Raw genomic sequence first — 57,341 nt, 5'->3', positions numbered from 1 at the left:
TCGAGCAGGGTGGCGAAGGCCTGGTATACGGCCTGCTTTCCACCGTTGGTCACGAGGACCCGGGACGGGGGCACCGCCAGGCCGCTGTCCCGCAGGGTCTTCGCGGCGATGGCCTCGCGCAGGTCCGGCAGACCGGCCGCCGGGGTGTACCGGTGGTTGCGGGGGTCGGACACGGCGGCCAGTGCGGCCTCGACGATGTGCGGCGGGGTGGGGAAATCGGGCTCGCCCGCAGCGAAGCTGATCACCGGCCGGCCGGCCGCCTGCAGCGCCTTGGCCTTGCCGTCGACCTTGAGGGTCGCGGACTCCGCGATGGAGCCGATTCTGGTGGAAATCCGTTTGATGTCGTGTGCCACGGTACGAGCATACGGGGCGGTCGTGTTCGAGGAACAGAGGGGCTGGCTTTACAGGGCTCTCGCCGTGACCTAGACTTGGTCCGGTAGTTGAAATCTGCCAAGTTTTTTTGCGCCTATTTTGGTCGTTTGAAGCTGGACGGTTTCGCTTCATAGGGTGGTGGCTCAATTGGTAGAGCAGCGGTCTCCAAAACCGCAGGTTGCAGGTTCGAGTCCTGTCCGCCCTGCAAGTCGGTGGTCTTTCCGCCGGCCCACGAAAGGTGTAACAGGTGGCCCGAAAAGTTATCGACGAACCCAGCGAGGAAATCGTCGCCAACGCCAAAGTGGCCCGCGAAACCAAGCGCGGACCATTCGCTCGGGTGTCCCTGTTTATCAAGCAGGTCCTGGCCGAACTTCGCAAGGTCGTCACCCCGACCCGCAAGGAACTGCTCAGCTACACCGGAGTGGTTCTGATTTTCGTCGTGATCATGATGGCGCTGGTATCGGCACTCGACTGGGTGTTCGCGCTCGTCGTCACGTACGTATTCGGCACTCCCAGTTGACCGGTGCCGCGAGAGCGGCATCCAGACTGATCATGCACGTGGATCGGTGAGCCAGCACCACAGCTGTGAACAACACTGTGCGGCCTCACGCCCACGCAATAGAAGAAGGATTGATATTTAGTGACTGAGACCAATCGCGACGACGTCGACTGGGCCACCGCCGCCGAGCAGTCCGCCAACGACGATGAGGCGCAGGAGGGCAACACCCTCGCCGCCGACGAAACGTCCGTCGAAGCCGCCGAGCAGGTCGCCCTGCACGTCGAAGACGAGAACGCCGACATCGAAGTCGATCTCGACGCCGCCCTGGACGCTCTCACCGAGTCGACCGACCCCGAAGCCGACGCCATCGTCGAGGACGCCCTCGACATCGACAACGCCGACGAGGCCGAGGCCGCCGTCGAAGCCGTCGAAGACGAAGAAGAGGTCGACGCCGAAGACGAAGACCCCTACGAGGCCTTCCGCAAGGAACTGCGTTTCCAGCCCGGCAAGTGGTTCGTCATCCACTCCTACGCCGGTTTCGAACGCCGCGTGAAGTCGAACATCGAGAACCGCAAGCAGTCGATGGCCATGGAAGATTACATCTACCAGGTCGAGGTCCCGATGGAAGACGTCGTCGAGATCAAGAACGGCCAGCGCAAGATGGTCACCCGTGTTCGCATCCCCGGCTACGTGCTGGTGCGCATGGATCTCAACGAAGACAGCTGGTCCGTCGTGCGTCACACCCCCGGCGTCACCGGCTTCGTGGGCAACGCGCACAACCCCACCCCGCTGCGTTTCGAAGAGGCCTTCGGCATGCTCAAGGGCCTCGTTGAGATCAAGGATGTTCCGGCCACCAAGTCCGGTGCTCCCGGCAAGGCCGCGCAGCGCGTTCTGCCCGCCGAGATCGACTACGAAATCGGCGAGACCATCACGATCAAGGAAGGCTCGTTCGCGGGCCTGCCCGGTTCGATCAGCGAGATCAAGCCCGAGAGCGGCAAGCTCATCGTGCTCGTATCGCTCTTCGAGCGTGAGACCCCGGTCGAGCTCAGCTTCGACCAGGTCACCAAGCTTTAGGCTCCGCCGGCCTCCAGCCAGCAGAGCCCTGAACCACCGGGGCCCATCCGGGCCACCGGGAGAGCGACCTTCGCGGCCGCTCGAACATCAATAACGAAGGAAGAACAATGGCACCGAAGAAGAAGGTTACTGGTCTGATCAAGCTTCAGATCAAGGCCGGCGCCGCCAACCCCGCACCGCCCATCGGGCCGGCGCTGGGACAGCACGGCGTCAACATCATGGAATTCTGCAAGGCATACAACGCCCAGACGGAATCCCAGCGCGGCAACGTCATCCCGGTTGAGATCACCGTTTACGACGACCGTTCGTTCACGTTCATCCTGAAGACCCCGCCTGCAGCGGAGCTCATCAAGAAGGCCGCCGGAGTTGCCAAGGGCAGCGGAACGCCGCACACCGTCAAGGTTGCCAAGCTCACCAAGGCGCAGGTTCGCGAAATCGCCGAGGCCAAGATGGTTGACCTCAACGCCAACGACCTCGACGCTGCGTCGAAGATCATCGCCGGAACCGCTCGCTCCATGGGCATCACGGTCGAGGGCTAATACCCCTTCGTTCGATTCGTCGAACACCAGCCGACGGGCATGATCGATCTCGATCTGCCGACAGGCACCAAGTGGAAGAGCCAGCCAGGCTCACGAAAACCACGCTCTCAGCACATGCATCTACAGGAGATTCAAATGGCACAGAAGTCAAAGGCCTACCGCGCTGCGGTCGAGAAGATCGAAGCCGATAAGTTCTACACCCCCACCGAAGCCGTCACCCTCGCCCGCGAGACCGGTTCCGTCAAGTTCAACTCCACCGTTGAGGTCGCGCTCAAGCTCGGCGTCGACCCCCGCAAGGCAGACCAGATGGTCCGCGGCACCGTGATTCTTCCTCACGGCACCGGCAAGACCGCCCGCGTCATCGTCTTCGCAACGGGCCCCGCGGCCGACGCAGCCATCGCTGCCGGCGCCGACGAGGTCGGTGGCGACGAGCTCATCGAGAAGGTGGCCGCCGGCTACACCTCGTTCGACTCTGCAGTCTCGACCCCCGAGCTCATGGGCAAGGTCGGTCGTCTCGGAAAGGTCCTGGGCCCGCGCGGCCTCATGCCCAACCCGAAGACCGGAACCGTGACGCCCGACGTGGCCAAGGCCGTGAACGACATCAAGGGTGGAAAGATCGCCTTCCGCGTCGACAAGCACTCCAACGTGCACTTCGTCGTGGGCAAGGCTTCCTTCTCCGCCGACCAGCTCAACGAGAACATCGGTGCCGCACTCGAGGAGATCGTTCGCCTCAAGCCGAGCTCTTCCAAGGGCCGCTACATCATGAAGGGCGCCGTGTCGACCACGTTCGGCCCCGGCATCCCGCTCGATGTGAACAGCATCTAAGGATTCCTTCGTGAAGGAAGGGCCCGTCGAAAGACGGGCCCTTTTTCGCGCCCTGATGACCTCGCTACCCCCAGTACGAGGCGACCGATCCTGATTTTCCGCCGTATCCCTCTTTTAGGGGCCGCGGTGTGTAAAGCTCGACGTGCGGCGGGGTGTGCCTCTGCCCAGGGGGAGGAATCCGTGGCGTCAACAGGCGGTGAAACGGTTTACCTGACCCTGCGCGCCCGCATCCTGTCAGGCCAGTTGAGCGCCAACACCATGCTGAGAGAACAGGCTCTGGCCGAGGAACTCGGAGTCAGCCGGACCCCGGTGCGAGAAGCTCTCCGCCGACTGGACGAGGCCGGGCTGGTGACCTTTGTGCCCAATCGTGGTGCCACGGTCGTGGCCTGGAGCGTCGAGGAGGTCCGCGAGACGTACATGGTGCGGGCCGGACTCGAGAGCCGCGCCGCCGGGCTGGCGGCCAGCCGCATCACGGCGGAGGAACTGGACAGGCTCGCCGCGCTGATCGACGCCATGGAACCCGTGTTGACAGCGGATGACGACGCCGGCCTCGCCGCGCTGAGCAGCCTCAACGCCGAATTCCACCACATCGTGGTTGCGGCCTCTCGCAGCCACCAACTGATGACCCTCACCTCGTCCGTCGCCAGGGTGCCGCTGATGGCGGCCGCCTTCCGCCGGCGCGGCGCCGAGTACCGCGCGCGCAGCAACCACCAGCACCGCGACATCCTCACCGCGCTTCGCACCGGAGACGCGATCTGGGCCGAGGTGGCGATGCGGGGGCATATCCTCGGAGCCCGCAACGCCGTCTCGGGCACCGAGGGCTGATCTGGTCGGCGCCGCCTGGCCGGCACCGTCCAGCCGGCACCGTCGGGTCAGCGGCCGATCGGCCGTGGCCCTGATGAGCGGTCGGCGAGAATCCGCTGACTGTGCGGGTGACGGGGGTCGATGAGCAACTCGAGGACCGAAGCGTGCTCGACGATGGTGTCGTCGCTCATGACCGCGACGCGGTCGCACCTGGCGATGATCTCAGCTCTGGGCGATGCCACGATGAGAGTGAAACCAAGTTGCTTTTGGAGCGCATGCAGAGAGTCGAGGAAGCTCTCCTCATCGGCCGTGTCGAGGCCCTCGGTCGGATTGTCGGCGATGAGAAGCTGTGGCTCGCGAACGAGGGCACCGGCGAGCAGCACCCGCTGGCTGATCAGCGCCGAGACCTGATGCGGGTACGCCCACAACACGGCCTCGACGTTGTCGACGCCGACGGCGGTGAGAAGCGCGGCGGCGGCGGAGCGGGCGCGGGATCGGGAGTGTCCCGCGCGTCCGGCCAGGATCCCGGCGAGTTGGTGGCCGATGCGGACGTCGGGGTCCAGACGATCCGCTGCCGGTGCCGGGAGAAACCCGATCTGCTGCCCGCGCAGGTGCCGGAACTCCCCTTCCGCGAGGCCGACGAGTTCGGTGCCGTCGAAGAGGATCGACCCGGACCGGATCGGACTGTCGAGCGGGAGCAGACCCGCGATGGCGTGGCACAGCGACGAGGTGGCGTCACTGCCGCCGCCGACGACCGCCAGCGCCTGACCGCGCGTCGCAGTGAGGCTGATGCCGTGCAGCGCGTCTCGAGGCTCCTGCGCCGAACCGTCGTGCAGGCAGAGGTTCCTGATATCGAGGAGGTCGGTCGAACGAAACGTCGTGGAAGGCAGGGCCGGTTTGACCTGACGGGAGTCCGCCAGAAGCGCGGCGGCGAGTCCGCCGGGCGTGGGCCGGGTCTGCCGCGGGGCCGCGGGGCCGAGTACGGCCGAAGCGACCGTGAGGCCGGTCATGATCACTCCGACTACGCACAATAGGCAGGCGCCGAGCACGAACGGGAGGCTCTCAGCGGGCAACAACGGCAGCATGGTCGCGAGGGACGGTGTGGTGAACACGGCCTGGACCGTCAGCGCGCTGGCGTAGAGCACCAGGAACTCGACGAGCAGGACGGCCAGGATGGTGGGCAGCGTACGACGGAACACCCGGCGGATGACCGGTGCGGTGGTGGGAAGGCCACGGCTGCGGGCGGTCTGCACGTGTCCCTCGATCGCGGCCACCCGAGTCGCAGCGCGCACCGACGCCGTGATGGCCGTGGCGGCCCCCAACACGATCACGGTGGCGGGCAGCAGCACGGAGCTCAGCGCGCTCGCGCCGGCACGAGCCGTCGGACCGTCCTCCAGCACCGGCATGAGTTCGGCCTGGACGGCGAACCAGAAGACCAGAACGAGCGCCAGCCAGGCCAGGCAGACACCGATACCGGCCCCCACCAGCGACCGCAGCCTCGGGTCGATCCAGCCGCTGCGACGGGCGGCCACCAGGCCCCCGCCCAGGCCCAGCAGGCCGGAGAGGATCGGTGCGGCCAGCGTGCCGGCGGTCGCGAGGGGGAGCCGGTCCGAGAGCGGATGCAGCAGCACGCCGTCGGCGCCACTGAGCCGCGCCGCCACCAGCACGCCGGCGCCGGCCAGGCAGGCCAGGATCAGCAACCCCAACCGTCTGGGCCCTGCAACTGTGCGCATGAGTGCTCGGATCTGCTTGGTGCGGCCACATCACCGCCTTGCGGAGTATTCGCATCGGACTTGAGCTAACTGTATGCAACAAAGACGTCTGTGGGCGCCATCTGTTCCCATGTCGCCCCGTTTGGTTGGTTGATCGATGCAACATGTATGCAACCTTTGTGGCGCACGGCGGCGTCACGGTCAGGAAACAAACCGGCAACACCGGACGGTTAGCATCCAGACATGGTTGACCTCTTCAGTGGCTATGGCGCTACCTCCGCACCGCCCCGTGAGCGAGGGCAGACGTCGGCCTGGGACGAAATGTTCCCTGACCCGTCGTCGCTCGCCCCCTCGGAGGCGCGGGCCGCCTACAAGGACGTGTACAGCGCTCTGGCCCGGATGACCCAGGAAGAGTTGCGGGGCCGTACGGACGCGCTGGCCAGCTCCTACCTGGCGCAGGGCGTGACCTTCGACTTCGCCGGCGAGGAACGTCCTTTCCCGCTCGACGCTGTGCCCCGGGTGATCGAGCAGAAGGAGTGGGTGACCGTCGAGGCCGGCATCAAACAGCGGGTCCTCGCACTGGAGGCCTTCCTCGCCGACATCTACGGCCCCCAGGCCGCCGTGCGCGACGGTGTCATCCCGGCCGGCCTGATCACCTCGTCCACACACTTCCACCGTCAGGCAGCCGGAATCGTCTCCGCGAACAACGTGCGCATCCAGGTGTCCGGGATTGACCTCATCCGCGACGAGATCGGGGCCTGGCGGGTGCTCGAAGATAACGTGCGGGTGCCCAGCGGGGTCAGCTACGTCATCTCCAACCGCCGCGTGATGGCCCAGACCCTGCCCGAGCTGTTCGTCTCGATGCGGGTGCGCCCGGTGGGCGACTACCCCAACAAGCTGCTGCAGGCCCTGCGCGCCTCGGCCCCGGCCGGCGTCGACGACCCGAACATCGTGGTGCTCACCCCCGGCGTCTTCAATTCGGCCTACTTCGAGCACACTCTGCTCGCCCGGCTGATGGGCGTGGAGCTGGTGGAGGGCCGCGACCTGTTCTGCTCGGGCGGCCGGGTGTGGATGCGCACCACGGCCGGACCCACCCGGGTCGACGTGATCTACCGCCGGGTCGACGACGAGTTCCTGGACCCGCTGCAGTTCCGCGCCGACTCGCAACTGGGATCACCGGGCATCCTGATGGCCGCGCGGCTGGGCAATGTGACCATCGCCAACGCCGTGGGCAACGGGGTCGCCGACGACAAGCTCGTCTACACCTACCTGCCCGAGCTGATCAAGTACTACCTCGGCGAAGACGCGATCATCCCCAACGTCGACACCTGGCGGCTCGAAGACCCCCTCGCGCTCGAGGAGGTACTCGACAGGCTCGATGAGCTGGTCGTCAAGCCCGTCGACGGCTCCGGCGGCAAGGGCCTCGTGGTCGGCCCCGCCGCGTCGAAGGCCGAGTTGGAGACCCTGCGGAAGCAGTTGCTCCTGGACCCGCGCGGCTGGATCGCCCAACCCGTGGTGCAGTTGTCCACCATCCCGACCCTCGTCGACGACGGCATGCGGCCCCGGCACGCGGACTTGCGGCCGTTCGCGGTGAACGACGGGACGGACGTCTGGGTGTTGCCTGGCGGCCTCACCCGGGTGGCTCTACCCGAGGGTGAGCTCGTCGTTAACTCCAGCCAGGGCGGCGGTTCCAAGGACACCTGGGTGATCGGTCTCGAGCCCGATTTCCACAGCATGGGGTCGGCCCGGAACATCCAGGGCCTCGTCAACGACCAGGCCGCGAATACCCAGTCGATCTCCATCATCCCGCCCAGGGTCGCCGACCACTCCCCGCAGGACGCCCCGCCGGGCGGCGACCAGGACCAGGAACAACAGCAACAGCAACAGCGCACAGCGACCGCGGTCACGACCGCAGACGGGACCCTCGAATGCTGAGCCGCATCGCCGAGAGCCTGTTCTGGATCGGCCGTTACATCGAACGCAGCGACGGCACCGCGCGCATCCTGGATGTGCACCTGCAGCTGCTGCTGGAAGACCCGTGGATCGAGGAGAACCTGGCCTGCCGGTCACTGCTGCACCTGATGGGCAGCCCGGTGCCCCCGGACCGTGACCTCACCCGCAAGGATGTGCTGGCGACCCTGGCGGCCGACCGCACCAATCCGGCGTCGATCGCGTATTCGCTCGGTGCCGCCAGAGAGAACGCCCGCCGGGCCAGGGAGATCGTCTCCACCGAGCTCTGGGAATGCCTGAACACCACCTACACGAAGATGCCGAAGAACATCGCGAGCGCCAAGACCCACGACTTCTTCGGCTGGGTGCGCGAACGCGCGGCCCTGGCCGTCGGCATCGTCGAGTCCAGCGCCAGCCGGGACGACGCCTGGCACTTCTTCACCCTGGGCCGCAGCCTCGAGCAGGCCGACATGACCGCGCGGCTGCTGGCCACCCGGTCACTGACCGAGAACAGCGGACCGTCCTGGACCACGATCCTGCGCTCCTGCGGGGCATACGAGTCGTATCTGCGCACCTATCGTGGCGTGCCGTCAGCGCGGAACGCCGCCGAGTTCCTGCTGCTGGACCGGCTCTTTCCCCGGTCGATCGTGTTCTCGATTTCCCGGGCCGAGCAGTGCCTGCAGGAACTCGAACCCCGCACAGACCGGCTGGGCGTCTCCGAATCGTCGCAGCGGGTGCTCGGCCAGATCCGCAGCCAGCTGGAATACCGACCGATCATGGAGATCCTGAACGACCTGCCGGGGCACATGGACATGGTGCTGGACGCCACCAGCACCGCGTCGGAGTCGATCGGGCACCGGTACTTCCCGACCAGCGCGGTGCCGACCTGGACCGGAGAAGCCTCGTGAAGCGCCTACGGATTCGCCACACCACCGGCTACAGGTATCAGGGCGAGGTAGCCACCTCCTACAACGAGGCCAGGATGCTGCCGGTCACCTCCCCCGACCAGTTCGTGCTGTATTCCAACCTGGACATCAGCCCGGTCTCGAGCAACCACAACTACGTGGACTACTGGGGTACCAGGGTGTCGTCGTTCGAGGTGCTCACCCCGCACGCCGAACTCACCCTCACGGCCAACAGCCTCGTGGAGGTGTCGCCGCGGGAGCACGCGCTGCATCCGATGCCCTGGGCGGACCTGGCGGCGTTGGTGGCCCGCTCGACGGCTTCGGTCGAACAGTCCTGGCAGACCTCGCTCACCGAACCGCCGGCGGACGTGGTGGCCACAGCCGCCGAGATCGCCGGTCGGCTGGACCCGTGTGACGCTGCGCTGGCGATCTGCCGGTTCGTGGGGGAGAACATGGCCTACGTGCAGGGTGTCACCGGGGTCAAGACCAACGCCCGTGAGGCCTGGGCCGACAGGCGCGGCGTCTGTCAGGACATCACCCACGTGGCGCTGGGCGCGCTGCGGTCGGTGGGGATCCCGGCCCGCTACGTGTCCGGCTACCTTCACCCCAGGCCGGAGGCCCTGATCGGTGAGACCGTCACCGGCGAATCCCACGCCTGGGTGGAGTGGTTCTGCGGCGAGTGGCGCGGCTACGACCCCACCAACCTGATCGACATCGGTGACCGGCACGTGGGTGTGGGTCGCGGCCGCGACTACAACGACATCGCCCCCTTGCGCGGGGTGTACGCGGGGTCGAGCGGGTCGCAGCTGTTCGTGAAGGTGGAGATCACCCGGGAGTCGTAGCCGGGCGCTGGCGAAGACCGCCTCGCTGCATAGACTGGTAGTTGCAAGCGCGGTGTACTTGCGTCGTGTAGTCGGAGTCGGGTCGGGTCGAAAGAGCATGGAGAAGCACGAATGAGCATCGAAGACGACGCCGTCGAGGTTCGGGCGCAGGGTTGGCGCACCCTGGCCGCCTTGCATGGCCGCATCGAAGCCGTGCTGGAGCGGGCCCTGCAGGCCGGCTTCGACCTGTCGGTGGTCGAGTTCACCGTGCTGGACGCCCTCAGTCGCCAGCACGGCTGGCACATGCGGATGCAGCAGCTCGCCAGGGCCGCCGCCCTCTCGAGCAGCGCGACGACCCGCCTGGTGAACCGGCTGGAAGACCGGGCGCTGCTCACCCGCATCCTCTGCGCCGACGACCGCCGCGGCATCTACACCGAGCTCACCGAGGCCGGTGAGGCACTGCTGGCCCGCGCCCGGCCGGTCTACGACGAGGCCCTGGCTGGCGCCCTTGCCGCCGCCGAAGAGGAACCTGAACTCGGCCCCCTGGTCGACGCCCTGCACCGCCTGCCCGACCTGGCCCGCGCCGCCGTCTGAATCCGCCCGCATCCGTGCGCATCCGCCCGCACGGACGCTCGCGACTTGCCGCACAATTCTCCATCCGGCGCTCCCCAGGCGCACATTGCGGCACGTCGGCACACTCTGTCTCAGGCGGGGGCGTGCGCCTCGAGGAACTGATACACCTCGGTGGGGTCGACGCCGGGGAAGGTGCCCGTCGGCAGGGCGGCTAGCAGGCTGGTGGGGGTGCGGGCGACCGGCCAGGCCTGGCCCTCCCAGCGGTCGGAGAGTTCGTCGGGCGCCCGGCGGCAGCAGGATTCGTCAGGGCAGCGCGACACGGCCCGGTTCGGGGTCTCCCTGCCGCGGAACCAGTTGACGTGGGCGAACGGCACGCCGACGCTGACGGAGTAGTCGCCCTCCTTGGCCTTCTCGATGCGGGAGGTGCACCAGAAGGTGCCGGCCGGGGTGTCGGTGTACTGGTACCAGGGGCTGAACCGGTCCGGCACGTCGAAGACCGTGCGCGCCGTCCAACTGCGGCACACCGTGCTGCCCTCCACGGCGCCGAGCGCGTCGCTGGGGAACTGCACGTCGTCGTTCTCGTACGCCTTGATGATGGTGCCGGACTCGTGCACCTTCATGAAGTGCACCGGGATGCCCAACCGCGCGGTGGCGAGGTTGGTGAACCGATGCGCGGCGGTCTCGTAGGACACCGAGAAGGCATCCCGCAGGTCTTCGAGCGAGATACGCCGGGCCGCCTTGGCGTCGTTCAGCAGTCGCAGGGTGTCGGTCTCCGGCAGCAGGATGGCGGCGGTCAAGTAATTGGTCTCCACCCGCTGTCGCAGAAAATCGGCGTAATTTCCCGGTTCGACGTGCCCGCAGAGGTGGCTGGCGAAGGCCTGCAGGATCGGTGAGCGGCTGTCACGGGACGCGGCCTGCTCGGTGGGCAGATAAATTCGGCCGTTGCGCTTGTCGGTGACGGACCGGGTGGAGTGCGGCAGGTCACCGACGTAGTGCAGCGAGAAGCCGAGGTGTGCGGCCATGTCGGCCACGACCTGATGCGAGACGGGGCCGCCGGAGTGCCCGACGGCCGTGAGGAGCTCGAGCGCTTGCGCCTCGAGTTCGGGGAAGTAATTGTCGCGGGCGCGCATCTCGGCGCGCAGTTGGGCGTTGGCCCGCCGCGCCTCTTCCGGGGTGGCCGCGCGTTCCCGGTGCAACCGTTCGATCTCGTTGTGCAGGGTGAGGATGGTCTGCAGGGTCTCGTCGGGCTGGCCGGGGCCGACCCGGAGCCGGGGCAGCCCGAGCGCCGTGAACACCGGCCCACGCTGGGCGCGTTCGACAGCGATCTCCAACGCCGCCCGGGGAGTGGGCGCATCCGTCCGCAGTAGTTCGTCGACGGTGGTGTTCAGGGCCGCGGCGATCAGGCGCAGCATCGACAGGCGCGGTTCCCGTTTGCCGTTTTCGATCATCGAGATCTGCGAGGGCGCCCGGTCCACCGCCGCGGCGAGTGTATCGAGGGTGAGGCCGAGTCGGTGCCTGCGGTCCCGGATGCGCCGGCCCAGGGTGAGCGCGTCGAGGCCGCCCTCGCCCGGCTCGGCGTCGCCCGGTGCGGGGGACCCGGCGGCTGACGGGCTCGGTGCTGGCGCTAGGGGCGGGAGAGCTGGATCGACGGTGACCATGTGCTCATGCTCACATGCGGTGATTGTTCACACAACCGGAAGAACAGGATTTCTTCTTCGGATTGGGCCCGGGGTGCGGTCGATGGCGCGCAGCAGAGTGGGTGCACGCACCAGTTCCGCAATGACGCTGACCGAGGAGAACACCATGACGAACCCCACCGCATCCGGCCCCACCGCATCCGGCAGCCCCGCCGCCCGCCCCGGCGACCAGACCCAGACGGCCGCGGAGCTTGCCCTGGAATGGGCGGCCGACCCGCGCTGGGAGGGTGTGCGCCGCGACTACACCGCCGACGACGTGATCGCCCTGCGCGGTGCCGTTCGTGAGGAACGCACCCTGGCCCGGCGCGGCGCCGAGAAGCTCTGGGAGCTCATCCACCAGAACGGCACCCCGGAGAACCCCGAGTGGGTCCACGCGCTCGGCGCCCTCACCGGCAACCAGGCCGTGCAGCAGGTGCGCGCCGGGCTCAAGGCCATCTACCTGTCCGGCTGGCAGGTCGCCGCCGACGCGAACCTGTCCGGCCAGACCTACCCCGACCAGTCGCTCTACCCGGCCAACTCGGTGCCGGCCGTGGTGCGGCGCATCAACAACGCGCTGCTGCGGGCCGGCCAGATCGAGGGCGCCGAGGCGGCCGCATCCGGTGCCGAGCCCGGCATCGACTGGATGGCGCCCATCGTTGCCGACGCCGAGGCCGGCTTCGGCGGACCGCTGAACGCCTACGAGCTGATGGCCTCCATGATCGAGGCCGGCGCGGCCGGTGTGCACTGGGAGGACCAGCTCGCCAGCGAGAAGAAGTGCGGCCACATGGGCGGCAAAGTGCTCGTGCCCACCGGCCAGCACATCCGCACCCTCAATGCGGCCCGGCTGGCGGCGGACGTCGCGGGCGTGCCCACCATCATCATCGCCCGTACCGACTCGCTCGCCGCCACCCTGATCACTAGCGACATCGACGAGCGTGACCAGGAATTCCTCACCGGAAGCCGCACCGCCGAGGGGTTCTACGACACCGCGAACGGACCCGACGTGGTGATCATGCGAGGCCTGGCCTACGCTCCGTACGCCGACCTGCTCTGGGTGGAGAGCAGCGAGCCCGACCTCGAGCTCGCCCAGCGCTTCGCGAAGGAGATCCACGCGCAGTTCCCCGGCAAGAAGCTCGCCTATAACTGCTCCCCGTCGTTCAACTGGAAATCCCACCTCAACGACGAGCAGATCGCCGCGTTCCAGCGGGAGCTCGCGGCCTGCGGGTACGCCTTCCAGTTCATCACGCTGGCAGGCTTCCACGCCCTCAACCACTCCATGTTCACCCTGGCCAAGGACTACTCCGAGCGTCAGATGAGCGCATACGTCGACCTGCAGGAGGCCGAGTTCGCCTCGGAGGCCGACGGCTACACCGCCACCCGCCACCAGCGGGAGGTGGGCACCGGCTACTTCGACCGGATCGCCACCGCGCTCAACCCCACCAGCGCCACCCTCGCGCTGGCCGGTTCCACCGAGGCCGAGCAGTTCTAGCCGGCCCGGCCCAGACATCCGCATCGCTTCGAAGGAGAAAACGATCATGACCACGACAACCCAGGCGACGGCCGAACGGCCGACACCGCCCACCACCGGGCGGGCCTTCGGTGAGACCAGCACCGGCAGCTTCGCCACCATCCATCCGCACCTCGAGGTGACTGGGTCCCTCGGTGAACGCTACGACGAGATCCTCACCCCGGCGGCCCTGGAGTTCCTCGCCGAGCTGCATGACCGCTTCGCCGGCACCCGGCACGACCTGCTGGCCGCCCGGCTGCAGACCCGGGTGGACGCCGCCAACGGGCGCGACCCGCGGTTCCTGCCCGAGACCGCGCACATCCGCGATGACCCGACCTGGCGGGTGGCCGGCGCGGGCCCCGGCCTGGAGAACCGCCGGGTGGAGATCACCGGGCCGACAGACCGCAAGATGGCCATCAACGCGCTCAACTCCGGCGCGGCCGTGTGGCTGGCCGACCAAGAGGACGCGACCAGCCCCACCTGGGTGAACGTGATCGAGGGCCAGCTCACCCTGCACGACGCCGTGCGCGGCACCTTGTCGTACGACGGCCCAGACGGCAAGGCGTATCGGGTCACCGGCGCCCCCTCCGACCGGCAGGATGGCGGCACCCCGGGGCCCACCCCGACCATCGTCATGCGCCCGCGCGGCTGGCACCTGGTGGAGAAGAATCTCACCTTCGTCGACCGGGCCAACCGGCGGATGCCGGCCTCCGGCAGCCTGGTGGACTTCGGCCTCTACGCCTTCCACAACGCGCACCGGCTGATCGAGAACGGCAGCGGTCCCTACTTCTACCTGCCCAAGCTCGAGAGCCACCTCGAGGCGCGGCTGTGGAATGACATCTTCAGCCACAGCGAGGACCACCTGAACCTCGGACACGGCACCATCCGCGCCACGGTGCTGATCGAGACCATCCAGGCCGCCTTCGAAATGGAGGAGATCCTCTACGAGCTGCGCGACCACTGCGCGGGCCTGAACGCCGGGCGCTGGGACTACATCTTCAGCATCATCAAGACCTTCCGCGCCAGGGGCCGCCGGTTCGTGCTGCCCGACCGCAAGGAAATCACCATGACGGTGCCGTTCATGCGGTCGTACACCGAACTGCTGGTGGCCACCTGCCACCGCCGCGGCGCGTACGCCATCGGCGGGATGAGCGCCTTCATCCCGAACCGGCGGGACCCCGCCGTGACCGAACGAGCCCTGGAACAGGTGGCCGCGGACAAGCGCCGCGAGGCCGGTGACGGCTTCGACGGCACCTGGGTGGCGCATCCCGACCTCATTCCCACCGCGAGGGCCGAGTTCGACGCCGTGCTCGGCGACCGGACCAACCAGCTGGAGCGCACCCGCGATGAGGTCCAGGTCACCGCGGCCGACCTTCTGGATGTGGCGTCGGCCGGCGGTCAGATCACCGAGGCCGGGGTGCGCGGCAATGTGCGCATCGCCCTGCGCTACATCGAGTCATGGCTGCGCGGCGTCGGCGCCGCGGCGATCGACAACCTGATGGAGGATGCCGCCACCGCGGAGATCTCCCGCTCGCAGATCTGGCAGTGGATCCACGACAACTCGGCCCTCGCCGACGGTCGCCGGATCGACGCGGACTGGGTGGCCGGGCTGGTCGCCGAGGAGATGGCGGCGTTGCCCCGTACGACAGGGGACAGGTTCGATGACGCCCTCGAGGTGCTCAGGGCCTCGGCGCTCGAACCCGAGTTCCCGACCTTCCTCACCGTCGCCGCCTACGCCCGCTACCTGTAGGCGACAGGCGTCAGCGAACGGCCCCGCCGGTCCCCCGGCCGGGCCGTTTGCGCGTCCGGAGTCGGACTGAGAAGCTGGGACGGTGACCGAGACCACACCGACAGACCCTGCTTCGACAGGCCCCGCACCGACCGCCCCTGCACCGACCCGGCCCGCCGCCGAGGTGCGGATTCGCCCGGCTCGTCCCGACGAAGCCGCGGCGCTCGCCGAGCTGGCCGAGGCCACCTTCGCCCTGGCCTGCCCGCCGCACACCAGCGCCGACGCCATCGCCGCGTTCCTTACGCGTGTGCTCGCCCCGGCGAACTTCGAGGCCTTCCTCGCCGACCCGGACCGGCTCCTGCTCGTGGCCGAAACCAGCGCGGGCACCCTCACCGGCTACACGATGCTCGTCTTCGGTGAACCGCACGACGCGGATGCCGCCGGCGCGATCCGGATCCGCCCCACCGCCGAGCTGAGCAAATGCTATGTGCGCGCCGAGGCGCACGGCAGCGGCACGGCCGCCGCCCTGATGGCGGCCACTCTCGATGCCGCCCGGGAGCGTGGGGCCGCCGGCTCCTGGCTCGGCGTGAACCAGGAGAACGTGCGCGCCCTGCGCTTCTACGGCAAGCACGGCTTCGAACAGGTGGGTATCAAACGGTTCCTGGTGGGCGAGCGCTACGAAGACGACTACGTGCTGGAGCGCGCCCTCTAGAGCCGCGAACCGTGAGAAAAGCCCCGGAAACGTCGAGATTCCGGGGGTTAACTCACAGGTCGCGAGTTCTTGACCTGCTCGTAGGCGGCCAGGGCGGCCCGGCGGGTTTCGCCGAGGTCGACGATGGGCTGCGGGTAGGCCCCGGTGCCCCACTCGGGCACGTTCTGCCGCACGTACTCGTTGGCGGGATCGAACTTCGCCGCCTGCAGTTCGGGGTTGAACACCCGGAAGTACGGCGCGGCATCCGCCCCCGACCCGGCCACCCACTGCCAGCCGAACGGGTTGCTGGCCGGGTCGGCGTCGACGAGGGTGTCCCAGAACCACTGCTCGCCCAACCGCCAGTCGATGAGCAGGTTCTTGATCAGGAACGACGCCGTGACCATGCGCACCCGGTTGTGCATGCTGCCGGTGCGCCACAGCTCACGCATGCCGGCATCCACCAACCGGAAGCCGGTGCGGCCCTGCCGCCAGGCCTGTAGGGCGCGCTCGTCCAGCGGCGGCCAGGGGAAGGCGTCGAAGCCGGGGCGCAGGTTGGCCGTGGCCAGATCGGGTGCGTGGAAGAGCACGTGGTACGCGAACTCACGCCAGCCGACCTCGGTGAGGAACCGGGTCGCGCTGCTGGCGGCTGCGCCGGTGAGGCCCCGCCGGGCGACGTCGGTGGCGTGCCAGATCTGGTGCGGACTGATCTCGCCCCAGCGCAGGTACGGCGAGAGCCTCGAGGTGGCCTGTTGCGCCGGCAGGTCGCGTTCGGTGCCGTACCGCGGCAGGGCGTCGTCGAGGAAGGCTGCGAGCAGCTGCTGCGCGGCGCCTTCGCCGGGGGTCCAGGCCTCGCGCAGCCCGTCGGCCCAGTCCGGGTGGCGCGGCTCCAGCTCCCACGATTCGAGGTCGTCGGAGGGCAGGGTGGCGGGGGCGCTGCGCGCTGGGCTGGCTGCGTCGGTGTCGCCGGGCAGATCGAGTGATGCCGGTGCGGGGTAGGGCGTCCGTGGCGGTGGGCCGGCGGTGCAGGCCCGCCAGAACGGGGTGAATACCGTGTACGGGGTGCCGCCGCCGGTGCGGATGGTCCACGGTTCGAAGAGCAGGGAGCCGGGGAAGCTGTGCGCCACGACGCCGGCCTCGGTGAGGCTCGCCTTGATCTGGGTGTCCAGGTCGCGCTCGGCGACGCCGTACCGCCGGTTCCAGAACACCGCGCCGGCGCCGAGCTCATCGACGAGCTCGGCGATCACGGTCGCCGCGGCACCGCGGCGCAGCACCAGGCGGCCGCCGAGGGCCGCCGTGTCGGCGGCCAGGGACACCAGGCTCTGGTGCAGCCACCAGCGGGCGGCGCCGCCGAGCGGGCGGATGCCGGGGGATACCTCGTCGAGAAGATAGACCAGCGTGAGCGGCCGACCGCGGTCGACCGCGGCGGTGAGGGCTGGGTTGTCACCCAGCCGCAGGTCATCACGCAACCAGACCAGCGAAGGCCCGTCGGGATGGGCCGGGGCTGTGTGGGCCGCGGAACCGCCTGCGCCGGTCACGCGGCACTCTCGTCGACGTCGGAGACCCGCAACACGATCTTGCCGCGGGTGTGGCCGCCCTCGATGGCCCGGTGTGCGGCGGCGCCGTCCTCGAGATCGAAGACCGAGTCGATGTTCACCCGCACGCTGCCGTTGTCGATCAGTGCAGTGATGGTGTCGAGCACCCGGGCGTCGGCGGCGACCTTGTAGCCGGTGGCGCGCACGCCCGCGGCGGCGGCGTCGGCCTGCATGGTGGGCCAGCTGCCGGTGGGGGCGTTCACGAGCAGGCCGTCCGGTCGCAGCACCGCGAGCGAGCGGGTGCCGGTGTCATCGTGCACATTGCCGATCAGGTCGATGACACTGTCGAGGTTCGTGAGGTTTTCCTCGAATCGGGTGGTGCTGTAGTCGATCACCTCGTGCGCGCCGAGGCGCTGCAGGAACTCGATCGAGGCCGTGGAGCCCGTCGCGATGACGTGGGCGCCCAGGTGCCTGGCGAACTGCACGGCGAAGTGGCCGACGCCGCCGCTGCCGGCGTGGATGAGTATCCGCTGGCCGGGCCCGGCCTCGGCGAGGTTCACCATGCCCCAGGCGGTCATCGCGGCCAACGGGATGCCGGCGGCCTCGACATGGCTCACCGCGGCGGGCTTGCGGGCGACGGACAGGCTCGACACCACGAGGTATTCGGCGTAGCTGCCCGCGATCCGCGGCGGCCGGGCCATGCCGTACACGGCGTCGCCGGGCTGCAACTCAAACGTGTCGTAGGGGGCGCGCACGACGACCCCGCTGAAGTCGTTGCCGAGCACCGTGGGGTAACCGCCGATTGCGGCTGCGGCGCCGGACCCGGCCCTGGTCTTCGCGTCGATGGGGTTGATGCCCGCGGCCACCACGCGCACGAGGAGCTCGTCGCCTACCGCGATGGGCAGTGGAAGCTCGGCCACGTGTAGTTCGTCGGGGCCGCCCGTGCGGTCGATGACCAGGGCGCGCATGGAGGTGGGCATAACCGGGGAAAAGGGCATGTGCCTATTCTGCGCCACTATCCTGGCGTCTTCCCGGCCGGCTCAGCGGCCGTAGTCGTAGGGTGGCGGGGCGGCGGCACGCTCGCGCTCGCGTTGGTGGTTGAGCAAATCGATCAGCTGGTCGGCAAAACCCACCAGGATCCTGATCTGGTCGTCGTCCCGGTCGATCCAGCGGCACTCCGGCACAGCGTTGCGAGGCACGAAATTATCGTGCTCCTCCCACACCAGCAGGGTGCGGTCGGCACCGAGCACGTACTGCTGCCACCAGATCTGCCGCAGGTAGGAGCGGGGGATGCTGCGCCAGGGCTTGCTTGTGGTCTTGATCTCGGCGAGTTCGAAGACCCCGTTGCCCGCCAGGCCCAGGCCGTCGGGAGTGGCCAGGTGGCGGGGTTGACCCGCGGCGTGGAAAAGGTTGGTGCTCGGTTCGATACCGTAGTTCGCCAGCACCCACGCCGCGATCTCGGGTTCCCGGGCCCGACCGTGGTCGGTGTACGGGTTACCGCCGAAGCCGCTGCCGTTGATCTTCTCCCTCGCCGCGTTGTGCACGGATTTCTCGGTGGCGAGCTTGGCGACATCCGTGGCGGTGATGCCCTGGCTGCGAGCGCGCAGCCAGGCGACCCTGTCGGTGGAGTCGGCGACGATGCGCAGTAAATGGGCGCTCACGGGCCGTGCGGCGGGCGCGGCCGGCGCCGGCGCTGCGAGCATGTCGCCGGTCTCCTCGCCCAGGTCGAACAGGGCGAGCAAGTCATGGGGCACCTGCCCATTCTGCCGCACGCAGAGGCCGGATTTGTGCGGCCGGGCCGATGCCCGAAGGAACGGATGATGGGTTGGAAATCCCAAGCCGACTCGGACTGACTGCCGTGCCGGCGTTCGCCCACACTCCGGCCGTGACCACTGACTGCACGTCGCTGTCGATGAAATTCGGGAGCTACAACGTGATCGCCGCGAAGCCGGCCAGCGGCGGCAAACCGGCCGTTGCGGCCGACGCCACGCCGAACACGGTCACCGTCACCATCGATGGCGTCGCCTCGGCGCCGGTGAAGTTCGGCAAGACCTATGCCTCGACGATCGCACTGGACGGCCAGACGTCGCACACCTATTCGGTGGTTCTCGGCACGCACGACGGGTATGACCGCACCTTCGCCGACACGACTGTCGCCTGCCCGACCCCGACGCCCTCAGCGCCGCCGACGCCCACGCCGATCGTGCCTTCGGTGAGCGAGACGCCCGCACCGATCGTGCCGCCGGTGAACGCCACGCCCACCCCGACGGCGACTGCCGTCACACCGGCAGCCGTAACGGCGCCGGCGCCCACCCCCGCGGCGTCAACGCGTGAGCTTGCCGAAACCGGCGTCTCGACCTGGAGCGTTCCGGCCGTTGCGGCGAGCGTCCTCGCGATGCTCCTTGGCGCCGGCCTGCTGCTGGCCCGCCGGTTCCGCCGCGCATAACCCGGCACAACCCCCTGTCGTACTCGCGAGCACCTGCGGCCAGGCGGCCCGCTAACCGAGCGGGGGCCCGTCGGGTGCGGTCTGCGTGATGATGGCGCGAAGCAGGTGCATGGGCACCTTGGGCCTGCGGTTGTCGTCGAGCAGTCCGTTGGTTTCCTGGAGGGTGTCGGTCAGTTGGGTGTAGCAGAACCCGGCCAGGAACGAACTGGAGTGGATTGCCGCCACGACGGCGTCCAGACGCTCGAGGAAATCGTCCGCGGTCTGGGCGCTCGAGTAGCCCCAGGCGTCACTGTCCGCATAGTGGGTGGCGAAGGAGATGCCGCCGAATTCGGTGAGCATGACGGGCCGCTCACCGATCTCCTGGCCGGCGAGAAGGAGACGGCGCCCCGCGGGCCCGAGGTCGCTGAGAAGCCTGCGTTTTGCGTCGTCGTCGCTGTAACGCTCGCGGAGGGTGTCGCCGATCGATTCATAGTCGTGCACCGAGAGGATGTCGGAGTCGATGTGCTCCCAACCGTCGTTGGAGATCACCGGGCGGGACGGATCCAGTGTGCGGGTGAGCGCGACGAGTGCCCGCGCGTAGTTCTGCTGCGCGGGGTCATGGGCGATGTGCTGCACGCCCCAGCTCTCGTTCAGCGGCACCCACGTCACGAGAGAGGGATGCGAGAGGTCCCGTTCCACGACTTCGGTCCACTCCGCCAACATCCGCCGCACGGCCGTGGCGCCGAATTCGAAGGCGCCGGGGGTCTCGCCCCAGACGAGGAGGCCGAGCCGGTCCGTCCAATAGAGGAAACGGGGGTCCTCGATCTTTTGGTGCACACGAGTCGCGTTGAAACCGAGTTCCTTGATGAGCTCGACGTCCCGGCGCAGGGCCTCCGGCGAGGGGCTGGCGAGATGCGACTGGGGCCAGTATCCCTGTTGCAGAACAGACCTCACATAGTAGGGCCGGTCGTTCAGAAGGAACCGGCCGCGAGCGATCGCCGCCGAGCGAAGGCCGAAATAGGAATGTACGACATCCACAGCCGTCCCCTGCGTGTTCGTTGAGGAACCGGTGCGTACCGTCAAAGTGGCATCAATCAGCCGTGGCGACTCTGGGGTCCACAGCAGCTCTTCGTAGGCTTGACCGTTCACCTGAGCCGGGAGCGCGATGGTGAAGACCTGGGTCGTCGCGGTGACGGCTACCGTCGCCTGGGTCAGGGGATCACCGTCGACACTCAGGCTGAGGGACACCGTCGTGCCGGCCGTGGGCCGTCGACTGACATCGATCCGAACACGAACCGTCGCATTCGGCAGGTCCGGTATCCAGTGCACGAGAGTGACGGCCAAGGGGTTCGTGGACTCGAGCCAGACCGGCTGCCAGATGCCGCTGGTGCGGTGATACCAGATTGAGTGCGGTTCGACGCGCCAATCCTGTTTGCCGCGCGGCTGAGTCACGTCGAGGGGATCATCCTCAGCCCTGACCACTATGGAGTGTTCGGCCACACCGGCCACGACCGCGTCGGTGATGTCGAAGGAGAAGGGGGTGTGCCCACCCTCGTGCTGACCGAGAAACGTTCCGTCGACCCAAACGCTGGCGCGATAGTCGACCGCGCCGAAGTGCACGCGCAGACGCTGGCCCGTGAAGAAGCCGGCCCGCGCCAGGTCGTTGTCGTCGAAGGACCGTGAATACCAGGCCACCGGGTGGAACCCGGTGTCGTGAATGCCCGAGGCGGCGGACTCGAAGGGGAACGGAACCTGAATGGTTCGATCGAATCGCGTGTCGGCGAACCAACGGGCTGCCAAACCGATGTCGGCGTCGTCGAAGGCGAAGCCCCAGTCCCCGGACAGTTCGGTCCAAGCGGGGCGGACGAGCTGGGGGCGCGGGTAGCGCCCGTCCTGCTGGCTGGCGCGAAAGACGGCGGGCGCGAGATCGACGGTGCTACTCATGTCCTCCATCATGCACTGAATTTGCAGCGCTGTAAATCCGCAAATTGAATTGATGCCGTCGCAGCCGGCCCGGTCGGTTCAACCGTGGGGTACTGCTGGCGCGCTTTCCCGAATGACGAGGTCGAAATCCACCAGGCGATGGCGCCCCAGGCCGGTGTAGCCCATGATGCGCTCTTCCAGCATTTCGAGGGCGACGCGGGCCAGCGCGGGCATGTCCGGGGCGATCGTGGTGAGGCTCGGGAAGGTGACGGCTGCGAAGGAGATGTCGTCCCAGCCCACGACGGCCACGTCGTCGGGAATCCGGATGCCGCGTTCCTGGAGAGCGCGCAAGGCGCCGATCGCTGCGAGGTCGTCCCGGCACACCAGGCCGTCAAATCGCAGACCGCGATCCAGGGCTGCTCCGACGGCACGGGCGGCCTCGGCTGGAGCGATGGCCCGGGTGGGGATGAGCAGGGACATATCCAGGACCAGCCCCGATTCCTCGATCCCCTGCTGGTATCCGATGAGTCGCTGCGTGGACGTAGCGGATTGGCCGCTCTCCTCGTGACCCACGAAGGCAATTCGGGTCCGTCCGAGGGCGCTGAGGTGGCGCGTGGCCCGGTTGGCGGCGGCGACGTTGTCGATCATTACGTGGTCGACACCGATCGGCGCCGCGCCCTCGCCCAGCAGCACCATGGGTATGTCGCTGCGGCGCTGGGCCACTTCGGTGGACGTCATCATTGAGGGTTGGAAGAGCATGCCGTCGACGAGGCCGGCCTCACTCGACGAGAGGACGGCCCGCTCGCCGGCGATGGTGCCGGATGTCTCCTCGAGGAGCAGTCGGTAGCCGGCGCCCGTCGAGGCGGCTGCCGCTGAGACCAGACTCGCCAGCTCGGAGAAGTAGGCCAGGCGCACATCGGCGAACGCGAGTGCGATGAGGCCCGTGCGTCCCGTGGCCAGGCGTCGGCCGAGGGCGTTCGGCCGGTAGCCCAGATCATCGATGGCGCGTTGAACCCGCTCCCGCATCGCCGCGGAAACGTGGGGATGGTCGTGCACGACGTTCGACACTGTCTTCATCGACACGCCGGCGTGAACGGCGACGTCCTGGAGTCGCACTCCGGCCATTGCTGCTCCTTGAGTCGGCGCTGCGGGGGCGCGTGAGGGTTTCATCCATGACTCTAGCCTTCGTGCCCGTCTGCTTCGTGATGCGAAGGAAGCTTGACGGATGACTTTCTAGCGCTGTAAATTTATCCCGTCGCATCATCCGCTTTCTGAAGCCGTGCCGGAATGAACACATCACCCGGTCCGGCACCGGCCGGGCACCTGATCCGACTCATTCATCGCCGCGAGTCGGCGACTACTCAAAGGAGAGCACCATGAAGGAAGGATTCGCGCGTCGCGCGATTGCCGCAACCTTGGCGGTTGGAATGGGGGTTGCCCTCGCCGGTTGCAGCACTGGAGGCACGAGCGCCGGTGGTGGAGCCGTGTCCGGCGCGGACTACACCGGTCCCGACGTGACGATCAGCTTCTGGAATGGGTGGACGGGCGGCGCCGCCCCCGTTCTCGTACCGAAACTCGTCGAAGAGTTCAACTCTGAGCACCCGAACATCGTGGTCAAGAACGTTCCCATGGAGTGGGGGGACATCTCGAAGAAGATGCCGCTGGCCATCAAGGCGGGCAAGGGCCCCGACGTGGCCGTCGCCCACGGTGACGATGTCGCCACCTACGCGGCGCAGGGCCTCCTCCTTGAGGCCGACGCCATCATCGACGATCTCGGCTACTCCGCCGATGACTTCCCCGAGGGCCTGATGGACGCCGGCGCATACTCCGGCAGTCAGTACGGGATTCCCTGGAGCGTGACGCCGCTTGGCCTCTACGTCAACAACGATGTCCTGAAATCCGCCGGAATCGACCCCGCGACGGTACCCGCCGACAAGGACGGCTACATGGCCGCACTCGAGACACTCAAGGCAGCAGGCATCCAGGGCGAGTGGGTCGACGGCTACGTCTTCACCGGCACCTTCGAGTTCCAGTCCCTGCTCTGGCAGTTCGGTGGCGACCTGTACAACGACGATGTGACCAAGGCGACCTTCAACTCCGAGGCCGGCGTGCAGGCCCTCACTCACATGACCGACCTGATCGACCAGGGCTACAGCCCCGCGAATGTGGCCCAGGACGGCAACATCAAGGGCCTGCTCTCCGGGCAGGCCGCTTACAACTGGAATGGCGTCTGGCAAACGACCAATGAGGCGTTCGACGCGCTGGACTGGACAGCGGCACCGGTTCCCCAGATCGGAACCGAGAAGGCCGTCTGGTCGAGCTCGACCCACTGGATGTTCCTGAACAACAAGGGCCAGGACGCCAACAAGACCTCCGCGGCAGCGACCTTCGTCAAGTGGATGAACGAGAACTCCAGCGGTTGGGCCGAAACCGGTGAGCTGCCCGCAGCAAATGACGTTCGTAACGACCCCGCCCTGATCGAGGCGTACCCCAACCTCGCGACCTTCATCGATGAGCTTCCCTACGCGCACTACGAGACCAGTGCGCCGGGCATCACCGCCGCGAACGCGCTCATCACCACCGCGCTCAACGAGGCGCTGACCGGCAAGAAATCACCCGCGGATGCTCTCGACGACGCGGCCAAGCAGGCCGACGCGATCCTGAAGCAGAACGAGGCGAAGTACGGTGACTAGTCTGGCGCCCCTCCCCCCGACCGCCGTGGCGACCCCGACCCCTGCCCCTCGGCGCGCGAGCGCCGGGGGGTCGGGGACCCGCAGGCGAACCTGGACGGCCTATGCCTTCCTGGCTCCGTTCCTCGTTCTCTTCGCTACCTTCGTGGTCGGTCCCGCGGTCTTCGGAGTCTGGATCAGCGTCACCGACTGGAGCCCCTATAAGACCGAGCAGTCGTTCATCGGGCTGCAGAATTACATCGATCTCGTCACGCCGGGTTCGGTCTTCTTCGGCGATTTCTGGCAGAGCCTGGGTGCCACCGGGATCTTCACGGTGGCGAGCGTTCCCTTCCTGCTCGTGATCCCCCTCGGTGTGGCGCTGCTGCTCAACCAGAAAATTGCCGGCGGAACCGTGTTCCGGGCGATCTTCTTCGCACCGTTCGTTCTGGGTGTCGCGGTGATCGGAGTGATCTGGAAGTACATGCTCGACACGCAGTCGGGCATGATCAACCACCTCCTCGGCCTGATCGGTCTCCCCTCCGACATCCCCTGGACCGTCGACGTGCCGTGGGCGTGGGTCTCGCTGGTGGGCGTGACCGTCTGGTGGACTCTGGGGTTCAACGCCGTCATCCTGCTCGCCGGTCTCAAGGGCATCAACACCGACCTCTACGAAGCGGCCGCGCTCGACGGGGCGGGGGCGATCCGCAAGTTCTGGAACGTCACCCTGCCTGGACTGCGGCCGGTGATGCTCTTCGTCAGCACCACCACGATCCTGGCGTCCGCGAACATGTTCGGGCAGTCCTACCTGCTCACCAAGGGCGGGCCGGCCAACCAGACCCGCACGGCGATCATGTACATCTCGGACCAGGGGCTCTCGCAGAACAACATGGCGGCGGCGGCGGCCATGAGCTACGTGCTCTTCGCCTTCCTGGCGATCATCAGCGTGATCAACTTCCGCCTTCAGCGGGACAAACCCTAAGGATCATCGATGACTACTCTCACTCCGCGACGGGTGTCGGGACCCGCACGCCTTCGGCGTGGTGCCCTCTACGCCGCGCTGATCGTCGTCGCCCTCACGATCATCCTGCCCCTCGTCTGGATCGTGATCACCTCATTCAAGACCGACACCGATGTCATCTCGAATCCGTATTCAATCCTTCCGAACCCGTTTTCAGTCGACGCGTACGGGACTCTGGCCAGCGGCCAACAGCCGATCTTCCGCTGGCTGCTCAATAGCCTCGTCGCGGCCACGCTGCAGACCGTGATCGTGCTGGTGACCGCCTCGATGGGCGCCTACGCGCTCGCGCGGCTGGAATTCACGGGAAAGAAGTTCATCTTCGGGCTCATCATCGGCACCCTCCTGGTGCCGCCGGTGATCTTCCTCATTCCCAATTACCTGATCGTGCAGAACCTCGGTTGGCTCGACACCCTGTGGGCTGTCTCCGTCCCCGGCGCGGCGGGTGCCTTCGGCATCTTCTTCCTGCGCCAGTTCTTCGTCGGGCTGCCGACCGAGATCGAGGAAGCCGCGCGTATCGACGGGGCCGGGGATATCAGGATCTTCCTCCAGATCGTGCTGCCGCTGGCCAAGCCCGCGTTGTCGACGCTGGCAATTCTGACCTTTCTCGGCAACTGGAATGACTTCCTGTGGCCCATCTACGTTCTGCTGAGCCCGGAGAACCTCACCCTGCAGCCCGGCCTGTCCCAATTGCAGGGCGCCTATTCCACCCACTTCAGTATCGTCATGGCCGGCGCGGTCATCGCTTCGGTCCCGGTGCTTGTGCTGTTCTCGCTGGCCCAGAAGCAAATCGTTGAAAGTGTCGCCAGCTCGGGCGTGAAGGGGTGAGTCTGCGGCGGGCCGGCGCCTCTGTCCTCGTGTGTGCGGCGGTGGCGTTCCTCGGCGGTTGTGGGCCGGCCGGGTCTCTGGATGCCGCCGCAACCGACGTGCCGGCAGCCTTCGCGATAGACCAGGATTTTCCCGACCCGGATGTGCTGCTGGTCGGTGACACCTACTACGCGTACGCCACCAATTCGCTCACCGCAAATGTCCAATTCGCTACCTCCACCGATCTCCAGTCGTGGGAGGTGCAGGATGGCGACGTTCTGCCTGACCTCCCGGACTGGGCCGACACCGGGAGGACCTGGGCGCCGGAGGTGACCTCTGGTCCGGATGGCACCTTCCTGCTCTACTTCACCGCCGCCGACAGGGCCTCAGGCCTGCAGTGCATCGGCGTCGCCAGCGCCGCATCGGCTACCGGCCCGTTCGTGGCAACATCGACGCTGCCGTTGATCTGCCCGACCGGCGAGGGAGGCGCGATCGACGCCGGCGCATTCGTCGATGCGGACGGGAGCAGATGGCTGCTCTGGAAGAACGACGGCAACTGTTGCTCCCTGGATACCTGGCTGCAGCTGTCACCGCTCTCGCCCGACGGCCGCACACTGACCGGCGAACCGACCAGGCTCATCAAGCAGTCGGAGGAGTGGCACGGCACCGTGGTGGAGGCCCCGATCCTGATCCGTCATGACGACGAGTACGTGCTCTTCTACTCGGCGAACAGTTACGCCGATGACAGTTACGCCATGGGTTTCGCCACGGCGCCGACACTCCAGGGGCCCTACACGAACGGTGCCGAACCGCTCTTCAGTACGGAGAGTTCCGGCGACCGCTATCTCGGCCCTGGCGGTCAGGACGTGGTCTCCCCGGGCCCGGACCAGCCCGGTGGTGACCAGATCGTGTTGCACTCCTGGGATCCGGCCTACGTCTACCGGGGGATGAGCGTTCTGCAGCTTGACTGGGTCGACGGGCGCCCGACGGTGGTCCCACCGGCCTGACGCCGAGCCGGCGGATTCCAGATGGCATCCGCCGACTCAGCGCGATCGCTCGGCACGGACCTCAGCCGAGGTCCTTGACCACACCCTGCTTGATCAAGAGGCGCCTCTGCGCACGCTTCGCGACAGCCGAATCGTGGGTGACCACGATCAGGGTCAGCCCCTTCGCCCGCCACAGGCCCTCGAGCAAGTCCATGATCTCGTCACGGGTCTGCTCGTCGAGGTTCCCGGTAGGCTCATCGGCCAGCAGCACCGTGGGCTCCTTGACCAGGGCGCGGGCGATCGCGACGCGCTGCTGCTGGCCGCCGGAGAGCTCCGCGGGCAGGTGGCTGCCGCGCTCGCCGAGCCCGACGGAGTCGAGCGCCGCCGCGGCCCGCGAGATGCGCTCCGCCGTGGGAACCCCGAGCGGCGCCAGCGCGGTCTCCACGTTCTCCTGCGCGGTCAGGGTGGGGATCAGGTTGAACCCCTGGAACACGAAGCCGATCTCGCGCGCCCGGATTTGCCCCAACGGCCCCTGGCCGAGCTTGGACAGATCCGCACTGCCCAACTCGATGGTGCCCTCGGTGGGCCGGTCGAGGGCGCCCAGCATTTGCAGCAGCGTGGACTTTCCGCCGCCGGTCGGCCCTTGGATGGCGACCATCTGTCCATCCGGAATGGACAGGGTGACCTTGTTCAGGGCCGTGACCGAGCGCTTGCCCTGGTCGTATTTCTTGGTGACATTGGTCAGTTCATACATGGGAGCTCACTTCTGGTGATGAATTCGACGGAGGGGGTCACGCGATGCTGCGCAGTGCCTCGGAGGGGCTCAGGCGCGAGGCGCGCCAGCCGCCGATCGCGCCGGCGAGCAGACCGCCGAGCACGGCGAGACCGACGGCGATGAGGATGACCGACAGGGTCACCGGCACCTGCAGAACGATGTCGGAGGTGGTGGCTTCCACCATGGCCTGACCGAATCCGCCGGCACTGCCGCCGGGGCCGCCCATGGCGGATGCCGGGTCGGCGGTGGCCGCGCCCGCGGTGAGCGTGGGGGCCGCGAGGTTGATCACCAGGATGCCGGCCAGGCCGACCGCGATGCCGACGACGCCGCCGATCAGGCCCTGAACCAGGGATTCACCGGCCACCTGGCGCACGATCCGGCCGTTCGACCAGCCGATCGCCTTGAGGGTGCCGAACTCCCGGGTGCGCCGGGTGACGCCGGAGATCGTGAACAGGATGGCGATCAGGAACGCCGCCGCGAGCACGATGAGCGACAGCCAAAGGCCGAGGTTCTTCACCAGGTCGGCGGCGCTGGAGAGCGACCCTGACACGCTCGAGGCGAGGTCGGACTGGGTCTGCACCGTGGCCTCCGGCAGGGCGGTCTCGACGTCGGCCTGGATCTGCTCGATGTCGGTGGAGGACGCGGCCTGCACGTAGATGTCGGTGACCTGATCGGTCAGGCCGGACAGGGTCTGGGCGACGTCGAGCGGGATGTAGACGCTGGAGGCCGTGGCGGCATCCGCCGAGGAGGCCGTGACCAGGCCGACCACGGTGAAGTCGGTGTCCGCGATGGCGACGGTGTCGCCCACGACGAGTTCGGCGGTGGTGGCGTAGTCGGCGTCGAGGACGGCGACATTGGTGCCGGCGTCGGTGGTCTCCAGGCTGCGTCCGTCCGTGAGGCTCACGGCCGAGAGGGGCCCGACGGCCTCAGCGGCCGGGTCCAGGCCCAGCACTGTGAAGGAATCGACGCTGAAGGAGCTGCCGCCGGCACCGTCGGGTCCACCGCTGGGCGGGGTTCCGCCGGCCGCGTCGTCCCCGGTCTGCTGTGTCCCGGCGGAGAAATCGGGCAGGGCGCCGTCGAAGGTGGTGTTGCTCAGCGACAGGGTCGCGGCGGCGGCGGAGACGTTGTCGATGCCGCCGACGGTGTCCAGCGCCGTGGCGTCGAACGCGGTGGTGCCCCGGTCGACGGAGAGCCTGGACTGGCTGACGGTGGTGGTCCCGTCGGCGGTGGTGCCGGCATCCGCGCCGAAGTCGAAGTTCGCCGGCCCGCCGGCGCCTGCTTCGCCCTCGGTGGGCGCGGCCGGGGTCTGGCTGACGGTGATGTCGGTGCCGACGCCGTAGACCGAGGCCAGCACGGTGGACTGTGCCAGCTGTACTCCGCTCGACACTGCGTTGACGATAATGACCAGGGCGATGGCGAGGGCCATGCCGATGGCGACGATGGCGGTCTGCTTGCGGCGACCCGCCAGCTCTCGTCGCAGATACGTGACAAACATCGATTCTCCAGTCCGGCGGCAGGGAGGTTCCCGCCGTTGCCTTCGAAGCTAAGGAGCCCGGTTATGGCTGCACTATGGCCTGCCTATGAATTAGCCCAGGAGTCCGCAGGGTCCCGCTCTCTCAGGATCGTCGTGGGCGGCGCATAGCCGGTTCATAGGAAAGGCGGGGATACTTCGGAGCATGAGCACCCGAACCAACGAGCAGCCGGCCCACGGACCACGCCTTCGCAAGGCCGACGGCTCCCCGATCCGGGTGCTCGTCGTCGACGACGAACCCACCCTCACCGACCTGCTCTCGATGGCCCTCCGCTACGAGGGCTGGGAGGTGCGCACGGCCGGGGAGGGCCGGGCCGCGCTCACCCTGGCGCGGGAGTTCCGGCCGGACGCCATCGTGCTCGACATCATGCTGCCCGACATCGATGGTCTGCAGGTGCTCCAGCGGCTGCGGGCGGATGGCTATCAAACGCCGGTGCTCTTTCTCACCGCCAAGGACTCGCTCGACGACCGCATCGCCGGTCTCACCGCCGGCGGCGACGACTACGTCACCAAGCCGTTCAGCCTGGAAGAGGTCGTCGCCAGGCTCCGCGGCCTCATCCGGCGCTCCACGATGGCCGTCTCCGACTCCAGCGATCCCCGCATCACGGTGGGCGACCTCACCCTCGACGAGGACAGCTACGAGGTGTTCCGCGCGGGCGAACAGATCGAGCTGACCGCGACCGAGTTCGAACTGCTGCGTTTCCTGATGCGCAACCCGCGCCGGGTGCTCAGCAAGGCCCAGATCCTCGACAGGGTCTGGAGTTACGACTTCGGCGGCAAGTCGTCGGTGGTGGAGATCTACATTTCCTATTTGCGCAAGAAGGTGGACGCCGGTCGCGAACCGATGATCCATACCGTGCGCGGCGCCGGTTACATGCTGAAGATCGCCTGATGAAACCCGGAGCACCCGTCGGCGACACCCCCATCATCCCGACCCGCAGCGGCCGGGCGCCCTGGACCCTGCGCCGCCGACTGGTTGTGGCCGTGGTGGGACTGCTTGCCCTTGTCAGCCTGGTCATCGGGGTGGTGAGCGTGGCCATCCTCAGCGCCAACCTGATGGACGGCCTCGACCAGCAGGTCAAAGGCGCCGCGGAACGCTCCAGCGTCTTCTTCGACCGCCGGCCGAACGGCGACTTCACCCTCGCCACGCCCACGGCCAGTGATGTTCTGAATGGGCCCTCCCAACCCCCTGGCACCCTCGCGCTGGTCTACGACGGCACGACCGTCACAGCCGGCTACACCGATGACACCGGTGCCGTCGTGGCGCTGAGTAGCGACCAGGTCACCCAGCTCATCACCGAACTCGATACCGCCGTGCAGAAGGGCGGCACGTCCGTTCCGTTCAGCGTGAACCTCGGCGGCGACGTCGGCGAGTACCGGGTACTAGCCGAAACGGCGCGCTCCGGTGCCCTGTACCTGGTGGGCCTGCCGGTCGCCAGCGTGACCGGAACGGCCACCCAGCTGGCGCTCATCATCGCGATCGTGTCGCTGGCCGGCATTGTGCTGGTGGCATTCCTCGCGACCGCGATCGTGCGTCTGGCCCTGCGTCCGCTGCAACGGGTGACGGCCACGGCCACCCGGGTCTCCGAACTGCCGCTGGACCGCGGCGAGGTGCTGCTCGTCGACAGGGTTCCGGCCGCAGACACCGACCCCCGCACCGAGGTCGGCCGGGTGGGCTCAGCGCTCAACCGGATGCTCGACCACGTCGATATCGCCCTGGAAACCCGGCAGGCCAGCGAGAACAAGGTGCGCCAGTTCGTGGCGGATGCCAGCCACGAATTGCGCACCCCGCTCGCGTCGATCCGCGGTTACTCCGAGCTCACCCGGCGCAGCGGCCAGGAACTGCCGCCCGACGCCATCCACGCTCTCGGGCGCATCGAGTCGGAGTCGGTGCGGATGACCGGTCTCGTCGAAGACCTGCTGCTGCTCGCCCGACTGGACGAGGGTCGCGAGCTGGAACGGGAACCCGTGGACCTCACCATGCTGCTCGTCGACGTGGTCAGCGACGCCCATGCGGCCGGCCGGGACCACCGCTGGGACCTCGACCTGCCCGAAGAGCCCGTGCTGGCGGCCGGCGACGGTCCGCGCCTGCACCAGGTTTTCGCGAACCTGCTGGCCAACGCCCGCGTGCACACCGACGCGGGCACCCGGGTGCAGGTGGCGCTCGGCGTCGAGGGGCCAGACGCCGTGGTCACCGTGACCGACGACGGTCCCGGCATCCCGGAGAACCTGCAGGAGACCCTGTTCGAGAGGTTCGCCCGCGGCGACAGCTCCAGGTTCCGCGGCACCGGCGGCAGTACCGGTCTCGGCTTGGCCATCGTGCAGGCCGTGGTTCTGGCCCACGACGGCGAAGTCACGGTGGACAGTCGGCCGGGGCGCACCAGCTTCCGCGTGGCGCTGCCCCTGGCCTGACCTACCGTGCGCCGTCGGGGGAGTTCAGCCGTTTCAGCAGCAGGGCGAACTGCTGCAGGTCGGCTTCGGGCCACGCGGTCAGCCGGCCGTGCAGCAGGCTCTTGTCGCCTCCCGGCACGGCCGCCATCTTCTCCATCGCCAACGGGGTTGCCGCGAGGAACCTGGCGCGCCCGTCGGCCGGGTCCGCGGCCAGCTCGAGCAGGCCGAGGTCCTCGAGCAGCCGGGCCTGACGGCTGATCACACTGCGGTCCACCTCGAGCAACTCGGCCAGCGCGCTGGCGTGCGTGGGTCCGCAGCGTCGCAGGGTGCGCAGGATCTTGAGGCCGAACGGTTGCAACGCCGGGTCAATGCGCAGGGCCGAATCGCGCAGGGCGCCGCGCACATAGGCCGCCAATTGCATCATCTGCTCCTCGACGTCGGCCAAGGCCTCGGCGGCCTCGGTCGCGGTGTCGGGGGACAGGGCGGCCGTGACGCCGGGCTCGGGGACCGGGGGAAGCTCGCCGTGGTCGGTCATGACCATCACACTAGCGACCGGTGCTCGGGTTTTCCGACGGGTCGGTGCCGGGCTGCACGCGGATCGAGCCGGTCGGGTGGGCCAGGCCCACCGGGGTGAGGCCGGCGGCGGCAGCGCCCACTTCGATCAGCATGTCCTCGGCGTCTTCGAGTTCGCGCAGGTCGTTGTCCTCGAGGTTTTCGGGTGCCTTCTTCGTCGCCTGGGCCTTGGTCAGGGCGATGGCGGTCTGGGTACCGAGCGACGCGTTGGGCATCAGCGCGACCATCACCAGGGTGATCACGGCAAGCGGCACACCGAGCAGGAAGACCGTGCCGACGCCGGTGCCGTAGGCCGACTCGACGACGACGCGGATGGCGTCAGGCAGGGTGTTGACGTGCGGGATGACGCCGGAGCCCAGCGTCTTCACCGCGATGGCCTGGTCGGCCGGCGCGAGGGTGCCGATGCCGTCCTTGATGTTCTGGGCCACGACGGTGCCGAGCACCGAGCCGAGAACCGAGACACCGATCGTGCCGCCGAGGCTGCGGAAGAACGTGACAGCGCTGGTGGCCACACCCAGGTTGGTGACCTCGATCGAGTTCTGAACGACCAGGACCAGGTTCTGCATGACCATGCCCAGGCCCGCGCCGAGCACGAACATGAAGATACCGACCAGGATCAGGTTGGTGTCGTACTGCAGGCTGCCGAGCAGCAGGAGTCCGGCGACGACGAGGACCGAACCAGAGACCATGACGGCCTTCCACTTGCCGGTGCGGCTGATCAGGGTGCCGAACAACGTGGACGAGATGAGCAGGCCGCCCATCATCGGGATGGTGAGCAGGCCGGACTGGGTGGGCGTGGCCCCGCGGGCCAGCTGCATGTACTGGCTGAGGAAGACGGAGGTGCCGAACATCGACACGCCCACCGAGATGCTGGCGACGGTGGCGAGGGTGAAGGTGCGGTTCTTGAACAGCGTCAGCGGGATGATCGGCTCCGGCACCGTGAACTCGACGATCACGGCGGCGATGAGCAGCAGCGCGGCGGCGGCGACCATGACGAAGGAGGTGACGGATGCCCACTCGAAGTTGTTGCCGGCCAGGGTGACCCAGATCATCAGCAGCGAGACGCCGCCGGCGATCAGCACGGCACCGAGGTAGTCGATCTTCACCACGCGCTTGACCCGCGGGGGCAGGTGCAGGGTGCGCTGCAGGAGCACGATGGCCACGATGGCCACGGGCAGGGCGATGAAGAAGTTCCAGCGCCAGCCGAAGGCATCCGTCACCACGCCGCCGAGCAGCGGGCCGCCGACGGTGCCGAGGGCCATGACGCCGCCGAACAGGCCGGCGTACTTGCCGCGGTCCCGGGGGCTGATGATGTCGGCCATGATGATCTGGCTGAGCGCGGCGAGACCGCCGGCGCCGAGGCCCTGCAGCACGCGGAAGCCGATGAGGGTTCCGGTGTCCTGCGAGAAGCCGGCCAGTGCCGAGCCGATCACGAAGGTGGCCAGGGCCAGCTGGATGAGCAACTTGCGGTTGAAGAGGTCGGCGAACTTGCCCCAGATGGGCGTGGACACCGTGGTGGCGAGCAGGGTGGCGGTGATGACCCAGGTGTATGCGGACTGGTCACCCTTCAGGTCGGAGATGATGATCGGCAGTGAGGTGCTGACCACGGTTCCGGCGAGGATCGACACGAACATGCCCAGCAGCAGGCCGGACAGGGCCTCGAGAACCTGGCGCTTGGTCATGGAACCGTCGGCCGTGATGGCCCGGTTCGGGGGAGTGGTGGTGCGAGAACGGCGTGACATGAATCTCCAGCTAGATAATTGACAGATGTCAACTATAAATACATAGTGGACCTTTGTCAACTAGTTTGCGAAGCCGGGTGGGCGTTGGCCCGATTTGCGCACCGCCAGGGGGATCCCGTATGGTGGGGAACAGCCAAAGACCGCCGGTTGTCGCTGCCCAGAAATGGAAAAGCGATCGAAGGTTCATTCACGTGAACGGCCCGCGCAGGTGTTCGAAGTTAGCCAGTCAAACTGGCCTCAGCTCCGGCGCTTGCGCTGGAGCTTTTTTCATGTCTGCGCCCCGGGCTACCGGCACATGAATATTTAGAGGAGCGCCATGGCGAACAAGGAAGCAACGGTCGCCGAGCTGCAGGAGAAATTCCAGAGCTCGACCGCCGTTCTGCTCACCGAGTACCGCGGACTCACTGTTGCGAAGCTCAAGGAGCTGCGCACGTCCATCAGTGAGGACGCCACGTACGCCGTGGTAAAGAACACGCTCACCAAGATCGCGGCCAACAACGCCGGCATCACGTCTTTCGACGAGGAGCTCGTTGGTCCGTCCGCTATCGCTTTCGTACACGGTGACCCTGTCGCCGTCGCGAAGAAGCTGCGTGCCTTTACCAAGGCAAACCCTCTCCTGGTTGTCAAGGGCGGTTACTTCGACGGTAACCCCCTGACCGCCGCAGAGGTAGGCAAGCTCGCCGACCTCGAGTCCCGTGAAGTTCTGCTCGGCAAGCTTGCCGGCGCCTTCAAGGCCTCGCTGTTCGGAGCCGCATATCTGTTCAACGCACCGCTGTCGAAGGCTGTTCGCACCATCGAAGCGCTGCGTGAAAAGCAGGAGTCCGCGAACTAGGCATCTGCCTGTACCGCGGTGAGTAACTAAGAAACTAATAGGAGAAAAATCATGGCAAAGCTTTCCACTGAAGAGCTGCTCGAGCAGTTCAAGGGCCTCACCCTCATCGAGCTCTCCGAGTTCGTCAAGGCATTCGAGGAGACCTTCGAGGTCACCGCGGCTGCACCCGTCGCCGTCGCCGGAGCCGCTGGCCCCGCCGCCGCTGCCGAAGAGGTCGAAGAGCAGAGCGCGTTCGACGTCATCCTCGACGCCGTCGGCGACAAGAAGATCCAGGTCATCAAGGTTGTGCGCGAGCTCACCAGCCTGGGCCTCGGCGAGGCCAAGGCCGTTGTCGATGGCGCGCCGAAGGCCGTCCTCGAGGGCGTTGCGAAGGAAGCTGCCGAGAAGGCAAAGGCTTCCCTCGAGGCCGCTGGCGCCACCGTCACCCTCAAGTAATCTCGCCCCGCAAGGGGTTAGTTGCTCGCACGGGCGTCGCATCCATTGGATGCGGCGCCCGCTGCCGTTAACCCGCGAACCGTGAGAAAAGCACCAAAACTCTCGAGTTTCTGGGGCTTTCCTCACGGGTCGCGGGCGATTCGGCCTGTATATGGTGGGGGGATGCCCGCAGCACTTCCTGACATCCTCGGGGACCTCGTGTCCGTCAACCACCGGCTCACCCGCGTCGCGGCCCGTGCAGCGCGCGGCACGGAATCGCCCGCTCTGTGGCGCACCCTCAGCGTGCTGCTCTCCAGCGGCCCGATCCGCCTAGGCGACCTGGCCGAGCGCAGCCGGGTCTCGCAGCCCACCGCCACCAAGCTGGTGGGCAGCCTCGTCGACCGAGGCTGGGTCGAACGCGCCGGCGACCCCGACGATGCCAGGGCCAGCCTCATCGCTAGCACCCCGGCGGGTGTCGCGGCTCTGATCGCCTGGCGGACCGAGCTGGTCGCCGCCCTGCTGCCCTACTTTGCCGACCTGCCCATCGACGATGTCGGCACCCTCGAACGCGCCGTCGCCATCCTGCGCGACAGGGTCGAGGCCGGCGAGCGGATGGCCGCACCGCACCGCGTAACGCCGCCGGACCGGATGGCGGCGCCGCCCCGCCCGGCCTCCGAGCCCCGGTGACCGCCCATTCAGCGTGTGCGGCCGGCCCGGTTAGTGCGAGCGGTGGTCCTGGATGGTCATGCGCGGGCCGCGGCGCGGGGCGCGGTAGCCGCTGCCCAGGATGAGGCGCACCACACGCTGGCGGTGTCCCGCGAAGGGATCGAGCAGTTCGAGCATGCCGTCGTCGTCGACGGGGGATCCGGTCAGGGCCCAGCCCACCTGGGCGGCCAGATGGTAGTCGCCCACGCTCACCGAATCGGGGTCGCCGTGCGAGCGCTGAGTCACCTCCGCGGCGGTCCAGCGGCCGACGCCGGGCAGGGACTGCAGCCGTCGTGAGGCCGTGACGGCGTCGACGGGCCGGTCGAGAGATGCCGCCACGGCCGCAACAGAAACGGCCGTGCGTGAGCGGCGCGGATCGACGCCGGCCCGGTGCCAGTCCCACGACGGCACCAGGCGCCAGCGTTCCGGTCCGGGGGAGACCATCATCCCCGCTGGTGCGGGGCCAGGGGCCGCCTCGCCGTGCTGGCGGATGAGCCGGTACCAGGCACGGTGGGCCTCGAGAGTGGTGACCTTCTGTTCGATGATTGCCGGGATCAGCGCCTCGAAGACCAGCCCGGAGCTGCCCAGCCAGACGCCGGGGTTACGGCGGCGGACCTCGGCAAGAACACCGTGGCCGCCGAGGTCGAGTCCGGTCCAGTCGTCGCCGTCGCCCAGCAGGGCGGGTACCTGGGCGATGCACCACTCGGCGCCCGGTCCCCAGGCCTTGGCGTCGACGCCGCCGTCGGCGGCCTGCCGAAGCAGCAGGGTCGCCGGTCCGAGCGGGGTGCGTTGGGTGCGCCAGAGCCCGGCGGCATCGGCGCGGGCGGTGGGGTCGCCGCGACCGCGACTGTGCGGGGCCATGGTGGCCGCCAGGTCGAACGGGCGCCGGGGTGCGTACCGGGTGGATGCCCGGGGGGTGGCATCCCGGTCCGTGCCGGCGCTGGCGTCGTCTGAAGGGTCGGAAATCATCCCCTCGAGGCTAACCCGCGCCGCTGACGGTCTGGGGCGACCACCCCAACTGTTGCGCACGGCAACAGTTGCGGAGCCGGGTCACCGGGTCACCGGGTCACCGGGGTGCGCTGGTGCTGGAGCGCATGACCAGGTTGGTCGGCGCCCTGGTGAGCCCGGGTGTGACCGGCGCCGACGGCTGCTCGAGCGCACCCAGCAGGGACTCAACGGCCATCCTGGCCTGGTTGCGCGGGTGCTGTTCGATGGTGGTGAGCCGGAACATCTCGGCATACGGATGGCCGTCGATGCCGATCACCGAGAGCTCGGACGGGATCAGGATGCCGAGCTCCCTGGCCGCGACAATGAGGCCGAACGCGATCTCGTCGCTCGCCGCGAAGACCGCCGTCGGCCGCCGGTGCGGATTACCGAACAGCGCCAGACCGGTCTCGTACCCCCCGGGAACCGTGAAGGCGCAGGGGGCGAAGCGGCCATCCCTGGACAGGCCGGCGGCGTGCATGGCCGAGTTGAAACCGGTGAGCCGTTTGGTGTGCACGGCAAAGTCCATCTGGTCCACCTGATCACCGCCGACATGACGGATGTCGGTGTGCCCGAGGCTGATCAGGTGTTCGGTGGCCAGGCGCGCGGCCGCGATGTCGTCGATCGCGATGGTATGCACGCCGGGGATCTCACCGCCGATGCCCACCAGAGGACGGCCCAGCCGGTGCAGGAGCTCCACCTCGGCATCGCTGAGCTCGACGCCCACGGAGATGACACCGTCGAACCGCTTGCGGGCGAGGAAGAAATCGAAGACCCGCTCCCGTTCGGCCGAATGTGCGGGGAGGTTGTAGAGCGTCATGTCGTAGCCCTCGGCGAGCAGGGACTGCTCGAGGCTCTCCAGGATCTCGGAGAAAAACCAGCGGCTGATGAAGGGAATGATCACGCCGATGCTCTTGGTCCGGCCGGTCACCAGGCTGGCCGCATTGGGCGAGGCGACGTAGCCGATCAGGGCGGCGGCGTCGACCACCTTCTGACGCGTTTCGTCCGACACGTAGCCCCGGCCGCTGAGCGCCCGGGAGGCCGTGGCCTTGGCGACGCCGGCCATGCGTGCTACATCCGCGATCGCGCTCATGCCAGCCTCCCCGTCGTTGGAACCGCTCTGGCCACCATATCTCCTCGGCGGCCGGGCTGGAATCGGTTCCAGAAATTCGACACCGAAGTGTGACCGGTTTGAAGCGTCGTTGGCATGAGAGCGCGATCTTTGTCAATCTGTAACCATATTGGGCTTGTGTCGAACGAATCTGTGCCGTACTTTGTGGTGTGGAACCGGTTCCTTGTGCAACCGTTTCCAGCACGACGAGCAGTTCCTGCAGCACCTTGGTGTTTGTCCGGGGGATCCCGGCGCACCGCAACCACTCAACGAGGAGGAAGAATGCGGTCATTCCACCGCCGAATCACAGCACCCATCGCCATGGTCGCGATTGCCGGGCTGACATTGGCCGGCTGTTCCGGTGGTCCCGGCAGCACGAGCGCCGAAGCCGGAGCCGAGGGTGACGGTGTCGTCACCGTCTACGGCACCATCGCTGACACCGAGGCCGAGCTTCTCGAAGAGTCCTGGAAGGCTTGGGAAGAAGAGAACGACATCGACATCCAGTACGAGGCGTCGAAGGAATTCGAAGCTCAGATCGCCATCCGTGCTCAGGGCGGCAGCGCTCCAGACCTCGCGATCTTCCCGCAGCCCGGCCTGATGGCCGACCTCGCCAGTCGCGACTTCCTCAAGCCGGCCCCCTCGTCCGTTGAAGACAACGTCGACGAGTTCTGGTCGTCCGACTGGAAGGCATACGGCACCGTCGGCGACACGTTCTACGGCGCTCCGCTGATGGCCAGCGTCAAGGGCTTCGTCTGGTATTCCCCGGCCAAGTTCACCGAGTGGGGTGTCGAAGTTCCCGAGACCTGGGACGAGCTCCTCGCCGTGACGAAGACCATCCAGGAGAAGACCGGCAGCGCCCCGTGGTGCGCCGGATTCGGCTCTGGTGACGCAACCGGTTGGCCGGGCACGGACTGGGTCGAGGACCTCGTTCTGCGTGAGGCCGGCGCTGAGACCTACGACAAGTGGGTTGCCAACGAGATTCCGTTCACGGACCCGGCGATTGCATCCGCATTCGACTCCGTCGGCGAGATCCTGCTGAACCCGTCCTACGTCAACGCCACCTTCGGCGATGTGAGCTCGATCAACAGCATCGCGTTCGGTGACGTAGCCACGCCGCTCGCCGAGGGCACCTGCGCCCTGCACCACCAGGCCTCCTTCTTCGACGGCTTCATCACGGATGCCGGCGGCGAGGTCGGTCCCGACGGTGACGTGTGGGCCTTCATCACCCCGGCCCAGGAGGCCGGCAGCCAGGCTGTCACCGGTGGTGGCGAGATTGTCGGAGCGTTCTCGGACGACGCAGACACCCAGGCCGTGCAGACGTACCTCTCCAGCGATGACTGGGCGAACAGCCGCGTCAGCCTCGGCGGGGTCATCAGCGCCAACTCGGGTCTCGACCCGGCCAACGCGCAGAGCCCGATCCTGCAGGAAGCCATCAAGATCCTTCAGGACTCGGAAACCACTTTCCGCTTCGACGCCTCCGACCTGATGCCCGGCTCCGTTGGCGCCGGCACCTTCTGGAAGGGAATGGTCAACTGGATCAATGGAGCCCCGACGGGTGAGGTGCTCACGAGCATCGAAGCCGGCTGGCCCTCCAACTAGTCTGGTTCGACAACCGGCTCGTCTAACAGCCCAACCGTGCGGGTCGTCCTCTGAGGAGGGCGACCCGCACCCCCTACTGGTGTACCGGGGCGGTGGTATTCCGCCCCACCAGCAAAACACTGTGAGTCCGCAGTCGTACTCGAGAGGTTTCACATGTCGGCATTCCTTGCCTGGCTGGCTGACTTGCCGCCCCTGGTTCAAGTCCCCATCATCATTCTCGCGTTCGTGGCCCTGGTGGCCGCGATCCTGTTCTTCGTCGAAATAGCCCCGCGAACGGGCACCGTTTACACCGTCATCCGTCTCGCCGTCTGCATCGCCGCACCCCTGCTGATCCTGGTCGCTGCCGGATCGTACTGGTGGGCCATCGCCGCGGCTGCCGTCCTCGGTGGGGTCTTCTTCATCGTCGACTACCGCTCGCGCTCCGGCGCCGGCTACCTCTTCCAACTCTTCGGCTTTCTCGCGCCGGCCATCCTGCTCCTGATCGTCGGCCTCGTCATTCCGACCATCCAGACCACGGTGCAGGCGTTTATGAACTCGCGGGGAACCGAGTTCATCGGCTTCGACAACTTCATCTGGGTGTTCACGCAGCCCGAGGCCATCCGCACCGTACTCAACACGATCGTCTGGGTGCTCATCACCCCGCTCGTATCGACGATCGCCGGCCTGGCCTACGCGGTCTTCATCGACAAGAGCCGAGGTGAGAAGTACTTCAAGATCATGGTCTTCATGCCCATGGCCATCTCCTTCGTCGGGGCGTCCATCATCTGGCGCTTCATCTACACGGCGCGTCCGGCCGACCAGAATCAGATCGGCCTGCTCAACCAGATCGTGGTGTGGCTCGGCGGCAACCCCGTCGACTTCCTCGCCGTCGCACCCTGGAACACGGTCTTCCTGATCGTCGTGCTGATCTGGGTGCAAACCGGATTCGCCATGGTGGTGCTCTCCGCGGCCATCAAGGGTGTGCCGGCCGAGCAGCTGGAGGCCGCCGAACTCGACGGCACCAACGCGTGGCAGAAGTTCACCAACGTCACGGTTCCCGGCATCCGCAGCGCCCTCATCGTTGTCCTGACGACGATCTCCATCGCCTCCCTCAAGGTCTTCGACATCGTCCGGACCATGACGGCAGGCTCCAACGACACGAGCGTCATCGCGAACGAGATGTACACGCAGTTCAAGAACTTCGAGCAGGGCCGGTCCGCCGCCTTCGCCGTGATCCTGTTCCTGCTCGTCCTTCCGATCGTCGTCTACAACGCCCGCCAGATTCAGAAGCAGAGGGAAATCCGATGAGCGCGATTCTTCCGGTGGAGCTCCCCGTCGACAAGAACACCAAAAACCAGCTCCGCCGCGGCGAACGCCGCGGGGAGTTCACCGCGGCCAAGCGCACCAAGAAGCGGTTGACCAGCCGGGGCGCCACGATCGCGGCACTCGTGATCGCTGTGCTCTGGACGGTGCCCACCTTCGGTCTCTTCGTCTCCTCGTTCCGCCCGGCCCAGGAGGTGCGCACCACCGGATGGTGGACGCTCTTCTCGAACTGGGGCCTCACCCTCGACAACTACAGCGAGGTGCTCCAGGCCGGTAACAGCCAGCTGAACCTGGCCGGCGCTTTCATCAACTCGATCGCGATCACCCTGCCGGCCACGCTGCTGCCCCTGATCATCGCCAGCCTCGCGGCCTACGCGTTCGCGTGGATCAACTTCCGCGGCAAGAACGTGCTGTTCATCGCGGTTTTCGCGCTGCAGATCGTTCCGCTGCAGATGGCCCTGGTGCCGCTTCTGCAGTTCTTCTCACGGGGTGAGATCTTCGGCTTCCCGGTGGTCTCCTCGATCAGTGACGCCGGCGGCTATTCGCAGGTGTGGATCGCACACACGATGTTCGCTCTGCCGCTGGCCATCTATCTGCTGCACAACTTCGTGTCTGAGATCCCCGCCGACGTCATCGAGGCGGCGCGGGTCGACGGCGCCGGTCACGGGCAGATCTTCTTCCGGATCGTGCTGCCGCTGACCATGCCCGCGATCGCGTCCTTCGCCATCTTCCAGTTCCTCTGGGTCTGGAACGACCTGCTCGTGGCGCTGATCTTCGCGGATGGCGCGGTGGCACCGATGACCAAGCTGCTGGCCGAGATCACCGGTAGCCGGGGCCAGGACTGGCACCTGCTCACAGCGGGCGCGTTCATCTCGATCCTGGTTCCGCTGATCGTCTTCTTCAGCCTGCAGCGCTACTTCGTGCGCGGCCTGTTGGCCGGTTCCACGAAGGGCTAACTTCCTCACCTGGCCGGGCCGGCACTGGACTCGGCTGCGACGGACCGGTCCCGGATTTCCGGGGCCGGTCCGCTGTCTTAGAGTGAGACCATGAGCGGATCGCACGGCACGGGCGGACGTCCCCCTGAAGAGTTTCGTGGCCGCCGCAACCGCGTCAGCGGTGACGACCCGGCCGCCCAGAAGGCGCAGAACGCCGAAGCGCCCGAGATTCCCAACCTGTTCGACCGCATCAGGGCGCTGTTCGCCCCGCACGCCCGGAAGCTCACCGTCACCGTCATCCTGGTGCTGATATCTGCGGCACTGTCGGTGCTTCCGCCGCTGCTGATCCAGCGCGCGTTCGACGAGGGTCTGTTCCCGCCCTCTGGCGGCCCGGACCTGCAGCGGCTGACCGTGCTGGTGGCGCTGATGATCGCGGCCTATCTCACCACCGCGCTGCTGGGCGTCTGGCAGACCTGGCTCACCGCAACCGTGGGCAACTCGGTGATGGGTGAACTGCGGGTGCGGCTGTTCACCCACCTGCAGGCGATGGAGCTGAGCTTCTTCACCCGCACCAAGACCGGCGTGATCCAGTCCAGGCTGCAGAACGATGTCGGCGGGGTGGCGAGCGTGCTCACCAACACCGTCTCCAGTGTGCTCGGCAACGCCGTCACGGTGATCGCCGCGTTCGTGGCAATGCTGCTGCTCAACTGGCAGCTGACGATCGTGGCCGTGATCCTGATGCCGATCTTGGTCTTCGCACAGCGCCGGGTGGGCCGGGTCCGGGCCCGCATCGCGGGCAAGACCCAGGAGTCCCTCTCCGACATGACCGCGATCACCCAGGAGACCCTGAGCGTGTCCGGCATCCTGCTGTCCAAGAGCTTCACCCGGCAAAAGGCCGAGATCGCCCGGTACGCGCACGAGAACGACAACCAGGTGCACCTGCAGGTCAGCCAGCAGATGAGCGGCCAGTGGTTCTTCGCCATGGTCAGCATCTTCCTGTCCAGCATCCCGGCCATCGTCTACTTGGTGGCCGGCCTCCTCCTCACGAACAGCGCCACCGACATCACCGCGGGCACCGTCGTGGCCTTCACCACGGTTCAGGCGCGGCTGCTTTTCCCTTTGCTGGGGCTGATGCGGGTGGCCCTGGACCTGCAGACCTCCAGCGCACTCTTCGCGCGAATCTTCCAATACCTCGACCTCACCCCCGCCATCAGCGACGCTCCCGGTGCCCGCCCGGTGCCCGCAGTCACCGGTCGGGTGCAGTTCGACGCCGTCACCTTCGCCTACCCGGATGCCGACGCCGACGCCCGGCCGACCCTCGACGCGGTCTCGTTCACGATCGAACCCGGCGCGTTCGCCGCCTTCGTCGGGCCCAGCGGCGCGGGCAAGACCACGGTGTCGTACCTGATCCCGCGCTTCTACGAGGCGACGGGCGGCCGGGTGCTGTTCTCCGGGGTCGACGTGCGTGACCTCGAGCAGGAGTCGCTGGTCTCCCACATCGGCATCGTGAGCCAGGAAACCTACCTCTTCCACGCGACCATCGCCGAGAACCTCCGGTACGCCAAACCCGAGGCCACGGATGCCGAGCTCGAGATCGCCGCGCGGGCCGCGAACATTCACAACACCATCGCGTCTTTCCCGGACGGCTATGACACCGTGGTCGGCGAGCGGGGCTACCGGCTCTCCGGCGGCGAGAAGCAGCGGGTGGCCATCGCCCGGGTGCTGCTGAAGGACCCTGAGGTGCTGATCCTCGACGAGGCGACCAGCGCCCTGGACGCGATCTCCGAGCGGGTAGTGCAGGCCGCCCTCGATACCGCTTCCCGGGGGCGCACGACCATCGCCATCGCCCACCGCTTGTCGACGATTGTGACCGCCGACGTGATCTTCGTCATCGACCACGGTCGCGTCGTCGAGGCCGGCACCCACCAGGAGTTGCTCGCCGAGGGTGGCACCTACGCATCCCTCTACGCCGAGCAGACCCCCGTGCAGGCTCGCGAACTGTGAGATAGGCCCAGAAAACCTCGAGTTTCTGGTGCTGAGGTCACGGCTCGCGGTCGGCGAGCATGGACTCCATGAGGGTGATCTCGGCCTCCTGGGAGATGATCACCGAGTTCGCAAAACCGAGCACCGAGGTGTTGTTGGCGCGATCTTGCACCGACTCGGCCATTTCGACGGCGCCCAAGTGGTGGGCGATCATCAGGGTGAGGAACCGGCGCTCGGCGTCGACTCCCGTCGACGCGGTGAGGCCGGCGATCTGCTCGTCGGTGGCGAGCCCGGGCATCGGGGCGCCCGGGGTGTGGGTTCCCTCGGGGTGCGCGTGAGAGGTGTCCGAACGGCCGGGCCGGGTCATCCAGGTCATCGAGGGTTCGGGGCCAGCCTGGGACAGGTCCCACTCGGTGAGCCAGCCGTAGAGCTGGCCGGCCTGCTGCGCCTGGGTAGTGGCGATGTCGTAGCCGAGCAGGCGCACATCCGCCGCCTCGGTGCGGTCGCGGATGATCATGGCCAATTCGACCCCCTGCAGGTGGTGCACCTGCATGTCGCGCGCAAAACCGGCCTCGGCGCTGGTCGATGTGGGCGTGGGATTGTCGATGGTGCTCAACCGGCCGACGGAGAAGCCGACCAGGCCGATCGCGACGGCCGCAATCGCGGCCGTGACGACCAGCGCGGCACGCCGGGCCGAGCTACGCCTTTCCGGGGGCATCGTAGGCGCCGGTGCAGAGCGCGCCGGGTTCGGGAACGTTGTTGCTCTTCCAGTGCTCTTCGAAGAACGCGGCGATGCGCTCATCGTCGGCCGAGTCGACCTGCAGCTGCACGTTCCAGCCGCTCACCACGATGGGGGCGGGCAGGCCGTCGAACGGCGAGAGGATCACGTAGGTGGACGGGAGCGCCTGCTTGAGCGTGGCCAGCTCGTCATCGGACATGGCGGGGTCGTAGGTCACCCAGAGGGCACCGTGCTCGAGGGAGTGCACGGCGTTCTCGTTCGGCACTGGTTCGGTGTAGACGCCGCAATTCAGCCAAGTGGGATTGTGGTCGCCGCCGGCGGGCGGAGTCTGCGGGTACGAGACGGGGGTCTCCACGTGCAACGAGGCGTTCTCGAACGTTTCCACACCGTCGATGTCGGCACCGTCGCCACCGGCGGAGTAGCTCGCGCTCTGCGGGGTCAGCACGATCGAGGTGATCAGCAGGCCGATGACCGCGACGGCCACGGTGATCCCGCTGATCAGGCCGATGCGCCGGTTGCGGGCGCTGCGTTTTTGATCGCGGTGGTACTGCTCGAGCTTCTGGGCGCGCTGCGCCGCCCGTTGCTGCTTGACGCCGGGCTTGGGCGACGAAGATCCGGATGTGCCGGTGGGCGGGGCAGGGGTCACGAGGGGCCTCTTTCGTTTGCTGTGCACTTATTCGAACGCATGCACCGGTGCGTGGGCTTCCTCGGTTTGTGATCTCACAGATGCTTCACAGGCTGGCCGCGCCTCCCGGGCGGCGACTAGAGTGAAGGAGTGATCACCCTGACGTCGTGTCCCTGTTGCTGCTTTCGCTAGCCGACCCGCACACTCACACTCTCGGTACCAGGACCGCCCACCCAGGCCAGCGGCCACGCCTGCATCGTCCCGCGACACGTCGATCGACGTAAGGATCCCATCATGAAAATCGCCGACACCATTCTCGACCTCATCGGCAACACGCCGCTGGTCAAGCTGCACAAGGTCACGGAGGGCGTGTCCGCCACCGTGCTGGTCAAGCTCGAATATCTCAACCCCGGCGGGTCCGCGAAGGACCGCATCGCGACCCGCATCATCGACGCCGCCGAGCGTGACGGGCAACTGCTGCCGGGCGGCACCATCGTCGAGCCGACCTCCGGTAACACCGGCGTCGGCCTGGCCCTGGTGGCCCAGCAACGCGGCTACAAGTGCGTATTCGTGCTGCCGGACAAGGTGGGCGAGGACAAGCGCAACGTTCTCACCGCCTACGGCGCCGAGATCGTCGTGACACCGACATCCGTCGCCCCCGACGACCCCGAGTCGTACTACAGCGTGTCGGACCGCCTCGCCCGCGAGATCCCCGGCGCCTTCAAGCCCAACCAATACGCCAACCCGAACGGCCCGCTCAGCCACTACGAGTCCACCGGCCCGGAGATCTGGCGCGACACCGACGGAACGGTCACCCACTTCGTCGCCGGCGTCGGCACCGGCGGCACCATCACCGGAACCGGCCGCTACCTGCGGGAGGTGTCGAACGAAGCCGTGCGCATCATCGGCGCCGACCCCGAGGGGTCGGTCTACTCCGGCGGCACCGGTCGGCCCTACCTCGTCGAGGGCGTCGGCGAGGACTTCTGGCCTGGCGCGTACGACCCGGCCGTTCCGCACGAGATCATCGCGGTCTCCGACGCCGACTCCTTCGCCATGACCCGCCGTCTCGCCCTCGAAGAGGGCATCCTGGTCGGCGGCTCCAGTGGCATGGCGGTCGTCGCGGCGCTGCGGGCCGCGAAGGACCTGCCTGCCGACGCCGTCGTGGTCGTGCTGCTGCCGGACGGCGGCCGCGGCTACCTGGGCAAGATCTTCAACGACGGCTGGATGCGGAGTTACGGCTTCTCGAATGCGCCCGCCGGTCACACCGTCGCCGACCTGCTGCACTCCAAGACCGGCACCCTTCCGGCGTTCGTCTATGTGCACCCGAACGACACCGTGCGCGACGCCATCGAGACCATGACCTCGGCGAGCGTGTCACAGCTGCTCGTACTGACGGCCAAGCCGCCCGTCGTGATGGGCGAGGTTGTCGGTGCGCTCGACGAGCGCAGCCTGATGGGCCGGGTGTTCTCCGGCGAAGCCCAGCTCACCGACAAGGTCGGCTCGATCGTGGGCGACGCCCTGCCACTGATCGGCGTGAACGAGCCCGTCGGTTCGGCGCGCGCCGCGTTCGCCGAACACGATGCGCTGCTCGTCACCGACGGCGGCAAGCCGCTCGGCGTGATCACCCGGCACGACCTCCTCACCTACCTCAGCGTCTGAAAGCGATAACACCATGAGCCAGTCCGAGAACCAGAAGTTCAACACCATCGCCATCCACGCCGGTCAGGAATTCGACCCGACCACCGGCGCCGTCATCCCGCCGATCTACCAGACCTCCACCTACGTGCAGGACGGCATCGGGGGACTGCGCGGCGGCTACGAGTACAGCCGCGGCGGCAACCCCACCCGCACGTCACTGGAAACTATGCTCGCCGCACTCGAAGGCGGCCGGCACGGGCTGTCGTTCGCCAGCGGCCTCGCCGCCGAGGACAGCCTGCTGCGCGCGGTCCTCGTTCCGGGTGATCACGTGGTGCTCGGCAACGACGTCTACGGCGGCACGCACCGGCTGATCAACCGGGTGCACGGCGCCTGGGGTGTGCGCAACACGACGGTGGAGATGAGCGACCTGACCGCTGTCGAGGCCGCGATCCTCCCCGGCGAAACGAAGATCCTCTGGGTGGAGACGCCGAGCAACCCGCTGATGAAGATCAGCGACATCGCCGGCCTCGTCGAGATCGGCCACCGCCACGGCGTGCTCGTGGTCGTGGACAACACCTTCGCGTCCCCCGCCCTGCAGCAGCCCCTCGCCCTCGGCGCCGACGTCGTCGTGCACTCCACCACCAAGTACCTCGGCGGACACTCCGACGTCATCGGCGGCGGCCTGGTCATCAACGATGACGAGCTCGCCGAGAAGGTCAAGTTCATCCAGTTCGCGGCCGGCCCGGTGTCCGCGCCGCTGGACGCCTGGCTCACCGTGCGCGGCATCAAGACCCTCGCGGTGCGGATGGACCGGCACAGCAGCAACGCACTCACCATCGCCCGGTACCTCCAGACCCACCCCGCCATCGAGAAGGTCTACTACCCGGGCCTGGAAAGCCACCCCGGCCACGAGCTGGCCAAGGCACAGATGAGTGCCTTCGGCGGCATGCTCTCCCTGGCGTTCCGCGGCGGCGAAACCGCGGCCCGGCGGTTCGCCGAGTCGATGCACCTGTTCCAGCTGGCCGAATCGCTCGGCGGCGTCGAATCGCTGGTGAACTACCCGTCCGAGATGACCCACGCCTCGGTGCGCGGAACCGAGCTCGAAGTGGCCACCAACATCGTGCGCCTGTCGGTGGGCATCGAAGACATCGACGACCTGCTGGCCGACCTCGCTCAGGCCCTGCCCAGCGCCTGAGGCCGGCGCCGGGTGGTGCTGTGGCAGCACGCGGTCACTCCGGGGTGGCGGGAAGTCGATGAACCATGTCAGTTCTGCCATTGGCGGGGCCGCGCGGATCGGGCACACTGGACCCAAGGGAGCGGTTTTACTCCCAACCAGGTCTTTTTCCCCTCCCCGTGACCGATCAGAGAGAACTCCTATGCCGGCTTCCGCCTCCAGCTTCGTCGACCTCAGCCACGAGATCAGCGCGGGGCTGGTGACCTACCCCGGACTGCCGGCGCCGGTGATCACACCGCACCTCACCAGGGCGGATTCGCGCAGCCGTTACGCGGAGGGCACCGAGTTCGCCATGGACACCATCACGATGATCGGCAACACCGGAACGTACCTCGACAGCCCGTTCCACCGGTACGAGGGCGGGGTCGACCTGGCCGGGCTGCCGCTCGAGGCTCTCGCCGACCTGCCCGCACACGTGTTCCGCTGCGAGCAGGCGTCGGAGCGAGCGATCCCGGCGGCTGCCTTCGACGGCCTGAACCTCGGTGGAACCGCCGTTCTGCTGCACACAGGGTGGGACCGCCACTTTGGCACGGCAGCTTACGCGAGCAGTGCGCCGTTCCTCACCGGGGACGGCGCCAGGGCGTTGGTGGCCGCCGGCGCGACCCTGGTGGGAATCGATTCCCTCAACATCGACGACACCGAGTCCGGCGGGGAGCGGCCGGCGCACTCACTTCTGCTGGCCGCGGGGATCCCCGTGGTCGAGCACCTCACCGGGCTCGGCGGGCTCCCCGACCGGGGAGCCCGATTCACCGCCGTGCCACCGCGGGTGCGGGACTTCGGCACCTTCCCGGTGCGGGCGTTCGCCCGGCTGCCCTGACCCTGCAACTGTTCCCCGTGCGGACACGTGCGCCCGGTGCGCCGGGAACAGTTGTCCGCACGGGGAACAGTTAGCCGCTATCGGACGCTGTGCACCACGCGGGTGAGTCCGGCCGGTACCAGGACGGTGCCGTCGACCGTGGCCTGGGTGAGTAACTCGGTGCCGGAGGCCGGCCAGGACTGGTCGGCATCCGTGTGGTTGATCACAAACAGGAACTCGTCGGTGTCGGTGGACCGGATGATGGTCTCGACGCCGTCGATGCCGCGGGCCGCCTCGATGCCGGCGGTGTTGAGAACGTCCAGCAGCAGGGAGTCCAGGTCGGTTCCGGTGAGCTTGGTCGAGATGTACCAGGCCGACCCCGCACCGAACGCGTTGCGGGTGAGGGCCGGTCCGCCGGCGGCCGGGCCGTCCACGTACCGGGCCAGCACCTCAGCGGTGGAGACCTCGATGTCGTCGGTCCAGGCGGTTCCGGTGCGGGAATCGCTGAGGGTGACGGTCTCGTTCTTGTGCAGGGGCAGGAACTCCGGGATGGTCAGGCCGAGCACCTCCCGGAGCGCGCCGGGCGCGGCTCCCGGGTAGACGGTGTCGTTCTCGTCGACGATGCCGGAGAAGTAGGAGACGACCAGGTGGCCGCCGTCCCGCACGTAGCCGGTGAGGTTCTCCGAGGCCGCCGGACCGGCGAGGTAGAGGCTGGGCGCGATAACGAGGTCGTAGCCGGTGAGGTCGTCGCGCGGATGCGCGAAGTCCACCGACACGTTGCGGTTCCACAGCGCCGTGTAGAAGGCCTCGAGGCGTTCGCGGTGGCCCAGTTCGGCGCTCGGGCGCCATTCGAAGTCCTGTGCCCAGAACGACTCGGTGTCCCAGAGCAGCGCGACGCGAGCCTGCACGCGGGAGCCGCGCACGGCCTCGAGGGACCCGAGGGTTTCGCCCAGGGCGACGACCTCGCGCCAGACCCGGGTCTCGGCTCCGGCGTGCGGCAGCATCGCGGAGTGGAACTTCTCAACGCCGAACCTGGAGGCCCGGAACTGGAAGAACAGGATGCCGTCGGCGCCGCGGGCCAGGTGGGAGAGTGAGTTGCGGGCCATCTCGCCGGCACGCTTGGCGATGTTGCGGGGCTGCCAGTTGACGGCGCCGGTGGAGTGCTCCATCAGGATCCACGGGGCGCCGCCGGCCAGCGACCGGGACAGGTCGGCATCCATGGCCAGCAACACATGGTTGTCGGCGCGTTCGGCCACCAGGTAGTGGTCGTTGGCGACGATGTCCACCTCCCTGGCCCACTTCCAGTAGTCGGGGGAGAGGCAATTGGTGGCCATGAAGTTGGTGGTCACGGGGATGTCCGGGGTGAACCGGCGGATGACATCGCGCTCGTTGATGTAGCACTCGAGCAACGCGTCGGAGGTGAACCGGTGGAAGTCCAGGCGCTGCGCCTGGTTGCTCACCGAGGCCGACTGGCGGGGCGCGTCGATCTCGTCCCACTCGCCGTACACCTGTCCCCAGAAGGTGGTGCCCCACTTCTCATTGAGGGTGTCAAGGGTGCCGTAACGCTTCTGCAGCCAGACCCTGAAGGCGGCGACGGAGTGGTCGTCATAGGAGTCGCTGATGGGCGCACCGTACTCGTTGTGCACGTGCCAGAGCACAAGGGCGGGGTGGTTCGCATACCGGCGGGCGAGCTGCTCGGTGATGGCCGCGGCGGCCCGGCGGTAGTCGGGGCTCGACGGGCTGACCATGCCGCGGGAACCGTTGCCCAGGGTGATGCCGTCCCGGGTGACCGGCCGGGAGTCCGGGTATTTCTTCCAGAACCAGGCCGGCGGGGCCGCGGTGGGCGTGGCGAGGTCGATGTCGATGCCGGCCTCGTGCAGCAGGCCGAAGATGTCGTCGAGCTTGCTGAAGTCGTATTCGCCCTCGCGTGGCTCCAGGATGCCCCAGGCGAAGATCGCGATGCTGACCAGGTTGATCCCGGCCTGCTTCATCAGCTTGATGTCTTCCAGCCAGGTCTCGCGGGGCCACTGCTCCGGGTTGTAGTCGCCACCGTAACGAAGCCCGGTCGTGCCCTTCAACCACCGGTCTGTCGCGGGCGCTCTGGCGGGGAATGGGGTGTGGATCGACATTGGTCTAAGGCTCCTTCAACTGTGTGCGCTCCCAGTTCTAGCACAGCCGATTGTCATAATCCAGATCAAGACCGCATGTTGACACGGCTAGAAATGTGTGAATTACTAGTACCGCTCCCAGTCAAGCCCGAGTTTTCTCGATACGACAGCTGGGCGCCACCACACAGCACCCAGCTTTCATCAAGGAGGACGAATGCGCACGTCAATTCGGGTAGGGGCAGTGGCCATGGCCACGGCCGCCGCACTGCTCATGTCAGGTTGTTCGGCAAACACGGGCGGGGGTGACGACGGCCCGGTCGAACTGAACTACTGGGCCTGGGCCCCGAACCTCGAAGAGGTCGTTGACATCTGGAACGCGGAGAACCCCGACATCCAGGTCACCGTGCAGAAGCAGGACGGCGGCGACCCCGCCATCACCAAACTGCTCACGGCCATCAAGGCCGGCAGCGGTGCACCCGACCTGATCCAGGCCGAGTACCAGAAGATCCCCACCCTGGTCTCCTCCGACGCTCTCGCCGACCTGTCCGAATACGGCGACGGCGACGTCCAGGATGCCTTTGCCGACGGCGTCTGGGACTCCGTCACGCTCGGATCCGACGCGATTTACGCGATCCCCCAGGACAGCGGACCGATGATGTTCTTCTACCGGGCCGACATCCTCGAGCAGCTCGGCCTGGCCGTGCCCACCACCTGGGACGAATACGCCGCCGTCGCCCGCGCCGTGCACGCTGCTGACCCGGCCAAGTACCTGGGCACCTTCTCGTCCAATGACGCCGGCTGGTTCACGGGCATGGCCCAGCAGGCCGGTGCCTCCTGGTGGGGCATCGACGGTGAGGCCTGGAGCGTCGACATCGCCGAAACACCCACCGAGACCGTTGCCGGTTACTGGGGCGGCCTCGTCGAAGAGGGCGTCATCGACAACAAGCCCATGTACACGCCCGAGTGGAACGCCGGCCTGAACAACGGCGAACAGGTGGGCTGGCTGAGCGCCGTCTGGGCACCCGGCGTGCTCGGCGGCAACGCTGCAGACACCGCCGGCCTCTGGAAGGCCGCGCCGATGCCGCAGTGGGATGTCGACGCGCCCGCGACGGGCAACTGGGGCGGATCGTCAACGGCCGTCACCACGCAGTCCGACCACCCGGAGGAGGCCGCCAAGTTCGCCACCTGGCTGAACACCGACGCCGAAGCCGTCCAGGCCCTGGTCACCACGGCCGGGATCTACCCCGCCGATGCCGAACAGGCCAAGGCCGCGCTGACCTCCCCGCCGGAGTTCTTCAGCAACCAGCCGGACTTCTACGAGGTCGCCGCCGAGGTGGCCGACACCGTGAGCCCGTTCACCTACGGACCGAACGTGAACGTGGCCTACAGCGCCTACAACGACGAGTTCGCGAAGGCGGCCGACGCCAAAACCCAGAGCGCCTTCCTCGATGCCGTCGCTGCCATGCAGAAGATCACCACCGACGACATGAAGAAGAGCGGCTTCACGGTCGAATAGACGCGGTCGAATAGACGCGGTCGGGTACCGTCGCGTCTCGCCCCGGAGAGTCCGCCGGCCCACCGGCCGGCGGACTCCCTCCACCATCCATCACCACCCCAGATCGTGTCGATTGAGGACAACCCGTGACAGTGACAGAGGCCCCCGTGGCCACCCGGAGCAGCACCCCGACGGTTCGCCGGGGACGCGGCACCTTTCGTTCGAGGGTGCTCGTGCCCTACGCCATGCTGGCCCCTGGCATCATCCTGTTCGTGGCCTTCATGGCCGCGCCCATCGTCTACACGCTCTTCCTGAGCTTCCAGAAGACCAAGGTGTCCGGCCTCGGTCTCGGCTCCGGCGCTCGCAGCACGGTCTTCGCCGGCATCGACAACTACGTCACGACCCTCACGAACACCGAATTCGGCGCCAGCGTCGGACGAGTGCTGGTCTACGGCTTCATCCTGATCCCACTGATGCTGGGCCTCGCGCTGCTCTTCGCCCTGCTGCTGGATTCCAGCCGCACCCGCGCCGCCGGGTTTTCCCGCACCGCCATCTTCCTGCCGTACGCCGTTCCGGCCGTGATCAGCTCCCTGCTCTGGGGTTTCCTCTACCTCCCCGCCGTGAGCCCGTTCTACTTCGTCTTCGACAAGCTCGGCTGGGACGTGCCCTCGCTGCTCTCCTCCGGCGGGGTCACCTTCGCGATCGCCAACATCGCCCTCTGGGGCGGTGTGGGATTCAACATGATCGTGATGTATACCTCCCTCAAGTCGGTACCGTCCGACATCTACGAAGCCGCCAAACTGGACGGAGCCAGCGAGATCCAGATCGCGCTGCGAATCAAGGTCCCCATCATCGCCCCGGCGATCGTGATGACCGCGCTGTTCTCGATGGTCGCCACCCTGCAGGTGTTCGCCGAGCCCACCACGCTCCGCCCGCTCACCAACTCGCTGTCCACCAGTTGGTCGCCGCTGATGCTGGTCTACCGGGATGCGTTCACCCGCGACGACATCTACTCCGCCGCCGCCACCTCGATCGTCATCGCCCTGGTGACCTTCGCCTTCTCATTCCTGTTCCTGCGCGTTGTGCAGAAACGCGCCTTCGGCCAGGAGGACTGACCCATGACAACCACACTCACGCCCACCCGGCCCGACCGCGCCCAGCGCAAGGCCGAGCGGGCCTCGGCCCGCACCTTCCGGCAGAAGGCCAGCCCGGTGTCCACCGGCATCCTCATCATCGGTGCGATCTACTGCCTGTTCCCGGTCTTCTGGGTCCTGATGGCGTCGAGCAAGGACAGCTCCGAACTGTTCTCCACCTTCACGCTGATGCCGAGCACCCACCTGTGGGACAACATCGTGCAGCTCAGCCAGTACCGCGACGGCCTGTTCTGGCGCTGGGTGCTCAACACCGCGATCTACGCGGGCGTCGGCGCCCTGGCCTCCACCTGGATCTCGGCGATCTCCGGCTATGTGCTGGCCAAGTTCGAATTCCCCGGCAAGAAGGTCGTCTTCTCGATCCTTCTGATGGGCGTGCTGGTTCCCGGCGTCATCCTGGCCATCCCGCAGTACTTCCTGCTGGCCGAGGTGGGCCTGACCAACACCATGTGGTCGGTGCTGCTGCCCCAGATCATCAGCCCGTACGGCATCTACCTGGCTCGCATCTACGCCGCCGCCTCCGTACCCACCGAGGTCATCGAGGCCTCCCGCACCGAGGGCGCCGGCGAGCTGTACATCTTCAACCGCATCGCCCTGCCGATGATGGGCCCGGGCCTGGTGACGATCTTCCTGTTCCAGTTCGTGGCGGTCTGGAACAACTTCATGCTGCCCTACATCATGCTCGGCGACGACAAACTGTTCCCGGTGACCGTCGGCCTGAGCGGCCTGCTCAACCAGGGCGCATCCGCACCGTCGATGTACACCCTCGTGATCACCGGCGCGCTGCTGTCGATCATCCCCCTGATCATCCTGTTCCTCGTTCTGCAGCGCTACTGGAAGGTTGACCTCGCGGCCGGTGCGGTCAAGGCCTGACGGTCGCTAGGCTTCACTCGTGACCCCGCCACCCGCCAAGCGCCGGCCGACCATCGATGATGTGGCCGCCGCTGCCGGCGTGTCCAGGGGCACGGTGTCCAGGGTGCTCAACGGCGGCCACTGGGTGAGTCCGGATTCGCTGGCCTCTGTCAACAGCGCGATCAAGAAGACCGGTTACCGGGTCAACCCGCACGCCCGCAGCCTCGCCACCAGCCGGGCGAATTCGGTGGCGTTCCTGCTCACCGAATCACACGACCGCCTCTTCGAAGACCCGAACTTCGCGGTGCTGATGCGCGGGGCGTCGAAGGCGCTGTCCGAACACGACATCTCGCTCGTGCTGATCATGGCCGGTAACGAGGACGAACAGCGCCGGGCGACCGAGTTCATCACCGCCGGTCACGTCGACGGGGTGCTGCTCGTGTCCTCGCACAGCGGCCGGCGCGGCCTGATCTCCGAGATCATCGCCGCGAACGTGCCGGCCATCGCCTGCGGCGTGCCGCTGGGCTTTGAGAGGAAGATGGGTTACGTCGCCGCGGACGACTACGAGGGGGCCAGGGAAATGGTCCGCTATCTGCACGGGCTCGGCCGTTCCCGTATCGCGACCATCGCCGGACCGGAAGATACCTCTGGAGGCATGCGTCGGTTCGAGGCATATGCCGACGAACTCGGGGCGGCCTTCGACCCGAGTTTCGTGGCCCGCGGCGACTACAGCCGGGTCAGTGGGGCGCTGGCGATGACCGAGCTCCTGGAGAGCCAGCCCGACCTCGACGCCGTCTTCGCGGCGAATGACATGATGGCGGCCGGCGCCATCGACGTGTTGCTGGCGTCCGGCCGCCGGGTACCTGACGACGTCGCCGTCGGCGGCTTCGACGACGCCCCAGTGGCGACCATGACCATTCCGGGTCTGACCACGATGCACCAGCCGTTCGAGAGGATCAGCGAGGAAATGGTGCGTTTGCTGCTGCGAGTCATCGATGGTGAACGGCCCGCCGCCATCGTGCTGCCCACCGATCTGGTGGTGCGCGAGAGCGCCTGAGTCGAGTGCGCTTCCGCGACAAGGTGCCCTTGTGACTGTCACATGGCTCCATTGCTGGGGCATGTGACCGTCACATAGTGCACTTCGTCATGGCGCGTCGCGTGCATAATTGGGGTGCGTCCACAATTGTGACCGTGCACATTCGAACGAGGCCTCCTCCCGTGCCAGCTGATCTGCCCAAGAGTCGCGCACCCAGCATCCGGGATGTCGCGCGCCTTGCCGGCGTGTCGCACCAGACGGTCTCCAGAGTGCTCAACAACCACCCGAGCATCCGTGATTCGACCAAGGCCCGCGTGCAGCAGGTCATGGAGGACCTGCAGTACCGCCCCAACCGGGCGGCCCGTGCCCTGTCCCGCGGCACGTCGCGCACCATCGGGGTACTCGCGGCGTCGAGTTCGCAATACGGACCGGCCAGCAGCATCGCCGCCATCCAGGATGCCGCCCGCGAAGCCGGCTACTACGTCAACACCGCCAATCTCACCTCCGTCGACCCGGACACCATCGAGGCCGCCCTTGACCACCTGATGCTGCAGTCCGTGGAGGGAATCGTCGTCATCGCCCCGCAGATGCGGGTCTTCGACGTCCTCGAACAGCTCTCCATCGCCGTGCCATACGTGACCTTGCAGTCCACCGGGAAGCTGAATGAACACGGCCTGTCTTTCGACCAGATCTCCGGTGCCCGGGCCGCGACCCGGCACCTCATCGACCTGGGTCATCGCAATATCTACCATCTGGCCGGTCCGCAGGACTGGATCGAGGCCGAGGCCCGCATGCGCGGCTTCCTCGACGAGATGGGGGCGATGGATGTGCCGACCACGGCGCCCATCCTGGGCGACTGGACCGCCGACTTCGGCTACTACGCCGGCCGCGAGCTGTTGCGGGTGCGCGATTTCACCGCCATCTTCTCGTCGAACGACCAGATGGCGCTCGGCCTGATGCATGCCATCAGGGATGCCGGACTGAGCATCCCGGGCGATGTCAGCGTGGTCGGCTTCGATGATATTCCGGAAGCGGCACATTTCTGGCCGCCGCTCACGACGGTGCGGCAAGACTTCCCCGAACTCGGTCGACGCTGCATGGCGCTGCTGCTCGACGACATCAGCGCCGTCTCCCCAGAGCGCCGCGGCGCCATCATCCCCGAGCTCGTCGTGCGGGCGTCCACGGGCCCGCCGGCGTTCTGACCGGCACCATCTGGCGCCAGGTCGGGCCCCTGATCAAGGCTGTTACCCAAAGGTGATAATCCGAACTTGACAGATGTTTCCCAGATGCGACTAACATGAGGTCAGCAATGTGACCGTTCACATTTGAAGTTTCACCCGTAGCACCTCAGACAAGGGAGTCGATTCTGTGAGCACGTCCACCGCGCAGCGCGCCGCACAGGCCGCAGCTGCAGACGAGTCTTACGCCTCCGGAATCGGCAACCCTGCAGCTGCCGCGGTGTCGGTATGAGCACCTTCGGCCCGCAGATCGAGGTCGCGATCGCGCGTGTGCGGGCGGATATCGCTCGGCTGCATGGTGAGTTGACGGCCAATGGCTTGGTGGTGTGGACCGGCGGTAACGTGTCGGGTCGGGTGCCGGGCGCGGACTTGTTTGTGATCAAGCCGTCCGGGGTGGATTATGCGGATTTGGCGCCGGAGAACATGATTCTTTGTGATCTGGATGGCAGTGTCGTTCCGGAGACTCCGGGTGCGGACCGGTCGCCGTCGTCGGACACGGCTGCGCATGCGTATGTGTA

The 57,341-nt window shown here is 67.4% G+C and carries 52 protein-coding genes and 1 tRNA gene (1 of these 53 running past the window's edge); 36 read left to right on the top strand and 17 right to left on the bottom strand.

The features are described 5' to 3' along the window. Positions 1–353, bottom strand: the 5' portion of a protein-coding gene (locus tag E3T22_RS14205; protein WP_088455014.1) for a pyridoxal phosphate-dependent aminotransferase. Its footprint begins 850 nt before the window's first position; the window shows 353 of its 1,203 coding nt (coding positions 1–353); it begins with the start codon at positions 351–353; its stop codon lies beyond the left edge, outside the window. 151 nt (positions 354–504) lie between these two features. On the opposite strand from E3T22_RS14205, the gene E3T22_RS14200 reads away from it, so the two are divergent. From E3T22_RS14200 to E3T22_RS14175, 6 genes are all read left to right on the top strand, one after another. After that, a tRNA-Trp gene (locus tag E3T22_RS14200) sits at positions 505–577 on the top strand. A 42-nt stretch (positions 578–619) separates the two neighbouring features. Continuing rightward, a complete protein-coding gene (secE, locus tag E3T22_RS14195; protein ID WP_088455015.1) occupies positions 620–892 on the top strand; it encodes a preprotein translocase subunit SecE in 273 nt (90 codons plus the stop codon). Between the two features lie 120 nt (positions 893–1,012). After that, positions 1,013–1,945: a transcription termination/antitermination protein NusG gene (gene nusG / locus E3T22_RS14190; RefSeq protein ID WP_088455016.1), complete on the top strand. Its 933-nt coding sequence runs from the start codon at positions 1,013–1,015 to the stop codon at positions 1,943–1,945. A 107-nt stretch (positions 1,946–2,052) separates the two neighbouring features. Beyond that, positions 2,053–2,484 carry a 50S ribosomal protein L11 gene (gene rplK, locus E3T22_RS14185; protein ID WP_066592266.1) on the top strand — a complete coding sequence of 144 codons (432 nt, stop codon included), beginning with the start codon at positions 2,053–2,055 and terminating at the stop codon, positions 2,482–2,484. A 135-nt stretch (positions 2,485–2,619) separates the two neighbouring features. Continuing rightward, the gene (gene rplA / locus E3T22_RS14180; protein ID WP_088455017.1) at positions 2,620–3,309 is read left to right on the top strand and encodes a 50S ribosomal protein L1; all 690 of its coding nucleotides are present in this window, start codon (positions 2,620–2,622) and stop codon (positions 3,307–3,309) included. A 180-nt stretch (positions 3,310–3,489) separates the two neighbouring features. After that, the gene (locus tag E3T22_RS14175) at positions 3,490–4,134 is read left to right on the top strand and encodes a GntR family transcriptional regulator (protein WP_133159693.1); all 645 of its coding nucleotides are present in this window, start codon (positions 3,490–3,492) and stop codon (positions 4,132–4,134) included. A 47-nt stretch (positions 4,135–4,181) separates the two neighbouring features. On the opposite strand, the gene E3T22_RS14170 is transcribed toward E3T22_RS14175, so the two are convergent. Then, entirely contained in the window at positions 4,182–5,846 is a 1,665-nt protein-coding gene (locus E3T22_RS14170) for an ATP-binding cassette domain-containing protein (protein ID WP_134480906.1), read from the bottom strand. A gap of 222 nt (positions 5,847–6,068) precedes the next feature. Between E3T22_RS14170 and E3T22_RS14165 the strand changes: the two genes are divergently transcribed. The 4 genes from E3T22_RS14165 to E3T22_RS14150 all read left to right on the top strand — a co-directional run bounded on the left by E3T22_RS14165 (position 6,069) and on the right by E3T22_RS14150 (position 10,095). Further along, positions 6,069–7,760 (top strand): circularly permuted type 2 ATP-grasp protein, encoded by a 1,692-nt coding sequence (locus tag E3T22_RS14165; RefSeq protein WP_134480905.1) that lies wholly within the window; start codon positions 6,069–6,071, stop codon positions 7,758–7,760. Then, a complete protein-coding gene (locus tag E3T22_RS14160) occupies positions 7,754–8,683 on the top strand; it encodes an alpha-E domain-containing protein (protein WP_088455021.1) in 930 nt (309 codons plus the stop codon). Before E3T22_RS14165 ends, E3T22_RS14160 begins: the two co-directional genes overlap by 7 nt. After that, positions 8,680–9,522: a transglutaminase family protein gene (locus tag E3T22_RS14155; protein ID WP_088455022.1), complete on the top strand. Its 843-nt coding sequence runs from the start codon at positions 8,680–8,682 to the stop codon at positions 9,520–9,522. The genes E3T22_RS14160 and E3T22_RS14155 overlap by 4 nt, the downstream gene beginning before the upstream one ends. 111 nt (positions 9,523–9,633) lie before the next feature. Next, positions 9,634–10,095 (top strand): MarR family winged helix-turn-helix transcriptional regulator, encoded by a 462-nt coding sequence (locus E3T22_RS14150; protein WP_088455023.1) that lies wholly within the window; start codon positions 9,634–9,636, stop codon positions 10,093–10,095. A 110-nt stretch (positions 10,096–10,205) separates the two neighbouring features. Here E3T22_RS14150 and E3T22_RS14145 read toward each other — a convergent pair whose 3' ends face one another. Beyond that, complete coding sequence (locus tag E3T22_RS14145) at positions 10,206–11,732, bottom strand: helix-turn-helix transcriptional regulator (protein WP_088455024.1); 1,527 nt, start codon at positions 11,730–11,732, stop codon at positions 10,206–10,208. Between the two features lie 145 nt (positions 11,733–11,877). Between E3T22_RS14145 and aceA the strand changes: the two genes are divergently transcribed. From aceA to E3T22_RS14130, 3 genes are all read left to right on the top strand, one after another. Beyond that, positions 11,878–13,239: an isocitrate lyase gene (gene aceA, locus E3T22_RS14140; RefSeq protein WP_134408367.1), complete on the top strand. Its 1,362-nt coding sequence runs from the start codon at positions 11,878–11,880 to the stop codon at positions 13,237–13,239. A 46-nt stretch (positions 13,240–13,285) separates the two neighbouring features. Then, positions 13,286–15,007, top strand: coding sequence for a malate synthase A (gene aceB / locus E3T22_RS14135; RefSeq protein ID WP_134480904.1), 1,722 nt, complete (start codon positions 13,286–13,288; stop codon positions 15,005–15,007). A gap of 82 nt (positions 15,008–15,089) precedes the next feature. Continuing rightward, positions 15,090–15,698, top strand: a complete 609-nt coding sequence (locus E3T22_RS14130) for an N-acetyltransferase family protein (protein WP_370291556.1) — start codon at positions 15,090–15,092, stop codon at positions 15,696–15,698. 47 nt (positions 15,699–15,745) lie between these two features. On the opposite strand, the gene E3T22_RS14125 is transcribed toward E3T22_RS14130, so the two are convergent. The 3 genes from E3T22_RS14125 to E3T22_RS14115 are packed head-to-tail and all read right to left on the bottom strand — an operon-like array spanning position 15,746 to position 18,912. Further along, positions 15,746–17,212: a deoxyribodipyrimidine photo-lyase gene (locus E3T22_RS14125; protein ID WP_134480903.1), complete on the bottom strand. Its 1,467-nt coding sequence runs from the start codon at positions 17,210–17,212 to the stop codon at positions 15,746–15,748. Next, positions 17,209–18,207 (bottom strand): NADP-dependent oxidoreductase, encoded by a 999-nt coding sequence (locus tag E3T22_RS14120; protein ID WP_241983691.1) that lies wholly within the window; start codon positions 18,205–18,207, stop codon positions 17,209–17,211. The genes E3T22_RS14125 and E3T22_RS14120 overlap by 4 nt, the downstream gene beginning before the upstream one ends. Positions 18,208–18,249: 42 nt before the next feature. Further along, entirely contained in the window at positions 18,250–18,912 is a 663-nt protein-coding gene (locus tag E3T22_RS14115; protein WP_088457818.1) for a YqaJ viral recombinase family protein, read from the bottom strand. A gap of 182 nt (positions 18,913–19,094) precedes the next feature. Between E3T22_RS14115 and E3T22_RS14110 the strand changes: the two genes are divergently transcribed. Further along, a complete protein-coding gene (locus E3T22_RS14110) occupies positions 19,095–19,655 on the top strand; it encodes an LPXTG cell wall anchor domain-containing protein (protein WP_134480902.1) in 561 nt (186 codons plus the stop codon). A 51-nt stretch (positions 19,656–19,706) separates the two neighbouring features. Here E3T22_RS14110 and E3T22_RS14105 read toward each other — a convergent pair whose 3' ends face one another. Continuing rightward, on the bottom strand, positions 19,707–21,578 hold the full coding sequence (locus E3T22_RS14105; RefSeq protein ID WP_134480901.1) for a glycoside hydrolase family 2 protein: 1,872 nt from the start codon (positions 21,576–21,578) through the stop codon (positions 19,707–19,709). Positions 21,579–21,656: 78 nt separating this feature from the next. Continuing rightward, positions 21,657–22,682 (bottom strand): LacI family DNA-binding transcriptional regulator, encoded by a 1,026-nt coding sequence (locus E3T22_RS14100; protein ID WP_088455031.1) that lies wholly within the window; start codon positions 22,680–22,682, stop codon positions 21,657–21,659. A 251-nt stretch (positions 22,683–22,933) separates the two neighbouring features. On the opposite strand from E3T22_RS14100, the gene E3T22_RS14095 reads away from it, so the two are divergent. The 4 genes from E3T22_RS14095 to E3T22_RS14080 all read left to right on the top strand — a co-directional run bounded on the left by E3T22_RS14095 (position 22,934) and on the right by E3T22_RS14080 (position 27,055). After that, positions 22,934–24,250: an ABC transporter substrate-binding protein gene (locus E3T22_RS14095; protein ID WP_134480900.1), complete on the top strand. Its 1,317-nt coding sequence runs from the start codon at positions 22,934–22,936 to the stop codon at positions 24,248–24,250. Positions 24,251–24,392: 142 nt separating this feature from the next. Further along, a complete protein-coding gene (locus E3T22_RS14090; protein WP_240632341.1) occupies positions 24,393–25,205 on the top strand; it encodes a carbohydrate ABC transporter permease in 813 nt (270 codons plus the stop codon). Between the two features lie 9 nt (positions 25,206–25,214). Continuing rightward, positions 25,215–26,069 (top strand): carbohydrate ABC transporter permease, encoded by an 855-nt coding sequence (locus E3T22_RS14085; RefSeq protein WP_088455034.1) that lies wholly within the window; start codon positions 25,215–25,217, stop codon positions 26,067–26,069. Further along, the gene (locus E3T22_RS14080; protein ID WP_134480899.1) at positions 26,066–27,055 is read left to right on the top strand and encodes a glycoside hydrolase family 43 protein; all 990 of its coding nucleotides are present in this window, start codon (positions 26,066–26,068) and stop codon (positions 27,053–27,055) included. The genes E3T22_RS14085 and E3T22_RS14080 overlap by 4 nt, the downstream gene beginning before the upstream one ends. Before the next feature lie 61 nt (positions 27,056–27,116). On the opposite strand, the gene E3T22_RS14075 is transcribed toward E3T22_RS14080, so the two are convergent. Together E3T22_RS14075 and E3T22_RS14070 are read right to left on the bottom strand one after the other, a co-directional pair. Further along, entirely contained in the window at positions 27,117–27,788 is a 672-nt protein-coding gene (locus E3T22_RS14075) for an ABC transporter ATP-binding protein (RefSeq protein ID WP_088455036.1), read from the bottom strand. A gap of 37 nt (positions 27,789–27,825) precedes the next feature. Then, positions 27,826–29,304: an ABC transporter permease gene (locus E3T22_RS14070; protein ID WP_134480898.1), complete on the bottom strand. Its 1,479-nt coding sequence runs from the start codon at positions 29,302–29,304 to the stop codon at positions 27,826–27,828. Between the two features lie 181 nt (positions 29,305–29,485). Between E3T22_RS14070 and E3T22_RS14065 the strand changes: the two genes are divergently transcribed. Beyond that, complete coding sequence (locus E3T22_RS14065) at positions 29,486–30,232, top strand: response regulator transcription factor (RefSeq protein WP_088455038.1); 747 nt, start codon at positions 29,486–29,488, stop codon at positions 30,230–30,232. Further along, positions 30,232–31,752 (top strand): cell wall metabolism sensor histidine kinase WalK, encoded by a 1,521-nt coding sequence (locus E3T22_RS14060; RefSeq protein ID WP_134480897.1) that lies wholly within the window; start codon positions 30,232–30,234, stop codon positions 31,750–31,752. Before E3T22_RS14065 ends, E3T22_RS14060 begins: the two co-directional genes overlap by 1 nt. Position 31,753: 1 nt before the next feature. Here E3T22_RS14060 and E3T22_RS14055 read toward each other — a convergent pair whose 3' ends face one another. Both E3T22_RS14055 and E3T22_RS14050 read right to left on the bottom strand, forming a co-directional pair. Further along, complete coding sequence (locus tag E3T22_RS14055; RefSeq protein WP_240632342.1) at positions 31,754–32,266, bottom strand: MarR family winged helix-turn-helix transcriptional regulator; 513 nt, start codon at positions 32,264–32,266, stop codon at positions 31,754–31,756. A gap of 10 nt (positions 32,267–32,276) precedes the next feature. Beyond that, the gene (locus tag E3T22_RS14050) at positions 32,277–34,046 is read right to left on the bottom strand and encodes an MDR family MFS transporter (RefSeq protein ID WP_370028213.1); all 1,770 of its coding nucleotides are present in this window, start codon (positions 34,044–34,046) and stop codon (positions 32,277–32,279) included. Between the two features lie 316 nt (positions 34,047–34,362). Between E3T22_RS14050 and rplJ the strand changes: the two genes are divergently transcribed. From rplJ to E3T22_RS14035, 3 genes are all read left to right on the top strand, one after another. Beyond that, a complete protein-coding gene (gene rplJ / locus E3T22_RS14045) occupies positions 34,363–34,878 on the top strand; it encodes a 50S ribosomal protein L10 (RefSeq protein WP_088455040.1) in 516 nt (171 codons plus the stop codon). Between the two features lie 51 nt (positions 34,879–34,929). After that, positions 34,930–35,313: a 50S ribosomal protein L7/L12 gene (gene rplL / locus E3T22_RS14040; protein WP_066592329.1), complete on the top strand. Its 384-nt coding sequence runs from the start codon at positions 34,930–34,932 to the stop codon at positions 35,311–35,313. 162 nt (positions 35,314–35,475) lie between these two features. Continuing rightward, on the top strand, positions 35,476–35,979 hold the full coding sequence (locus tag E3T22_RS14035) for a MarR family winged helix-turn-helix transcriptional regulator (RefSeq protein ID WP_134408363.1): 504 nt from the start codon (positions 35,476–35,478) through the stop codon (positions 35,977–35,979). A gap of 30 nt (positions 35,980–36,009) precedes the next feature. Here E3T22_RS14035 and E3T22_RS14030 read toward each other — a convergent pair whose 3' ends face one another. Together E3T22_RS14030 and E3T22_RS14025 are read right to left on the bottom strand one after the other, a co-directional pair. Further along, complete coding sequence (locus E3T22_RS14030; protein ID WP_088455042.1) at positions 36,010–36,966, bottom strand: DNA-3-methyladenine glycosylase; 957 nt, start codon at positions 36,964–36,966, stop codon at positions 36,010–36,012. Positions 36,967–37,063: 97 nt separating this feature from the next. Next, positions 37,064–38,074, bottom strand: a complete 1,011-nt coding sequence (locus tag E3T22_RS14025; RefSeq protein WP_088455043.1) for a LacI family DNA-binding transcriptional regulator — start codon at positions 38,072–38,074, stop codon at positions 37,064–37,066. A gap of 300 nt (positions 38,075–38,374) precedes the next feature. On the opposite strand from E3T22_RS14025, the gene E3T22_RS14020 reads away from it, so the two are divergent. The 4 genes from E3T22_RS14020 (at position 38,375) to E3T22_RS14005 (ending at position 43,932) form a co-directional block, all read left to right on the top strand. Beyond that, the gene (locus tag E3T22_RS14020; protein ID WP_088455044.1) at positions 38,375–39,691 is read left to right on the top strand and encodes an ABC transporter substrate-binding protein; all 1,317 of its coding nucleotides are present in this window, start codon (positions 38,375–38,377) and stop codon (positions 39,689–39,691) included. Positions 39,692–39,844: 153 nt separating this feature from the next. After that, positions 39,845–40,978, top strand: coding sequence for a carbohydrate ABC transporter permease (locus tag E3T22_RS14015; protein WP_103460512.1), 1,134 nt, complete (start codon positions 39,845–39,847; stop codon positions 40,976–40,978). Next, entirely contained in the window at positions 40,975–41,949 is a 975-nt protein-coding gene (locus E3T22_RS14010) for a carbohydrate ABC transporter permease (protein WP_088455046.1), read from the top strand. The genes E3T22_RS14015 and E3T22_RS14010 overlap by 4 nt, the downstream gene beginning before the upstream one ends. A gap of 90 nt (positions 41,950–42,039) precedes the next feature. Continuing rightward, the gene (locus E3T22_RS14005) at positions 42,040–43,932 is read left to right on the top strand and encodes an ABC transporter ATP-binding protein (protein WP_134408362.1); all 1,893 of its coding nucleotides are present in this window, start codon (positions 42,040–42,042) and stop codon (positions 43,930–43,932) included. Positions 43,933–43,969: 37 nt separating this feature from the next. Here E3T22_RS14005 and E3T22_RS14000 read toward each other — a convergent pair whose 3' ends face one another. Beyond that, positions 43,970–44,629, bottom strand: a complete 660-nt coding sequence (locus tag E3T22_RS14000; protein ID WP_134408361.1) for a DUF305 domain-containing protein — start codon at positions 44,627–44,629, stop codon at positions 43,970–43,972. Then, positions 44,610–45,296, bottom strand: coding sequence for a DUF3105 domain-containing protein (locus tag E3T22_RS13995; protein WP_088455049.1), 687 nt, complete (start codon positions 45,294–45,296; stop codon positions 44,610–44,612). The genes E3T22_RS14000 and E3T22_RS13995 overlap by 20 nt, the downstream gene beginning before the upstream one ends. A 273-nt stretch (positions 45,297–45,569) precedes the next feature. Between E3T22_RS13995 and E3T22_RS13990 the strand changes: the two genes are divergently transcribed. The 3 genes from E3T22_RS13990 to E3T22_RS13980 all read left to right on the top strand — a co-directional run bounded on the left by E3T22_RS13990 (position 45,570) and on the right by E3T22_RS13980 (position 48,964). Continuing rightward, the gene (locus tag E3T22_RS13990; RefSeq protein ID WP_088455050.1) at positions 45,570–46,934 is read left to right on the top strand and encodes a cystathionine beta-synthase; all 1,365 of its coding nucleotides are present in this window, start codon (positions 45,570–45,572) and stop codon (positions 46,932–46,934) included. 13 nt (positions 46,935–46,947) lie between these two features. Beyond that, positions 46,948–48,108, top strand: a complete 1,161-nt coding sequence (locus E3T22_RS13985; protein WP_088455051.1) for a cystathionine gamma-synthase — start codon at positions 46,948–46,950, stop codon at positions 48,106–48,108. 181 nt (positions 48,109–48,289) lie between these two features. Further along, positions 48,290–48,964: a cyclase family protein gene (locus E3T22_RS13980; RefSeq protein ID WP_241983690.1), complete on the top strand. Its 675-nt coding sequence runs from the start codon at positions 48,290–48,292 to the stop codon at positions 48,962–48,964. 77 nt (positions 48,965–49,041) lie between these two features. On the opposite strand, the gene E3T22_RS13975 is transcribed toward E3T22_RS13980, so the two are convergent. Continuing rightward, entirely contained in the window at positions 49,042–51,072 is a 2,031-nt protein-coding gene (locus E3T22_RS13975) for a beta-galactosidase (protein WP_134408359.1), read from the bottom strand. A 193-nt stretch (positions 51,073–51,265) separates the two neighbouring features. Between E3T22_RS13975 and E3T22_RS13970 the strand changes: the two genes are divergently transcribed. The 6 genes from E3T22_RS13970 to E3T22_RS13945 form a co-directional block, all read left to right on the top strand. After that, positions 51,266–52,567 (top strand): ABC transporter substrate-binding protein, encoded by a 1,302-nt coding sequence (locus tag E3T22_RS13970; protein WP_134480895.1) that lies wholly within the window; start codon positions 51,266–51,268, stop codon positions 52,565–52,567. A gap of 224 nt (positions 52,568–52,791) precedes the next feature. Next, positions 52,792–53,661, top strand: a complete 870-nt coding sequence (locus E3T22_RS13965; protein WP_134480918.1) for a carbohydrate ABC transporter permease — start codon at positions 52,792–52,794, stop codon at positions 53,659–53,661. Positions 53,662–53,664: 3 nt separating this feature from the next. Next, the gene (locus tag E3T22_RS13960) at positions 53,665–54,570 is read left to right on the top strand and encodes a carbohydrate ABC transporter permease (protein ID WP_088455055.1); all 906 of its coding nucleotides are present in this window, start codon (positions 53,665–53,667) and stop codon (positions 54,568–54,570) included. A gap of 19 nt (positions 54,571–54,589) precedes the next feature. Then, positions 54,590–55,606, top strand: a complete 1,017-nt coding sequence (locus E3T22_RS13955; protein ID WP_088455056.1) for a LacI family DNA-binding transcriptional regulator — start codon at positions 54,590–54,592, stop codon at positions 55,604–55,606. A gap of 161 nt (positions 55,607–55,767) precedes the next feature. Continuing rightward, positions 55,768–56,787 carry a LacI family DNA-binding transcriptional regulator gene (locus tag E3T22_RS13950; RefSeq protein ID WP_103460502.1) on the top strand — a complete coding sequence of 340 codons (1,020 nt, stop codon included), beginning with the start codon at positions 55,768–55,770 and terminating at the stop codon, positions 56,785–56,787. 264 nt (positions 56,788–57,051) lie between these two features. Beyond that, a partial coding sequence (locus tag E3T22_RS13945) for a class II aldolase/adducin family protein (protein ID WP_174776860.1) occupies positions 57,052–57,341 on the top strand: 290 nt, incomplete at its 3' end.

This window comes from Cryobacterium sp. TMB3-10, assembly GCF_004402305.1.
GTDB classification, from domain to species: Bacteria; Actinomycetota; Actinomycetes; order Actinomycetales; family Microbacteriaceae; genus Cryobacterium; species Cryobacterium zongtaii.
Note: the sequence above shows the minus strand (reverse complement) of the source record. Positions and strands in the feature narration are given on the sequence as shown.

Coding starts and splice junctions, on each gene's coding strand:
- E3T22_RS14030 (WP_088455042.1), bottom strand. CDS start 36,966: ATGATTTCCGACCCTTCAGACGACGCCAGCGCCGGCACGGACCGGGAT.
- E3T22_RS13990 (WP_088455050.1), top strand. CDS start 45,570: ATGAAAATCGCCGACACCATTCTCGACCTCATCGGCAACACGCCGCTG.
- E3T22_RS14075 (WP_088455036.1), bottom strand. CDS start 27,788: ATGTATGAACTGACCAATGTCACCAAGAAATACGACCAGGGCAAGCGC.
- E3T22_RS14060 (WP_134480897.1), top strand. CDS start 30,232: ATGAAACCCGGAGCACCCGTCGGCGACACCCCCATCATCCCGACCCGC.
- E3T22_RS14165 (WP_134480905.1), top strand. CDS start 6,069: ATGGTTGACCTCTTCAGTGGCTATGGCGCTACCTCCGCACCGCCCCGT.
- rplJ (WP_088455040.1), top strand. CDS start 34,363: ATGGCGAACAAGGAAGCAACGGTCGCCGAGCTGCAGGAGAAATTCCAG.
- E3T22_RS14160 (WP_088455021.1), top strand. CDS start 7,754: ATGCTGAGCCGCATCGCCGAGAGCCTGTTCTGGATCGGCCGTTACATC.
- aceA (WP_134408367.1), top strand. CDS start 11,878: ATGACGAACCCCACCGCATCCGGCCCCACCGCATCCGGCAGCCCCGCC.
- E3T22_RS14000 (WP_134408361.1), bottom strand. CDS start 44,629: ATGCCCCCGGAAAGGCGTAGCTCGGCCCGGCGTGCCGCGCTGGTCGTC.
- E3T22_RS14115 (WP_088457818.1), bottom strand. CDS start 18,912: ATGCTCGCAGCGCCGGCGCCGGCCGCGCCCGCCGCACGGCCCGTGAGC.
- E3T22_RS13985 (WP_088455051.1), top strand. CDS start 46,948: ATGAGCCAGTCCGAGAACCAGAAGTTCAACACCATCGCCATCCACGCC.
- E3T22_RS14145 (WP_088455024.1), bottom strand. CDS start 11,732: ATGGTCACCGTCGATCCAGCTCTCCCGCCCCTAGCGCCAGCACCGAGC.
- rplK (WP_066592266.1), top strand. CDS start 2,053: ATGGCACCGAAGAAGAAGGTTACTGGTCTGATCAAGCTTCAGATCAAG.
- E3T22_RS13965 (WP_134480918.1), top strand. CDS start 52,792: ATGCTGGCCCCTGGCATCATCCTGTTCGTGGCCTTCATGGCCGCGCCC.
- E3T22_RS13960 (WP_088455055.1), top strand. CDS start 53,665: ATGACAACCACACTCACGCCCACCCGGCCCGACCGCGCCCAGCGCAAG.
- E3T22_RS14005 (WP_134408362.1), top strand. CDS start 42,040: ATGAGCGGATCGCACGGCACGGGCGGACGTCCCCCTGAAGAGTTTCGT.
- E3T22_RS14055 (WP_240632342.1), bottom strand. CDS start 32,266: ATGACCGACCACGGCGAGCTTCCCCCGGTCCCCGAGCCCGGCGTCACG.
- E3T22_RS14150 (WP_088455023.1), top strand. CDS start 9,634: ATGAGCATCGAAGACGACGCCGTCGAGGTTCGGGCGCAGGGTTGGCGC.
- E3T22_RS14095 (WP_134480900.1), top strand. CDS start 22,934: ATGAAGGAAGGATTCGCGCGTCGCGCGATTGCCGCAACCTTGGCGGTT.
- E3T22_RS14085 (WP_088455034.1), top strand. CDS start 25,215: ATGACTACTCTCACTCCGCGACGGGTGTCGGGACCCGCACGCCTTCGG.
- E3T22_RS14020 (WP_088455044.1), top strand. CDS start 38,375: ATGCGGTCATTCCACCGCCGAATCACAGCACCCATCGCCATGGTCGCG.
- rplL (WP_066592329.1), top strand. CDS start 34,930: ATGGCAAAGCTTTCCACTGAAGAGCTGCTCGAGCAGTTCAAGGGCCTC.
- E3T22_RS14050 (WP_370028213.1), bottom strand. CDS start 34,046: ATGTCACGCCGTTCTCGCACCACCACTCCCCCGAACCGGGCCATCACG.
- E3T22_RS14100 (WP_088455031.1), bottom strand. CDS start 22,682: ATGGCCGGAGTGCGACTCCAGGACGTCGCCGTTCACGCCGGCGTGTCG.
- E3T22_RS14065 (WP_088455038.1), top strand. CDS start 29,486: ATGAGCACCCGAACCAACGAGCAGCCGGCCCACGGACCACGCCTTCGC.
- E3T22_RS13975 (WP_134408359.1), bottom strand. CDS start 51,072: ATGTCGATCCACACCCCATTCCCCGCCAGAGCGCCCGCGACAGACCGG.
- E3T22_RS14015 (WP_103460512.1), top strand. CDS start 39,845: ATGTCGGCATTCCTTGCCTGGCTGGCTGACTTGCCGCCCCTGGTTCAA.
- E3T22_RS14120 (WP_241983691.1), bottom strand. CDS start 18,207: ATGCCCTTTTCCCCGGTTATGCCCACCTCCATGCGCGCCCTGGTCATC.
- E3T22_RS14070 (WP_134480898.1), bottom strand. CDS start 29,304: ATGTTTGTCACGTATCTGCGACGAGAGCTGGCGGGTCGCCGCAAGCAG.
- E3T22_RS14105 (WP_134480901.1), bottom strand. CDS start 21,578: ATGAGTAGCACCGTCGATCTCGCGCCCGCCGTCTTTCGCGCCAGCCAG.
- aceB (WP_134480904.1), top strand. CDS start 13,286: ATGACCACGACAACCCAGGCGACGGCCGAACGGCCGACACCGCCCACC.
- E3T22_RS14170 (WP_134480906.1), bottom strand. CDS start 5,846: ATGCGCACAGTTGCAGGGCCCAGACGGTTGGGGTTGCTGATCCTGGCC.
- E3T22_RS14025 (WP_088455043.1), bottom strand. CDS start 38,074: ATGAGCGCGATCGCGGATGTAGCACGCATGGCCGGCGTCGCCAAGGCC.
- E3T22_RS14035 (WP_134408363.1), top strand. CDS start 35,476: ATGCCCGCAGCACTTCCTGACATCCTCGGGGACCTCGTGTCCGTCAAC.
- E3T22_RS14010 (WP_088455046.1), top strand. CDS start 40,975: ATGAGCGCGATTCTTCCGGTGGAGCTCCCCGTCGACAAGAACACCAAA.
- E3T22_RS13980 (WP_241983690.1), top strand. CDS start 48,290: ATGCCGGCTTCCGCCTCCAGCTTCGTCGACCTCAGCCACGAGATCAGC.
- rplA (WP_088455017.1), top strand. CDS start 2,620: ATGGCACAGAAGTCAAAGGCCTACCGCGCTGCGGTCGAGAAGATCGAA.
- E3T22_RS13970 (WP_134480895.1), top strand. CDS start 51,266: ATGCGCACGTCAATTCGGGTAGGGGCAGTGGCCATGGCCACGGCCGCC.